Consider the following 52429-nt stretch of genomic DNA (forward strand, 5'->3'; position numbering starts at 1 on the left):
TCAGGCTGGACAGGGGACTTTCACCCCCGAGCTGCTGAGCATGCCCGGCACACATGAAAAAACCCGCACAAAGGCGGGTTTTTAACAGCAAAAGAGCTGATTAGATTGCAGTAACGTTTACTGCAGACGGACCTTTCTGACCGTCTTGGATTTCGAACTCTACGTTCTGGCCTTCAGCCAGGGTTTTGAAGCCATTACCCTGGATTGCAGAGAAGTGTACGAACACATCTTTGCTGCCGTCAGCTGGAGTGATGAAACCGAAACCTTTAGACTCGTTGAACCACTTAACTTGACCTTTGATCTTTGCCATCTTGAGTATTTCCTTTGGATTGTTTAACTCGCCCGTAGGCGTTTACATAGACAAACTAGAGTCGTTACTGCTTGAGGCACTAAGATAAGGATCGGCAGAGAAGCGGTATTCAACGCTAACGTCTTTACTCAGAACTTCTTTACTGAAAATGCCACACATATACAGAACTGTACCTCGTTTTACCCATATGCGTTATCACATACTCTCTATTCGATGGCAAGCCATTTTTAATCAAGGGTGAACCTGTCGCACATATTTGAATCTGTTGTTCAGAAAGAGTGCTTAAATATGCTAAAATTTGTTGAAGGTCATCGTATTTTCTGCTCTATTTTTTATACTGTCTTATCCCGCTCTCTTGCTGGTTTTTAACATTTAAGCTAACAATTTTTATAATATTGCTTACCTAGATACCTCATGATTTCCATGTTATGCAAATGACAAAAAAGTGTGTTGGTATAAAATTTATTAGCATTAAATATATAATAATTGAATATATGAACTCTTTGCTCTAGGCACTGGTTCCTCCCTGCTCACTACCCTTCCCGCCTCATACAGCATGACTAACCCATTACTTAACCTCAGGTTATATCATCGACCCTGGCTCCCACGAGAAAAGATCAATATCTTATTTCTCGATATGACATAAAGGGCAATGCGGCAGCTATAGCAAACTGTAAAAATAGATTCTGCCATAGACAAATGGAAGTAAAAATATAACCAACAATCAGATTAAATTAATGAGTAAAAGTTTTTCTCATTCAACCATCAGAGTGCAGTTATTCATTAATGATTAACCAGAATGCACCAGAAAGGTGCGAAATCTCTTTATATTAACTGTATAAATATATAAAAAAATGCACTGTTTTAGTCAAATTAACCTGATGACTTTTGGTGGATTCTGCTGGCAATTCGTGCTGTAAATAATAAATTAAGATATTTCTCGATGTCTCTAAATTAAAACTTAACTACTCTAGCGCACAAGCTAAGATTGTATTTCATCTTCTCGTTATAGAACCGTTTAAGTTTGGGGTTATAACCTCTGCTTAATTATATCCAACTTATAAATAATCATTATTTTTGATAGGCATATAGATTATCTGATGCATCGATATCTTATTTCGCCTTATCAGCATCAGAGATCTAAATTATGAATTACACGTATATTATCAGCAGCTGCTTTCTGAGTAGTTTGTGGTGGGGCCAAGTTTCAATTGCTCTGGCGGGGGATATCAATCCTCCGGCTCAGACACCTATAGATCAGCAACTTAAGCCACAGGCGGATAACAACAACCTGTGGCAACGCCTGATAAACAACATCACACTCGCCTGGGACTCTCCTGAGCAAGAGCTCTATATCCCACTCAACACGTGGCATAACCGCAGGACTTACGATGCTGACAAGATAGCGTCATACAATGAACGTCCGTGGGGTATAGGCTATGGCAAGTATCGCTATGATGAGAAGAACAACTGGCACTCGGTGTATGCAATGGTGTTTATGGATTCACATAATGAAGTTGAACCGATTATAGGTTATGGCTATCAAAAAATGTGGATCCCTGGGGAAATGAGTGGCTGGCGTTTCGGGGCGGGTTTTACTGCCAGTATTACCGCACGTCATGAATATCTTTACATTCCTATACCATTACCCTTGCCACTTCTTTCTATTGAATATAATAAGTTTTCGCTACAAACCACCTATATTCCCGGCACTTATAATAATGGAAATGTGTTGTTTACCTGGATGCGTTGGCAATTCTAATTAGATACATTATTTAATCAATTAAGCCATATATTAACCGTGATTATATGCTGCAATTAAGAATTGGTCTCAATTAACCTTGAGCGCACCAGAAAGAGGCAACCACAGGCGGATTAAACTCCTGCACATAACAGATAATTGGCTTAATTGAGTGCTGATAATCTAAACACTGCGAGTCAGTTCGTGGAACGAAATAGCCGGGCTTTCATTACTCACTTATTGCCCGGCTATTTTAACTATGCCGTAATCCAATCAGGCGATGTTTGAATCATCGGTTTTTATCTGACAGCGCTTATGTTTACGCCGTGTCAGCATGAAACCACACCACAATAGCGCGATCCACACCGGCATCATCAAGACTGAAATCTGAATGCCATCAGTGAGGTACATGATGACCAGAATCAACGACAAGAACAGCAGACACAGGTAATTACCGTAAGGATACCATAGCGCCTTAAAGCGTGGTTCCGTGCCCTCCTGCACTTTAGCGGCACGGAACTTTAAGTGAGCCAGGCAAATCATGACCCAGTTAATGACCAGTGTTGAGACCACCAGCGCCATAAGCAGTTCAAAGGCTTTGCCAGGCATAACATAGTTGATAACGACCCCCGCAGAGGTCGCCAGCGCCGAAAGTGCGATAGACAAAATAGGCACCCCACGCTGATTAACTTTGGTCAACAACTTAGGTGCATTTCCCTGTGAGGCCAGACCAAATAGCATTCGGCTATTGCAATACACACCACTGTTGTAGACCGATAATGCCGCAGTCAAGACCACCACATTCAGGATAGTCGCCACCAGATGGCTGTCCAGCGCATGGAAAATCATCACAAAGGGACTCCCCCCCTCAACAACCTTACCCCAAGGATAAAGAGAGAGCAGAACCGCTAATGAGCCGATATAAAAAATAAGGATGCGATAGACCACTTGATTGGTCGCTTTAGGAATGCTGTGTTGTGGATCTTCCGCTTCTGCGGCAGTGATGCCCACCATCTCCAAGCCACCGAAAGAGAACATAATCACCGCCATCGCCATCACCAAGCCGCTGATACCGTGAGGCATAAAACCGCCCTGCGCCCAGAGGTTAGTGACTGATGCATCCGGGCCACCGGTTCCAGAGGCCAGAAGATAGGCGCCGAACACAATCATACCGATAATGGCGACAACTTTGATGATAGCGAACCAGAATTCCGTTTCACCATACAGACGAACGTTGACTAAATTTATGGCATTAATCAGGACAAAGAATATTGCAGCTGACACCCATGTCGGAATTTCCGGCCACCAATATTGAATATAGATGCCAACCGCGGTCAATTCCGCCATACCGACGAGAATAAACATCGCCCAGTAGTTCCAGCCAGATAAGAACCCAGCGAAATCGCCCCAATACTTGTAGGCAAAGTGGCTAAATGAACCCGCAACCGGCTCCTCAACCACCATCTCACCCAATTGACGCATAATAAGAAATGCAATGAAACCGCCGATGGCATAGCCCAATATCACCGAAGGGCCAGCCATTTTAATAGTCTGAGCGATCCCCAGAAACAGCCCCGTGCCAATTGCGCCACCCAGCGCAATCAGTTGAATATGGCGATTTTTTAAACCGCGTTTTAGTGTTGAATCCTGCAACTGCTGTTCCATCCTGTCCTCTGCCGCACCTATCCCCCACTGACGTGGTCAACAGTGCCTGATAAATGAATCTGCGGCGGTTTTTTAACACTTAAAACCGATTGCATCAAGGATAAAGGTGGTTAGTGAACGATAGGAGAGGCACCAATCAGTTTACGTTATATAAACCCCCTGTCGGTGCTGTCAGTCCGAGAGTTTGACTCGCATTCAGGGCTGTACTGCGGACATACCACACAACTTACTCAAATTACGGGCACCAATCATCAAAGTGGCCACATATGACTGACGTCGGGTAACCACTTCAACCGCAACGCGGTTATTCTTATAACGGATAAGATAAGTTGAAGGCCAGCCCTGACGCCGCTCGCCGTAAGATTTTTGATGGTGGTCAATTGCAGCATGAGCAATAACCAGATGTGATAAATTTGAATCCCCTTTAATAATACGTTTCATCATCAGCTCCACGAAAGTCGTTAAAGAACTTCTTACCGTTTGTTATTCCCGCCACTTAATGCGCGAGGAATATTCACTCTTGCTGAAAATTATCGATATTGGTACGAAGTGGCATCGTTAATTAAGCTTCCTGACTCAGCAAATAGCAGATCATTGCCGCACGCAATGGGCTTTGGCTATAAGCTTGCCACTCTCCCTGTGGGTTAGTCATTCGGGCATTCCACTGATTATTATCATTAATTTCTGGCGAGTAGATACCAATTTTATTGGCATAGATGATAGGCCATGCATCAGAAGGGTTTTTGCAGTAATCCTTACCTTTAATACCTCCGTAGGGATACCACTTATCTGGATCTTCACCGGTAAGCAACGCAATGCTTCTGTTTACTTCACTGTCACTCTCTTCATACCATTTAATCATCCGAATCACCGTTATCTTAAAAAGTTCTGGCTACATTACGGCGAAAATAAGACAAATTTATGACAGCCAACGCGGTTTATTTCGGCTTGATTAAAGAGGACGTTAAAACCTGCAGGAGGAAAAAAGTGGGAAGCTCTCAGCTCAGTATAGGCAAGTTGCCTACTGGATTGAATATCACTCTGACACTTCCTTACGGCAGCGCCAGAGTTAAAATGAGTTTAGCGCTCAGGGATAAAACCTTTAAAATCGAGCGGAGAAACTATATCACTGTCATTTTGCTCATCACTGCTGCCAGTGGCGTTGGCTAATAATGCTTTAAGCAACTCTGTTTGCTGTTTTTGCTGTTCGACAATCTCTTGTAGCAAATGAATTTGTTCATTGGCTCGTACACTGGCACGGCTCAAAAAGAACCAAACTATCAAGGAAAAAATGACAGTAAACAGTGACAGTGCGATTGGGACGACACCCAGTCCGCCCATATTGGTCTCTAACATTGACTACCCTATTACATACGTGATGAAGAGATTATCTTACCACTCTGCCCACAACAAAGGTGAATCTAGCGGGCGATTAACTGTTAATTGTGGTAACACTTGAAAATAGCTGCAATTTGCAATTATAAACAAGAGTAACGAGTAACACTTACCATGGAATAATCGAAGTAATAGTACAAATACCTGTAGAGAAAGTTCCTCCTTGATCGCAATAACTATCAAGGGCTAATAGATAAAACAAGCAACAAACGGCAATGATCCCTACCGTTGCGACAAGTTTCTTTATGTTCAAATCGGGCACCTTCTTCACCGTTTTTTTAAATTATACTGGATCAAACATCAACCATTTATAGCCAATATGTAATTACTCATGTCGCTATCGCCCTATGACACTACTTTAACCAGAGTTTTTACTGTTTCGTCTTATAAATCAATATAATTTAGGATTTTTACTATTAATTAACACATAATTATAAGCTAAACTATTAAACACATCCGCAACATAATAAGTAAAACTAATTACATGGAGTGACTACATGAGCTTATTCAGACTGTTTTTGGTGGCAGCAATCATATATCTTGGCCTACTCTTTTCAGGTTATGGTGTCCTTATTGGCAGTGAGAAGAACGCGGCAGGCCTGGGTTTACAGTGTAAGTATCTCACAGCCAGAAATATCGCCACCGCTCAATTTATAAGCGGCGAAAATGGCATCATTGGTGTCAGTAACTGCCCATTAGTGAAAAAAATAGGTAACAACGTATTTGAATAATCAACCTGCGGGTTTGCTATTAACCCGCAGACTATTTTGCTCATTTCTGGTGGAAACACCCGCCACAGCGTTGATGTGTATGTTATATGCGGGTAAATCACTCAGCATAAATAACTAATCTACTATTTTTGTGTAAATTTCATATCAATCAATGCAATCGCTTTCTCAATTGCCCGTTTAGTCACCGGATCAGCACCTGCCGGATGGGTCGAAAAATCAATAGATTTCAACTGCTGCGACATTTTACCCCGCACCTCAGTTGGCGCGATAATATCAATCACGTCAAGAAGTTGCTTAATCACCAGTTGACAAGCAACCAAATCAGAAACCAACTCTTGGTCATTAGTGAACATGTCAGACATCAATAATTCCTTCACAGTAATATTGTGTAAGAATATCATGCTCACGAGAATATTTCTTTATCCTCCCGTGTCATATCACCCCGTGACGATCAACTGATTAAAATTATCGTTGACTCATTAATCAGCTGAGATTAGTGACATTACGCGCTAAATAAGTTGGCGGAGTGGTTATATTATGTACAAAAATAGATTGCCGGGATACCATTTACTATTCTGGCACAAAGAGTTGGATATAAAAAAACCAGGTACGATTATCATCAATTACCTGGTTCTAGGGATAAATCATTGCAGCTATGCCGTTCACAATATTCCTAATCTCACAGTTCATCACCTCCTGCGCCTTTACCTTTATGCAGGACCATCACTGGCATCTTTAGAAAAACGGTTACACCAACAACCGCTATCAGAGTCATAATCACTGTTATCAACATGCGATCACCTCATCATTTTTAATTTCTATTTTTCCAAACTCAACCTTCTACCCTCGGGAGAGATCCCTTCCAGATGACACTACCCTTTTACTATGGCACCAGAAAACTCTTTTGCAAATACTCCCTGAAAACTCTTTATCTCCCATCTCGTGTTGTAGCGGCCAATTTGGTGTTTTGTGTTGTTCGATTCAACTTGTGTATACTGCACTACTCCTAACCTGAAAAAACAGACTAAATAATGTCACAAGAAAATCATCTCGCGTTAGTCTGCGCCCTCAGTAAATGGGTCGAAACCCATCTAGGGCGAGTCATCTACCTCGAAGAGTTAGCCGTATACTCAGGCTACTCACTTTGGCATATGCAGAAAATATTTAAAGAAGTAACGGGAATATCATTAGGTAAGTACATTAGGGAGAGGCGCTTAGCGGGTGCTGTTTATCAACTAAGAAGTAGTGATAGCACGATTTTTGACATTGCTTTGGACTTTGGCTTTGGCTCTCAGTCACACTTTACTTATATGTTCAGAAAACGTTACGGCATAACGCCCTATGATTTTAGGCAAAATACGGATATTGATCTTAATATCGCACTGCCTTTGCATGCCATTCACCAGAAACTGGCATAGTCAGCCAAATATCCCGCTATTCGCCTGAAGTTACCCCATCGTTATTCGGCGAATATCAATTCTTTTTGTAGCAATTCTGCACATCAATGGGTTGTGCTTCGTTACGCTGGCGGTCAGCCATATAGGTCATCACAAACATGGTGCTAACCACAATCAATGCAGCCAGCAGCAAACCAATCAGTGCAATGACTTTATTGTCATCAAACAGGCCCTTATCCATACATTCTCCCTAATTTCTATGGCAAGTCAGATTAACCATAGGATCGCAATCAACGTTATTGCAATCAGCAAACATGATGTTGTTAGTAAAACCACGAGCGCAAATTGCACATCGCCAATCCCTGCCAGATAATCGCCATTTTTGGTGACATTTTGTTGTTTTTTCAAATTGATGCCTGCTGGTGAATACACACCTGTCATGACCGTGCATTGAAAACTTGCACTTTTTATTGGCTGCATTTTATTAAATATCACGCCAACGCCAACTTAATAGCAGGCCACTCCAACGCGATCCTGTCGTAGTCTGGGTTATAGATCAAGCCCATCCATTGTAAAATTAGGGGCATTCTTTTAACACATTAAAATTCATTATGTATTACCCCCTTTTTTAGATCGACATTGCCCATCCTATCACACCGAGATTATTCCAGTTGCCAGGCTATATAGCGCCACAGCGGCAGCGAAAATGGCTACGGCAAAAAGGCATTTCTCGATAGGGGTAAATATTGACTTATTCTGCTCATGTTTAGCGATAATAAACAGCACTGTACCGGGACCGTATATCACTGCTGACAATAAGATATATTTCAAGCCCCCAGCATAGACCATCAATATGGCATACAGTGTGGCAATCAATGCAAAAATAAAATCTTTCCGCTGATCAACTGAACCTGGCGGGTAGGTTTCTCGCGTCCAGGCTAATTTCAATCCATAGGCTGCAACCAGCAGATAAGGGATCAAAACTAACGAACTGGTTAACTCCAGTGCGAGCTGGAAAGCATACTCAGTAAAAAGCGTAACAATTAAGAATAATTGGATAAAAATATTCGACATCCAAACCGCAGCAGAGGGTACACCTCGCTTGTTTTCAGTCGTAAATACCCGAGGCATGATATTGCTTTTAGCAGCCGAATAGAGCGCTTCCGCCGCCAAAAGAGTCCAGGAAAGATAGGCACCCATCACCGAAATAATAAGTCCGATGCTGATAAATATGGCTCCCCAGCGACCGACAATATGCTCTAACACGCCAGCCATTGAAGGTTGACGTAAAGCTGCGAGGTCTGGGCGAAGCATCACACCATAAGAGAGCATGGTGACTAAAACCAACAGGCATAGCACGCCAATAAACCCTAACACTGTCGCAATACCAACATGTTTTCTCTCTTTGGCATAGCGGGAATAGACACTCGCCCCTTCGATGCCAACAAAAACAAATACCGTGACTAGCATGGTGCTACGAACTTGCGAAAAAAGAGACTCAGAACCAGCACCTATTTCTAATGCGGCATGTCCCGTATAACCATAATCATCAAGATGGGTGAGATCACCAATGGCTCCCAGAGGCTGAGTTCCCCAGAAGTTTAATGCGAAGGTGTCAGTATGAAATGCAAATGCCAGTACGATGACAAAAATAAATATCGGAATAACCTTGGCGAAAGTGGCAATGGTATTAATCGCGGCAGCTTCTTTGATACCACGCAACACCATAAAATGAAAACTCCATAAAATTAATGAGGCAATTAACACGGCGGACAGGGTATTGCCATCGCCAAATAGCGGGAAAAAGGCACCCAATGTCGATTTGATCAAAACAAAATAGGAGACGCTGCCAATACACGCCCCAGACCAGAAACCGATAGCTGAAGCAAAACCAGCATAATCACCGAATCCCGTCTTGGCATAAATATAAACGCCGGAATCTAAATCCGGTTTTCGCTGTGCTAATGTTTGAAAAACAAAAGCCAGTGTCAACATACCACCACCTGCAATTATCCAGGCGATGATAGCGCCGAAGCCCCCCGTGGCGCGGCCAAATGTGGCAGGTAAAGAGAAAATGCCGGCACCAATCATTGAACCTACAACAAGTGATGTTAATGACCATAGTGACAATTTTTTATTTGATGAGGCCGCCATATTCATTCCCATTAACAATAGATAATTTAATATAAAACAGGTTAACCTAATAAGAGATTAAGTCCTATAGATGCTCTTCAGTAAAAATGTGAACTTCCGTTAAAAGTTGAATATTGATAGTTTGAGTATAGCAAGAGAAAATAATGCACGTAGCCGTCACCCTGAGGATATCGTGCATTGATTGGGGATTGAATTCAGTTGAACGGTGATCTATTAGATAGACATTTTGGCATCATAATACTTTATCTATTTAACCCTATTTGCAGAGCAATCTAGCCAATCAGATTTTTAGTCAAATAATAGCGATGATACTCATCTACGACATTTTCTAGTGCCATTTTCAATTGATAGCCATGCTTTTCATAAAAAGGCCGTGCTTGAAAACTGAATGTATCGACTTGGGCGAATTTACATCCTCGCTGTAACGCCTCCTGCTCTACACTCCGCATTAATTTACTACCAGCACCTGTATGGCGTAATGTCTCTGATACCCACAATAATTCAATACTCAGGTAATTACCTAAGGTATAGCCAGTAATCCCACCTAACTTTTCCCCCTGCTCACCGGTGATAAAAACAGCTAATGGTTTGCGGCTTTTGTCGCCAACAAAATCACGGTTAAAAGCCCTCAGTCCCGCCATAATTTCTGCAACATCTTCAGTCGTTGGGGTATCCGTCATCGTCAACTTCATTGTCACTACTCCTCGCTATGATCACACTAACATGGTTCAATTTTATCTTTTTTCTAGCCTATTTTCGCAGATAAGAGTTTTATTATTGGCGAATAATTGACAAAAATAAATGCTATTAATAACCATTTGCATTTATAATGCAGGCACTGTTTTTTATATTTGTACCAATACCTCTCTGTAATTGTAAGGATGTCGCAATGCTCCGCCGTTTCTTCTCTTATTACACCCCATATAAAGGGCTTTTCTATCTGGATTTCGGCTGTGCCATTCTTGCCGGGCTGCTGGAGTTGAGCTTCCCGATGGCGGTAAAATTGTTTATCGATAAATTGCTGCCAAATCAGGATTGGGTGTTAATTGTCTGGGCGGCAGCGGGCCTGTTACTGATTTATCTGCTGAATACCGCGCTAATGGCGATCGTTAACTACTGGGGCCATGCACTCGGTGTCGGCATCGAAACAGATATGCGCCGTCAGGCATTCAGTCATCTGCAAAAGCTCTCTTTTAGCTATTACGACAATGTGAAGACTGGGCATATCATTACCCATGTCACAAAAGACCTTGAAGAGGTTGGGGAGATTGCCCATCACGGCCCAGAGGATCTTTTTATTGCCGTCATGACCTTTATTGGTGCATTTATCCTGATGGCATCCGTTCATCTACCACTCGCCATGCTCACTATCATTATCGTGCCGTTTATGACCTATCTGGTCAGCCGCTACGGTTCACAAATGACGGAGACCTGGCGCAAGCTATTTGGCCAGGTGGGCAATTTTAATGCCCGAATTGAAGAGAGCATCGGTGGTATTCGCGTGGTGAAAGCCTTTGCGAACGAATCCCACGAAAAGAAATTGTTCGCCAAAGATAACGAAAACTACCGCATCACTAAGTTGCGGGCTTACCGCATTATGACCACCAGCATGACCATGAGCTATCTAAGTACCCGTTTGGTGCAGTTGATTGTGATGGTAGCGGGCACTTGGTACGTGGTTCATGACCAGCTAAGTTACGGCGGATTTGTCGGTTTTCTGTTGTTAGTTGAAGTCTTTTTCCGCCCGGTGGCGAAAATAACCTCAGTGCTGGAGAGCTATCCTAAGGGGATCGCTGGATTCAAACGATTCACTCAGCTAATTGATACACTGCCCGATATTGTCGATCAACCCAATGCGCGCCTGGTAGGCCACCTGCGTGGCGATATTTGTTACCAGAATGTCAGTTTTGGTTACTCACCGCAGAGTAAAATTTTCACCCATTTGAATCTGCAAATCCGTGCGGGGGAAACCGTGGCATTCGTCGGGCCATCTGGGGCCGGTAAGACTACATTATGCTCCTTGCTGCCCCGCTTCTACGAACTCGATGGTGGTACAATCACTATCGACGGTATCAATATTCGTGATATGACCCAGCAGTCACTGCGTAATAATATTGGTATTGTGCAGCAGGATGTTTTCTTATTCGGCGGCTCTATTCGTGAGAATATTGCCTATGGCAAGCTGGATGCCAGTGACGACGAAATCATGGCTGCCGCACAGCAAGCTCGACTCGATGAGTTGATTGAAAGCCTGCCTGATGGCCTTGATACCGTTGTTGGTGAGCGTGGTGTGAAATTATCTGGTGGTCAGAAACAGCGCCTATCTATTGCGCGCATCTTCCTGAAAAACCCACCGATTTTGATTTTGGATGAGGCAACATCTGCGCTAGATACCGCCACAGAACAAGCTATCCAGCTCGCGCTCACTGAACTCTCTCAGGGCCGAACCACGCTGGTGATTGCTCACCGCTTAGCCACCATTCAAAATGCCGATCGCATCATTGTGGTCGATAAAGAAGGGATTGTTGAGCAAGGAGGCCATCACGAGCTGCTCGCCCGTCAAGGGGCCTATGCCAAATTGCATAATGCCCAGTTCAGTGCAGCTTGATACAGTGTAAAAACCCACCCGCAGATGGGCGTGAATGGTAAACTGGAGGAAAATTCAGCCAAAGCCATTCCATCGCGGGCTTAAATAGGGTACAAGGACGCCATGAAAATTCCAAAACGAATCCAACCGCTGGTTGATGACGGCTTGGTTGACGAAGTCATCCGTCGTTTGAAAAGTGGCAAAGAAGCTGATGTCTATGTTGTCCGTTGTGGGCAGGATATCCGCTGCGCTAAAGTTTACAAAGAAGCTGAGAATCGTAGTTTCAAACAGGCGGTTCAATATCAGGAGGGGCGCAAGGTTCGCAATAGTCGTGACGCCCGCGCCATGGCCAAGGGATCTAAATTTGGTCGTAAGCAACAGGAAGAGACCTGGCAAACCGCTGAGGTTGATGCTCTGTATCTGCTAGCCAACGCTGGTGTTCGCGTGCCACAACCCTATGCGTGCCTTGATGGTGTTCTGCTGATGGAGTTAGTCACCGATGCAGATGGCCTTGCGGCACCCCGGCTCAGCGACGTCCCCTTTAGCAAAGAACAAGCCCTGATTGACCATGGGGTGATGATCCAATATGTGGTGCGAATGCTTTGCGCCGGTTTGGTCCATGGTGACTTATCAGAGTTTAATGTCTTAATCGACAAAGATGGCCCGGTCATTATCGATTTGCCACAAGCGGTCAATGCCGCAGCTAACAACCACGCTAAAGCCATGCTACAACGTGATGTTGCGAATATGACCCATTATTACGGTCAATACGCGCCTGAGCTACTTGGCCGTAAATATGCCAAAGAGATGTGGGCGCTCTATGAAGATGGCAAGTTGCATCCTGAGACCCAACTGACCGGCGAGTTTGCAGAGAGTACGGAAGCGGCAGATGTTGAGGGGGTACTTGAGGAGATTAACGCGGTTATCGCCGAAGAGCAGGAACGTCTGCGTGAAGCCCAAGATCCATATTAATCCGTCACCCTAGGCTAATCTGTAAAAATAACAATAAAGGGGCAGGTGAAATGCTACACCATGCTATTTCGCCTGCCCTGCTTTCCCCAACCCATCATTGATTTCATTTAACCCACAAACACGTTTAGCGCTTATGCCATTGTGATTTATCTGTGGTGCATATACTGTACTGCCATATGATCAGAGGCGTAGGTCAGTAAAGCGGCAATAAGCGGCACGGTTATCACCCCCCCTCCAGCGCCTCCCTGGTTCAACCTACCCATCACAGCATAATCTATTGTTCTATTTGACTGCTGTGTTACTTGATTGGGGGATGCTATCTGATAGGGATGCGTTAATCGGGGGTTTAGCAGCGCAAAAGAAGCGACCAACTGCTCAGAAGTACGATTATAATCCCCCATCACAATCCATGTGGCTGCCGATCTATTCGATTGCACCGTGCTCGTCATATAATTATCTATAAATTGAATGATTTGTGGTGCTTCATTATTCTCTGCAGCCCTGGCATGCAAACTGAAGAAATAGTCATCGCCAATACGAATACCCAATGTTGGCCGGGTATTCGCACCTATCGCCATCGGCGGTATAATTATCACTTCATCTGCCCGAACTCGGGAAACAAGGGCTAGATTGATGCGCGATGCAGCATCAGTTCGCCCATTATCGAACTGATAAATATAAAAATCCTTTGGCCGAGTACTTGAACCTAAATTAAGAATAAACTCCCGCACCTTATTAGGGTCCACCCCTTGGCCACGGGGATTTATAATAGTTACACTACCACCAGCAAGCGAAGTCATCGGTAATTTCTTCTTTGCTTGAGGAATTCTTCTCTCTATTTCTGGGTGTTGATCCCGCAATATGGGTAAAGCGATAGCACTTGGCGGTGCTGCTCCGGTTTCTTGCAAAGCAACAATATCTATTCCATCAATGTTCAACATCCCGGCAACCCCAGTCACCCACTTAGAATTACTACCATGACCACTTTGCGCGCCCTGCATATTCCATGAAGCCAATTTATAATCAGTAACATCCGCATGGGCTGCCAAAAATAGGAGTGAAAGGCTATAAGCGCACACCTTAAATAATCGTCTCATTCTTTCTCCATCCTATGATAAAATTAAGGTTTTAAGGGTGGGATAATAGCCCAATAATATTTCTTGTTCGTCTTATCACAAACATCACTGTATATCGAATAATAGCGGATACCAGAGTCCATATAAAGGCATTCGTCATTATGAGCAAACTTGATTAATATGGCACCAGTAGATGTTAATTCAAAGTTAAACTTTTGTTTTTTATGTCTGCTAACACATGTATCCTCGACAATTTGGTAGCCTGTACCATAGTGCTGTAGACATAACTCCGAATTTTGATTGGAGAAAGAAACTGTTCCATCAGCGTTATATAACACTCCCCAGTTGGCATTAGCCTTCCAGGTTCCTGATAAGTTATGAGCGTAATCCGCCCATAGATATTGATTCCCTCCATTATTATGACTATATATCAAGGCACCATGATTAACATTATAAATAGATTTATATATTGTATCGTCAGATGCTTTCGCATGATTCATCAAAAATAAAGTTGATATAAAAACTATATTTTTGGTCAATATGAATCTATTTAGCTCCTTACTCATATCACTACTCCCTTTTAAAAAATCTCACCTTGCAAGATAGATTAAATATAGAAATAGTTAAATTTTAATTTTTGTTATACCCTCAATCCTTCTTGAGGTAGCAACATCCCTTTTATCTGCCCCACATACGTCTCCCGTATCAGTTCAGTATTACCGTCTCAACACGGTTTTTCCCCGAGGTTTTCGCGCGATACAGTGCTTTATCCGCCGCGTCTGATAAGTCCATTGCCGCAATGTGCTCATCTAGTTGAAGATTAGATAATTCACCACCTCCATTCTCTCTCTTCACTGGCTAGCCTTTATGGTGCCGACCAAAGACTTTTTTGGCAAAGGCACTCAGGTGGTTATGATAAAAAGAAAATAAAGACATAAATATAAATCACCTATTATTCAAAAAAAAATAAAACAAAAAAAGTTAAAACATAGTTAATCCAATGAATACTACCAATAACGACAATACAAATTATAACATATGCCATTGAGCCGGTGTAGGTTTGGCGTGATGCAACCTGAGGTTCGATAAGTACTGACATTCAACTTGATAAAATCATTACAAATCCTGCCAAGAAAACTGAAGTCACAATCCGCTATGCTGGAGGTCAGCCATCTCATGATGGCAAACACGACTGCCCGCCACCTCCATCAGATAAAAACCACGAGGTTAGGACAATATAATTATTAGCCTAGTTAATCGGTGATAAAAGCAGATAAATTGAAATCTCTCTTCCTTTATCTGCTTTCTATTATATGGTTAATTACCAATCAACATATTATAAATCAATAAATCATAATAGTCGTTTAGCTTTTCCATCAGACTTATTAATATCCTTCAAAGAGTTAATAATAGACTTCGCGACTCAGGCATAAAAATCAAAAAGATAGACCATCACACTTAAGTTTCATAATAAATTTAATTATTAATCGCCCTATAAATTATCTATTACGCTGGAAAAATATAGTTTTGTATTCCATGCTAAATCATGAGAAGAAAACCTCTCACTCGCGCATTAATAATACCAGCTGAAATATAATGGATAGATAAGGAAGTAATCATGGTTTATAAATCCCTGCTTAATATTATCATTGCAATACTCTCATTCGCAGCAATTAATACCGTATTTGCTGCATCATCTCCTACTACACCTAGCGATATGACATGTAAGGAGTTCCTTGATCTTAATCCGAAAAGTATGACACCCGTGGCTTTCTGGATCATTAATCAGGATACCCATTATAAGAAAGGAGATACCCTCGATTTTCAGGAAGTTGATACGATTTACACACCCAAGGTGATTGATGTGTGTAAAAAAACACCCGATAAAAAAGTGGCTGAGATGAAGAAAGAAATTGAGGAGGCGACCAACAAGAAGTCAATGTAATATAATCCCTAGCCCCACACTGGGTAAGTGGGGCTATCATTATTCTTGGTGACGATGACTTTAGGGAATAACCATGCTTAAAAAATTGATGCTGACAACTTTGCTGCTATTACCCACCAGCCAGGTGTTGGCCCTTGATTGTAATAATGCCATGACACAGCTAGATATGAACCAGTGCGCAAATTCAGAGTATAAGAAAGCCGATACCGAACTCAATCGCACCTATAAGCAAGTGCTCGCCAAAACGTCCGTGGCCCAAAGGGCATTATTGAAAAGTGCGCAACTGACCTGGATAAAATACCGCGACGCAGATTGCACCTTTCAGTCTTCCGCCACTGAAGGCGGTTCGGTACACCCCATGATTATCTCTGCTTGTCTGACCCATAAAACCGAAGAGCGCACCGCACAATTAAAATCGTTTCTTAATTGCCCTGAAGGGGACTTAAGTTGCCCGCTATGATAATTAGCGCTGGCGCATTGACGATGGCGTTAAGCCGTAAGCTGTTTTAAAACAGTGACTAAAATGGCTCGCTGAGCTGAAACCGCAGGCCAAAGCAATATCAATAAGTGGCATCATGCCATGCTTTAGTAATTGCTCGGCATGATTGGTATTGTCGCCCTATTCTGGCAAGATTTAACGGCTACCCAAATCGCACCGGAATTACTGAAAGGCATTGGTCTGAGCTTATTGGGCACTTACGGTTTCTCGCTGGGTAATATGATTAGCAGCCGCCACCAGCGCCAGGGGTTGGATATTCTCTCCACTAATGCTTATGCCATGACCTATGGTGCTGTGCTGATGGGGCTTTTCAGTATCATTCAGCACCACTCTTTCACTATCGAATTAACACCGCGTTATTTGGGTTCATTACTTTATTTGGCAATTTTCGGTTCAGTGATTGCTTTCGCCGCCTATTTCAGTCTGATTGGCCGTATCGGCGTCAGTGGCGCAGCCTACAGCACCCTATTATTTCCACTCGTGGCACTGACCATCTCAACTTTCTATGAAAGCTATCACTGGCATCTAAATGCCATTATTGGCTTACTGTTAATCCTACTGGGTAATTTGGTCATGTTCTCTCGTCCGGGCATGGTGCAATCGTGGTTGAAGCTCCGCCACCACTGCCCATAATTTGCGACTTTCACTATCAGCCGCAGCCCATCATTTAACGGCAAAAGCCCTAATGGTGAATAAACTCAATGCCATACAATCCACCAATGGCATTAATCGTCTCAAGTAAATGAGCGCCATCAGCCTGCGCTAACGCGGTTTCACCCTCTTCTTCATGCCCTAATTGCCACTGGGGAAGTGCGGAAAACCATGCAATTATCTTAGCCATTGTCACCTCTGCGTACTCTACAAATGGGCGGAACTGCTTATTTAAGAGTAGACGCTGAATCGGACAATAAATGAACTAATCATTATTGCTTTGAATATGCAGAATTTAGATATTACAAAACCGTTTAGATATTACAAAACCGACTTGGGATAGCGATTCAGAATTTATCATTTTATTGATGCCAGCTAGTGGTCAAGAGGCTATCTTTAGCTGATATTCACCCCAAAGGAGTTTCGCATGTTTGTTGTCAGCCTGACTTACCACCAACCTATCGCGATTGTGATTCTGACCGCTGTTGCCGCTGCTCCATAATGCGATGCAGATTCGCCTCCAGCCAGACTGTCAACCCCTCCACCTGCTCCTGAATCTCTCTTCCCAACGGCGTCAGCTTATATTCCACATGCGGCGGCACGACCGGATATGCGATGCGCTCGACAAAGCCATCTTCTTCGAGGTTTTGCAGGGTTTGCGCCAACATTTTCTCACTGACACCACCAATCTTGCGTCTTAGCGCACTAAAACGCAGGGTTTCGTTGCTTAAAGCAATCAGCACCAAGACTCCCCAGCGGCTGGTGACTCGCTTGAGTATCTCTCTTGAAGGACAATCAGCATTGAGCAATTCACCACGCCGGAGCTGTTCCGGAAATGACATATTGTTGTTCAAATTTTGCGGCTCCACTATTTCTATACTAACCTTTTGGTGCGTACTTACTTAAAGTTAGTATATTGCATATGATGCTGTTAAGGGCGAATTTTTGACGAATATCCCCTTTTATTCCTGATTAAAAGTTCGCCACCCGATCCTACAACATCAATCTGGAGCCATATTATGATCGCAGTAACCGGTGCCACAGGCCAATTAGGCCGCCTTGTTATCAACGCATTACTGAAAAAAGTGCCTGCCAGTGAAATCATTGCCACCGTCCGCAGCCCTGAAAAGGCCAGCGACCTGGCAGCATTAGGGATTGAAATCCGTAAAGCTGACTATAGTCAGCCCGCCACCCTGGATAGCGCGTTTCAGGGGGTCGATAAACTGCTGTTAATCTCATCCAGTGAAGTGGGACAACGTGTTGCCCAACATACTGCGGTGATTGAGGCGGCCAAACGTGCGAGGGTCAAACTCCTGGCCTATACCAGTTTGCTACATGCCGATAAATCCTCTCTGGGATTAGGTGAAGAGCACCGCGCAACAGAAGCACTATTACGTCATTCCGGCTTGCCGGTGGTGTTATTGCGCAACGGCTGGTACACCGAAAACTATGCCGCAAGTATTGCGCCCGCCTTGGCCCACCGTGCATTTATCGGGTCAGTAGGCGATGGTCGTATCGCCTCAGCCACACGCGAAGATTATGCAGAAGCGGCAGCTGTGGTACTAATCCAAGAAAATCAGGCCGGTAAAATTTATGAGTTAGCTGGCGATGAGAGCTATACGCTGGCTGAGTTCTCAGCAGAAATTGCCCGTCAGTCCGGTAAGCCCATGGTGTACCAAAATTTGTCTGAAGCGGATTTCCGCCAGGCACTGATTGGCGCGGGGTTACCAGAGGTTTTCGCCAGTCTGCTGGCAGATTCTGATGCCGGAGCCGCCAAAGGTGGGTTATTTGATGACAGCCATACATTGAGCAAACTTATTGGTCGCCCGACAACCCCTTACGCGAAAGTGATTGCCGCAACACTGGCAGCACTTTAAGCCGTTTCACGATGTTAATGACCGGTAACCTTCGGGCGACCGGTCTTTTTTATAAGATAAATCATACCGCTTAGATAGCTGAATGTATTCATCCATAACTCTCAATTAATGGCGAAAGCTATAACGCACGCTAATTAAAGTCGCTGTAACAAATAGTTATTGTGAACTTCATACTTGATAAATATTGTAAATAAAAACCATATAAACGTTATGTTTTTTAACTTTTTAGTAAAAAACCCTCCTATTTACCTCATAAAATGAGGCAATAAAATCACATTAGCTAATTCATTCAATAAATTCATCAATCGATGATTGACACCATTAAAAAATATAAATATAACTAACTGATATTTAACATTTTAATAATAAAATCTATTTTACAAAAAACACAATTTAGATTTCAAACAAAAAATAAGCTCATCAAACCATTCGTCAATAGAATATTTAAGCGCTCCAAATAAGTGCAATAGCACTAATAATCAGCACTAACATCGGGCATTAATAATTTAATTAATAAAAGTATAAAGTTTTATCTTATGGGGCCGATTACCCTAAGCAATTGTTGTCTTCATCTGTTATTCGGGAACTCCCCCAATTTACTGAGGTTATTATGAGAGTGAACAAGCCTGTCAGTCGGCAGGAGTATCCCATTGATCGCGATACCACCTTGCAATCGACTACCGATACGCACGGCAATATCGCCTATGCTAACGCCGCATTTGTTCGTGCCAGTGGTTTTGAATATCAGGATTTACTCGGTCAACCGCACAATATTGTGCGACACCCAGATATGCCACCAGCCGCTTTTGCCGATATGTGGCAAACCCTGAATGCCGGGCTTTCCTGGTCATCACTGGTGAAAAACCGCCGTGAAAATGGTGACTACTATTGGGTACGCGCTAATGCCACCCCGTTACGCCATAATGGCCGCTTAACCGGCTATATCTCTGTGCGCATCGCGCCGACCCGTGCAGAGATTAAGCAAGCAGAAGCCCTGTATGCTGATTTTAACTCCGGCAAGGCCAGGCAGCGCCGCATCAAGCTGTATCGTGGATTAATTGTGCGTTCTGGTTGGCTCTCATGGATGTCACTGTTCCAAACGCTATCATTACGATGGCGTTTACGCGGTGCATTACTGGGTGCGGCGCTGCTACCTACTGTCGCTGCGGGCGTAATGGGGATAACAGGTTTGCCTCTATTGACGCTGGGTGCTGTTACCCTTGCCAGCAGCATCATCACTTCATTGTGGCTGGAGCGTCAGGTCGCCCGCCCGATCGCCGCGATTTTGCAGCAAGCGCAAGATGTCTCTTCCGGGCAAGCCGGTGACTATGTGCAGCTAAACCGCGTCGATGAGATAGGCTATCTGATGCGTAGCGTGAATCAATTGGGCCTAAATCTCCGCTCATTAACCGATGATGTTAGTGGCCAGGTTGATGGCATTAATACCGCCAGCAGTGAAATAGCCGCAGGAAATCGGGAGTTAAAAGTCCGCACTGAACAAGCGACGGCTAACTTGCAACACATCGTCAGCGCGACTGAACAATTAGTGGCAACCGTGCAAAACAGTGCCAATAGCGCCAATGAGACCACCTCGCTGGCAGCGATGAGCAGTCATGCTGCGGAACAAGGCAGTGAGTTAATGCACCAGGTGATTGAAACCATGGGGACGATTAATGACTCCAGCCATCGTATTGTCGATATCATTAGTGTGATTGAAGGCATCGCCTTCCAGACCAATATTCTGGCACTCAATGCCGCGGTTGAAGCCGCTCGCGCCGGAGAGCAGGGCCGAGGATTTGCGGTGGTCGCCAGTGAGGTTCGTCACCTGGCACAGCGCTCATCAACAGCAGCCAAAGAGATTAAGCACTTAATTGAAACCAGTGTAGAGCGGGTTCGCGATGGCAGCGCACTGGTACAAAATGCCGGTGCCACCATGGACAATATCGTCAAGCAGGCGGGTCAGGTCTCAACCTTAATCAGTGAGATCAGCACCTCGACCCATGAGCAGACACAAGCACTTGGCCAAATTAGCCAATCGATTGGCCAGTTGGACCAAATGACGCATCAGAATGCCGCCATGGTTGAACAGTATGCGGGCGCAGCGGAAGAGCTGGCCCATCGCACCCTGCGCCTGACAGCGGCGGTACGAATCTATCGGCCAGTAAAGTGAGATAACTATTTGATGGCACAGTGCTGAAATAACGCCGACAAATTAAGGGATTAAGACTAACCGCCACATTAATTGTTATGGCTGCCATAACAGTTAATTCATCTGTCATAGCAATAAACAGAAACCCCGTTATAGTGGATAGGTGGTTATTCAATTATTAAATAAGGAGTTTTATGTCATCACTTAATCAAACATCTGTTCGCGCTAAGCAAGGTGGACCCGATGCAAACTTACCTGGTGAAGATCATTTGATCGCCCATGAAGCTTTGCTTATCGCATTAATGGTTGAATGCGCTAATGAGTCCGATAACGATCAATTTCTGTCTAGTGTCCGGGGGACACTTAACGAAATCTTAGGCACCGCACGCTATCTTGATGCCAGCAAGATAGCTAATGGCTTGATCGATGAGGCTGATGATAAAGCCAACCGCTAATAGTTAGCCCTCATTATGAACTGCACCCCATTAAGTTGGACAGTTTGCATCAGGTGGCTAATAAGGCCTGGGTTCGGTATTCCACCGGACTTAGGCCGTTCAGTCTCAGGCTGATACGTTCATGGTTGTAATAATGGATATATTCGTCTCAGCCCAATATTCGCTTCTCTTTATTGACGAAGCATCTGGCTTATAAAAAGGTTTAGCGTGGTTTAAATGTAGTCTCTTCCACGCAATATCCTTTTTGATTACTTTTGCAGCAGACCCTGCCACAATGAAATTATTGGGTGTCAGCCCTTCACAATACTGCCGAATCCAACGACAGAACGATCCGCCAAGAACTGTGGCCTTGGCTGCTATCCACACATGGTCGCCAATATCTACCCATAAAAAATGGAATATGCCACCCCATAACGGGTGGCTGGCAATGAGTTATTTTATTATCGAGCTAGGTGGACAATAACTCAGAATTATCTCCAGGCAGGTCGGGCTCCCAGTGTCGTTGCCCTAGGCCTGTGAGGGTTTACATTTTGTGGTATGACTACTGGTCTGGGGATCTGCGATTTTGTTTGGTTCCGGGCTGCGGGGACTATATGAGTCGCAGCCCTTATCAATAGAGCTTCCCATTTATTGGCTTGCTCATCAGAATATTCAGTACCACCAAAATAAAAAGCGTTATCCATATCTAACTGATAAGTACCTGCATTGTCGGGGACATATAATGTTGAATTAAGTATGCGACTTAAATATTCCTTATGACCTTTATAATCTTCATGATGATTTATTAAGTCCAATAGAACATCATCTTTTGATGTATATTTTTCATTTACATCATTAAAGAATTTTATACCACCCTGCCTTAATGAGGCTATATCACCAAGCATCTTTAGGCGACTTTCGTTATAAGTATAATGAGATTTTGCAGTATTACTCAATGCTGACATGATGAACCAAACGGCTGCGCTTGCTTTAAAAGAACTATCAATTATGAAGGTGGTGTTACTAGTAGTGATAGTGGTTACGGGCGCGGAATAATCTCTATTATAATTATATACTATAGTTGAAAGGAAACTAGATGCCAAACCCGAACCAATAGATACCGCTTGTGGGAAAGTATTTAAAAGCGTATTTTCATTAATTCTAGTGTATGTTTGATAGATATCACCGCAAAAATAGAACAATACATTTGACATCTGACTTGGCAAACATTTCCGAAGATTATGCGAAAGGAAAGAAATAACACATGTCATTGGATCGTAAATATAATATTTATATCTAGCACTTCCTCTTGGTTCAAATAAGTGAGAGATAATCCCGCTATACATATTATCCAAAATTTTCTGTGCGTCAGCATTTCCCCCAGCATATTCCTGTAATACTCTGAATGTCCGAACTGAAGAGTTTAAAGTACCTACAAAAACGTCCAAATGTCTTATATCTAATCCATTTATAAAATTAACCACATTGTTAAAAAAAGTAATATCTGTATCTCGGGATATAAGCTTAAGTAAACTGTGGTTCGTAGTGAGTGTTAGGTTGCTATCCGCCATAATGTTGTCCTTTCATTATTCAGTATGGATAAAAACAAGAGTAATCTGCTACGCCACGAGTTCCGTGGTTCCCAACTAGCGCAGATTACCGTACTATTCTTACGAACGAGAGCCTTCAAAATGCAAGTCATATTTCACGTAACTCAATACACGTGCAGCGACTGCTGTCATTTTCAGCACGGGCAGAGTCCCTGCCCTTACAACCAGATATAAGCAGTGTATATATCGTCCGCTAACGAACAGGACTGCGAACACTCGCCAATCATTAATTTCCATCAGCCGCTCCTGCAAGGGTGCCAGTTCGTTAATGGCGAATACCCTTGCGGCTTTCTCCACATCACCGAAACCACCGGTGTTATTCGGTAAAATACCCATCAGTTGCGGTGGTATCCGTTGCATCGCGAGCTGGTCGTCGTGGGTGACATACTTAATGCTGGTGAACTCATCTTTCGCCGCCACTTCTGCCAGTGGGATCACTTGTATCCCGTCTTTTTTACCGGCTGGAGCATACATAAACAGATTGCGGAAATTACCCGGCCCTTTGGATTCTTTCAGCGCCTTGCGTAAACCGTGGCTGGTTGCAAGGTATCCGCGATGATGCGCCGAGTCAGGTGATGAATAAAGTGGTTGATGAGAAAGGTGCCGTCATTTCAGCAAAAATTCGGGTAGGCAAAGGCGGTGATTTCCATAATCTGGATGCTTTGGTAATGGCAGCTACTGATGAATTGATTGAGCCATGGTTCCAGGAGGATACCGAACTGGTGGCGATTGTTGGCCGCCAGCTGTTAGCGGATAAATATTTTCCCATTGTCAATCAAGAACAACCCAACAGCGAGCACTGGCCGCTGATTTAATTATCAGTCAAAAAAGGGTTGGTGGCTTGCCAGCAGTACGTGCGCCCTCTTTCCCGCCGAATGCCGTCTTTATCACTCGTCTGGATAACTTGTCCATTTACTGGCAGGACGGTACCCGCACAGCAACCACTGGATACCGCCCAACTGCTACGCGCCCAACAGATTTTAGCGGGTCAGGACATGCCGGATATGGTTTGCGCCCGCCTGCTTAAGTTTGTCGGCTATGCCCTACGTCAGGACGGCGACAACGTTCTCGCGCTGGCACTGACCGCCAATGCCAATAATCAGGCACAGGCACAATTGCGCCAACAGGTTGCCAGTACGGATCAGTTGTTGGCGCAGCGCAATAGCCAAATCAAGAGGTTATACCGTGAAAATGAAACCTTACGCCGCTGGGCTGATACTCCCCTGCCTGATGATATTATCCGGCTGCGCTAGCGACCTGCCTTTACCGGGGCCGCAGATTACCGTCAATGGCTGTCCGCGAGTGGCGCCTTGCCCATTTCCGGCAGCGGAACCGCAAACTAACGGTGACCTAAACGACGACATTGACCAGTTGGAAGCAGCGTTACACGCTTGCGCGGCGCAGGTTGATACGGTGTACCTTTGCCAACTAGGAGCCGCCGATGTTAAAGCCTGATTCGCTGCGTAGCGCTATTTTAAAAGCGGTGCCGTACATCAAGCAAAACCCAGACTGCTTGCATGTCTTTATTGATAAAGGGGCGATTATTGCCACGCTGGCCCCATCACTCTCTTTTGAATATCAATACACCTTAAATCTGGTGGTGACCGATTACGCCAGCGATATGGATCTGGTCATTGTCCCAATCTTGCATTGGTTGCGCACTCATCAGCCAGATATTATGGCAAACCCCGACAAACGTCAGGAGGGTTTCACCTTTGAGGCCGACTATCTGGATAATAAGGTTTGCGATATCAGCTTCGACATTAAACTCACCGAGCGAACCATTGTTGAAGAGCAAGACGGAACGTTAACCGTGACTCATATGGCAGAGCCGGCGCCACCGGAGCATTTTATCAAGAGTTATAAAATCGGTATCGACGGTAAAACCGTGACGGAATGGGTCGCATGAATGACCTGCATGAGTTAGACCAAACTTTATCCATCTTACTGGCGCAATTATCCCCACAGGCGCGCGGCGCGTTTATGCGTCAGGTAGCTAAACAGCTACGCCAGCGCCAGCAAAAGCACATTCAGGCACAACAGAACCCGGACGGCTCCCCCTTTGTACCGCGCAAGAAGAAACGCCGTGATAAACAAGGCCGTATCAAGCGCAAGATGTTTACTAAGCTGCGCACCGCCCGTTATATCAAAAACGAATCCAACGCCGATGAGGCCGCCGTCACCTTTAGCGGTAAGGTCAATAATCTGGCGCGAGTGCATCACTACGGCTTGCGGGATAAAGTTAGCCGCAACGGGCCAACTGTAAAATACGAACGCCGCCAGTTATTGGGCTTTACTGACGGCGACAGTGAATGGATTGGGGATCTAGCATTGGAGTGGCTAGCTAAATAATACTACATCACAGCATTCCATGTGTTTTAGCATAATCGCGTAACGCTTCATTCATCTTAGTTTGCCACCCGTCACCCTGCGCCCGATAGGCGTCCACCACATCGTGATCAATCCGTAACTTAACTGGCTCTTTCGGATTTGCCAGTTTTGGACGTCCACGGGTTTTTATCACCTTTTCCGCGCCCTCTTTCCCAAACAACTCAGTAAATACCTCGGCGGCTGGACGTGCGCGGGCAAACTCTGCCTCGCCCCACTCAGGGTTATCGGTTATGGTGACTTTATTGATTTTTTTGTTCATATCGCTTTACCTCACGGGAATTGGCCTTACGCAAGCTGATAACATGCACCTTGCCGTTACGTGGTGTGAATACCAACATATGTAACCGCTCTTCAATGTAGCCCAGTGCCTGAAAGCGCCGCTCTGGATATTCCTTACGTAGATCCTCAACAATTAGCGCGGTAGCAACTTCAAAATCACGCGCCATCTCAAAGGACAGTTTACGTTCAGCAATATTTTTTTCGTTTTTGGTTGGGTCGTAACATATGTCCATATAATTAATGTACCCCCAATAAATGAATCAATGCAAGCGATATTAGCATTTATGTTTTAGTCTGATTTTCCTTGTGCCATCACTCATACAAAACCCATCACATACCCCACGCGCCTGTAGGCGGCACACTGACCGCATGAATATCCTTATCGCTGGCCTTAAACGTCTGCTGGCTAACATTATCCGTATTGGCATCATCTCAGACGTCAATGTGATATCTGCTACGGCTTGCGCGATAAAGTCAGCTGCAACGAGCCAACTATTAAGTACCTGCGCCGCCAGTGGTTAGGCTTTACGGATGGCGATAATGAATGCATAGGGAATTGGAGTTGAAAAACATCGCTAACTAATTACTTCATATAAATAATTTATTTTTTTCTTATTAAATGAAAAATCACTTTTGTCATTAGATATGAAAGAAAAAGAGCAAGAATAGCCATTTCATAATAGAGCGCTATCAGGATATTCGTATTAAGAAAGTTAAAATAACTTATCGCATTGCCAAACTGATCGCTTGACAATACCAACACCAGAACCTCTGGAATAAGAAAGGTCAAGATAACAAATAAAGTAAGAAAAGTCCCAAATTTAGCCAGTCGCATCATACAACTCCATTGTAGTATTTAAAATCCATAATTATAACGTATAGTACACGATTATTGACAATCAATGGAGTGCTAGTTAATGAATGCTTCTCTTTATTTAAAAGAACAATTAAATGCGGACAGGATGTTATCACTCTCACTAGATCGTGGGATAAAAGAAACGATGAGTTCTGCCAAAGAAACAATCGAGAGTGTATACAGTGGAGCAGAAAAAACCAGTTGGTATACATCTTGTTTCTTTGAAAAATATGCGAGTGAATGTCAGGAAATAAAAACTGAGGATGCAAGAATAATAAAAGAAATATCAGAGATATACAGAAGATCTGATGTTATCTTTGACATGATAAAGCTTTATGTCGAATATGTTCTTGATAGGTACACACTGCGTGAAAATATGTGGAGCTCCGCTTATCAGTCAACCCATTTAGCTGCTAATCTCTCAGTTTCAATAACCACTAAAAAAGCCATGGCTTACTCTATAGCTAAAACAGTTGCGGAGTCATTCTCTGTATCCAATATTGTACGGGCAGAAATAAACAAAAAAGGTTTGTTTTTAATTAATGCCGCTGATTTATATGGAAAAGTTCAAAAGTCCGCCATCGCGGCCAGGAAGCTACAAGTCATTGAGCCCGGATACTATAATTTGCTACGAATCAATAATATAGAAATGCTTTACGTATATATAGATCCGGTTATTTCTAAAGCGATGGACAAAATACACTCGAACTCTAATTTAAGCTTTAACGAACTTGTGGATATACTTAACGGCATGGGAAAGTAATGAAAACAGTATTATATAACATATTGTTTTTGACGCTCCCATTTATTGTTATCGTTTTACTCGCAGCTTTCTATTTAGAATTCTTTCCTAATCACTTTGATAAACTGACATTAGTAACAATTGTGATTGTGTTTTTTGTATCATGCAAAATAATGCCTAATAAATATATCTAAAATATAATCAATACGGTGACTGTTTTACAGTTATCCTTTGAAAAATTCATGCAATAAACAGTCATTCCATTCTTATCCCCTACACCTCCTGTTTTCTCTTTTGTACCATCCCTCACACAAAACCCATCAGATGCCACACGCGCCCGTAAGCTGCAGACTGACTGCATGAATATCCTTATTGCTGGTCTTAAACGCCTGTTGGCTAACATTATCCGCATTGGCATCGTCTCCGACGTCGATCTTGCTAACGGATTGTGCCAGGTCAAGATAGGCAATCTTGAAACCGATTGGCTCAATTGGTTAACGCTACGCGCCGGTCGGGTGCGTTTTTGGTCTGCGCCGTCCAAGGGTGAACAAGTGATGGTACTGAGTATCGGCGGTGAACTCACCACAGGTTTTGTGCTGCCCGCCATCTTTTCGGATGCCAATCCTGCGCCGTCACAATCGGCGGATGGCATGGTGATCACCTTTCCCGATGGTGCGCGTTTTGAGTATGAGCCTGAAAGCAGCCATTTAGCTATAACCGGAATAGCCACCGCAGTGATTGAGGCCAGTGAGTCAGTCACTGTCACCGCCCCCAATATCACCTGTACCGCATCAGTCAAAATCACACTGTATAGCGGTATGAACCGCAACACCGGTTTGCAGATCGACGATATTGACCATATTCGCCAATCAATCAGTGACATTCTGACCACACCGCAAGGTACGCGAGTAATGCGCCGTGATTATGGCTCGTTGTTATCCGCCCTGATCGACCAGCCGCAAAATCCCGCTCTGCGTCTCAGAATGATGGCTGCGGTGTATGGCGCGGTGATGCGCTGGGAACGGTACATCACCGATGCTGAATATAACGCGCTCTACAATGTTTCACCGCCCATTGTTAAAGCTGCAATGGAACTTGCCTATCTTTGTTGCGCTCGGCAAGCGGACATACTCGCTTTGAAAAAGTCACAGCTAATGGATAGTGGCGTATTTATACAGCAAGGGAAAACCCGCAAGAAACAGATCAAGGCATGGACGGAAAGATTACAGCAAGCCATCAAGATTGCCAATGAAATAAAAATCGCCCCGGGTGTGAGCAGTATTTATGTACTACATCAAAAGTCAGGGCATGGTTACACAAGAGATGGTTTCAATAGTCGATGGCGCAATGCAAAATTATTGGCCGCAAAAAAATTTCCCGAATTGGATTTTGATTTCACATTTCATGATTTAAAGGCAAAGGGAATATCGGACTTAGAGGGAACGCTCGAAGAGAAGCAAGCTATTTCAGGGCATAAGAATACGGCTCAAACAGCAAGATATGACAGGAAAACAGAAATTGTGCCGGTGGTAGGTGGTCAAAAAAAGTGAGTTTTTATTCAGACTACCAAAATCATGTTAGGAAATGATGTTAGGAACATCTTAGGAATGTGATTTCGGGCACAAAAAAACCGCCTCACGGCGGTTAACGACATACTCATACTACTTTGTTTTACTTAGAAAATTTTCCATGGTGCCCGGGGCGGGACTTGAACCCGCACAGCCATAAGCCGAGGGATTTTAAAAACTCTTAGGACAATCTGCAAATCAATCACTTACGTAAAATCAGTAAGTTACCAAACACGATGGCGGGTTAGTTTGGGTTGTTGTGGGGATGGTAGTCACTCAATAAACGCTAGTCTTTACTTTTCAATGCTTTCATTTTTTCCACATATGCCAAGAAAGATAACCCTTTGGGTGTTGTTGCATATCTTCTGTATCTAACAGAAGGAACCTTTTCATTCAAAACTAAGCCATGAATTTGTAGTGCTGGGCATATAGAATAAAAAACAAACCCATCCTCTTTAGTAATACCCGCTTGATTAGTGACTCCATTGATCAACTCATCTTTAAGGGTTACAAATAAACTCAATAAATTTATTTCCTTATCTTCTGTTAAGCTCCATAATCCAGATGGGATTTTTAACTCTATATTAGACAGTATTTTGTGTAATTCCTTATTATCTATATCCTTGTCGTTTTTATCATTTCTAAACTTATCTATCTGTAGTTTAAGTTTATCGCAATCAGCTTTAAGACCAAAATTCTCCTGTGAAAGTCGGCTTATCTCATCAACAAGGACTTTTGTATCAGGAACCTCACTTCCCGAAATCCATCCAGATAAGTCACGAGATCTAGCTATTTCTGGCAAACTTTCTAAAACACACAATTTTATATCTTTAGTGTCATCATAAAATGATGACATATTAGACAGCACTTTTTCTCTGAATGATTTCCATTCTTTAGGGTTATTCATCTCTAAAACTTCACTACCAAAATCTTTGACATTGCTTTCTAAAGCATGATCATTGATGACAACGGAAAATAACGGTTTATTAGTTTCTAACGCATAATTATATTCTAACTCTGTATAACTGAGCCCTGACTCTGATTCTATTGACCCATATCGTCCACCTAATATAAGCATGTATACATCAGACTCATCTATCCAATTCTTTATTGTTTCCCATTGACTACGGTCACCAGCAGTGAATAACTCCATACCTGCCGGTATATGACCTATTTTCAAAATTGCAGAAACTGCTGCTTGCCGTTCATTCTTTAAGTCATTGAAAGTAGAGGATACAAATACTTGTAATCTTTTTCTCATTACTAAACCTTTTCGAATGTATTTAATCGATCATATGGATTCAAACTCACTGCCGCTTCTAAATGATCCGGTGCAAAGTGGCTGTAGCGCATGGTCATTTGGATAGTGGAGTGCCCGAGGATTTGTTGCAGTACTAATATGTTGCCACCGTTCATCATAAAATGACTGGCGAAAGTATGGCGTAGAACGTGGGTTAACTGGCCGGTAGGTAGTACCAGTTTAGCCCGGTCAATGGCTTGGCCGAATGCGTCATAGGCATTGGCGAATAAGCGCCCTTTCATCTTTGGAATTAGTTTATGCAGTTCCGCAGAAATAGGGACTGTACGGTTCTTTTTACTCTTGGTGTTGATATAGGTAATTTTATTTGGCATCACCTGAGCTTGTCTTAGTTGCTCCGCTTCACTCCAGCGCGCACCGGTAGCCAGACAGATACGAACGATGATACCGAGATCTTTATTGCTGGAATTGTCACACTCATACAGCAGACGTTTAATATCGTCCTCATAAAGGAAAGTTAACTCGTTTTCACTTTCACGAAATAACCTGACACCATCCAGCGGATTAGCGTGATTCCAATGCCCTAGCCTTTTCAACTCATTAAAGACAGCTCGCAGATAAGCATGTTCGCGGTTGACCGTTGCCTCTTTTGGTGGTTTAACGATTCCGTGTTTTGACTTACGGCTAAACTCACCGGCTAAACGCTGCTTGCGGTACTTGGCGAACACTTCCCGGTCAAAATCGGCAACAGCAGGATCGCCCAAGTTATCACACAGGATATTGAGTTTATCTAATCTAGCTTTGCCGTCACTCAAAGAGCGCCCGTGGAGTTCATACCACTGACCGACCAATGTTTTTAACCTCTGCGCGGCAGTCTCTGCCGGTGTGTAGTCAATATCCAGATCACCACGTTGCGCTAATTGCTCACGTTCAAAGCGCAATGCCTCGCCGCGAGTAACAAAGGTTTTCCTAACCCGCTTACTGTCACGGCCATCTGAGTAAAAATCACAAACCCACTTCCCGTTGGGTAACTTCCGTACTGCCATAAATAAGTCCTCAAGTATAATCCCTTGGGCTTATTTACTGTATATAAAAACAGTAGTCAATGTTTGATATGCAACACGACAAACATCTGATTAAAAACTAACGTGTACAGGTTTTCTTTGATTTACTGATAGAGCCATCATTGCAAACAAATTTCTCATTTTCACAATGGGATACCCCGCCCTTTTTGCCAGAACAGGGGTAATTTCTAGCCATAGTGATCGTTGGTAAAGATAAAAGAAAAATACCGATTACAACACTAGCTAATAATTTCATTAGATTATTATTCCATTAGTGCGCCGATGTCTCTTTAGTACCGACTATTAATAGCCAGTAATTTCACCGACAACTTTCGCCAGTATATTAACTTCACTAACCGGCCAATTTACATCATTGATTCGCCATACATCACCCGGTAAACGAGCAATATTGCTAATTGAGGTCACACCTGCTTTTTCAATCAGCCAAAGACCGTCAGCAACATTTTTAAATTGGCGTTCGACCAGAAAATAGCGTTTTTCATTGGGGGACGAAATTAATTCAGGCTCAATAATCTGGACAGGCAGTAATTCTGAATCCAGTAATACAGGGGATGCATCTATCAGCAAGCCATCTTCAAGGCTTTTATGAGTAATAGACTTTGCGGTTTCGTGTGCAGCAAATTTAACCGGTTCCCGAGGTTCCCCCTCACCAGTTGCAAGCCAATGCAATGAAACACCCGTTTCTAAAGCACAGAGCACAATCTCTTTACCCGGAAAATAGCCACGCTTGATCCAAGTGCTCACAGTTCCCGTTCCTGTACCAAGATAAATTGCTAATTCTCTTTGTACTTTAAAACCATAGGCTTGCATCATTCTTTCTACTGCTGCAATACCACCGCTTAGTTTTTTATCATCCACGCTCGCAAAAACCTCTTTACATACTCGCATATGCATAGTTTAATTCGTGAATTGATGGCAAATACCCACCAATACCTATATTAACCACCATCAAACAGGATGCCCTATGAATCAGAACCTTGCAATAACAGTTACGTCGCCCTATTTGTCACTTACTGAGTTCTCAAAATTGAGCGGAATCCCTTATGAAACCTGCCGTGGCATGGTGAAAGATGGTCGTCTACCTATCCGCCAGAAAGTTCGCAAAATGGAAAAGGTTCTCGTAAATATGATCGCTCTCACTAAAGAAGCGGCAAACCAGTAATGTTCGATATTCAAATTTGCCAACTAATTGTCGGCATATGTGAGGAAGTAAACCATGTTTGATTTTTCAGTGTCCAAACATCCGCACTTTGATAACGCCTGCCGCCAGTTTGCGTTAAAACACAACTTAGTCGAGCTAGCAGCAAACGCAGGAATAGCGGCGCAAGTTCTGCGTAACAAATTGAATCCTGACCAGCCGCACCGTTTGACCGTAGACGAGCTGTTACGCATCACCGACCTGACCGAAGACCCAACGTTATTAGACGGTCTGCTATCACAAATCAATTGCATGCCATCTGTGCCAGTCAATGAAGCCTGCACCGGGAATATCCCGACGTATGCGTTACATGCTACTGCCGCCGTGGGTTCTATTGCTGCCGCTGCGGTACAAGGCAACCATAAAACAGCATTCAGCAAATCTGCTCTGCTGGATAGCGTTAATACTGCGATTCGCCACCTGTCACTAATTGGCCTGACAGTGCAGGCGCGCATTCAGTCAACCCCCGCGTTAGCTTCAACCGTTGATGTTATTAGCGGCTTGAGTGCTGTCGCTGGTTTGAGTTGAGGTGTCTTTATGATTATTTCTATTGCCCCATTGTTGAAACAGCAAAGCCCGGTAAACCTGCGCCATTTCGGTAACGGTGTGCTGGAGTTGAAGAACGGCCAGCGCTGGAAGCCGGGAAGTAATCAAAAGGCGCTTTTACAAGAATTGTCCTCTGCAAAGAAGACGCCAATATTACGCCGTCTGCTTGGGTGTTGATTGGGGGATATATGCTGCAATTAGCGGAATCTGAAAAATTAAGAATGACGGGCATCGCCGCAATTACTGAATTTAAAGAAAAATATTTACGCCATAGAAAAAATGTTGCTCAAGAGGCTTTTGATAAATCGCCTGCACATTTGCGTAAAACAATTTGTTTTCATGCTGGTTTAAAAAATCGTCATGTGAATATGCAGTTTTCAGAGTTAACACCGGCAGAAAGAGAGTCTGTTATTAAAGCGTTAAATTACTTGATTGAGTTCACTCGTTCGTTACCACCATTTATCAGTAATGATGATTGCACTCTGAATATTATTAATTAACCACCAACCGCAATATATGGCGTTTTACTCGCCGGGTTTTCTATTGTCTATAATAAGGATTAGTGAAATGACCAATAAAGATAAACCAAAGTCGTGTGACATTATTAGAGATATTGGCCGTGCCATTGATATCATAACTTCATTGTTCGAAAAAAATGTCATGTTTGAAGAAGTAGCAAGTGAAATATTTGATAGCTTGGATAAGGCTGTTGCAGGGGTTTTCTTCTTACCAACGATTTCACAATATGAGCGTCTTTGTGCCAGTGAATCCAAATTGAAAGAGAAAGTGGCGGAGTTGAATGGTCGCATTAAAGAACTAATTATTCGCGATTCTTCATTCGAAGCGCAATGGAAAGAATTGATTTCTACAGTTATGAATACTGAGGTTGCGCTGCGTATCTGTGTAGATGACCCAACTGGGGATACAACAGAAAAAGCAATCAAAGCTATAAATAAGATTAATTCTTTATGTATGCAAGAAGTGCGTACAGATAAAACATATCGAAGTGCGACACAAGAATCTCTGTCGTCACCTGTAATTCATCAATTAGAAATTCTACCTGAGTATTATCAAGCTGTAATTGAGGGGAGAAAAAAAGCTGAGTTACGGAAAAATGACCGATATTACTCTATTGGTGATTATTTACTTTTGGCTGAGTGGGATTTTAAACACGATGTATATACCGGGCGTAAAGTTATAGTAGAAGTTACAGATATTACTCTATGTGATTTTGCTGCGCCTAATTTTGTCATGCTTTCATTTGGTGGTATCGACTCTATCAATATTTATTCTTTTGATGGAGATGTCCCATTTTGAATAACACTCATCCAGCACAAAATATATGGGTTTTCGTAGACCCCGCAAAGCCGGGCAGTGAGAGCACAATCACAATGACGTCAGTTGAATCAATGGAGCTAATGCTCAATGAAGCGCGCATGGATGAAAGAAAGAATCAGGCCGCGCTGGTTTCATTTCGTTTGGATGAGATTGCTAATCAAATCCTAAACCGAGAATTGAACGGCGTAGGGGCGGCGGAGCTGCTTAATCAAATAGCCGAGGGAATTCTTAACCAAGCGCAGGCGCAACATTGATGATTGATGAAATCATTATTGATGCTCGTTACGCAATTACGTTGCTTGAGCCAACCCGAACTCTAAATCGCATTCCAAACCTCGTGCTTAACGAGATTAAATTCACCAAAGAAAATGAAAGGGTGTTAGCCGTAATTGCTCATTATCCGACAAGAGTTAGTTTGGTAAGTGATTTAATTCATCATCGTATTTATCGTTCAGGCATTAATTCTATTCCGGCACTGGTCGAGGAAACCAAGCGCCTTGCTGAATTATGTGAGAAAGGATTTAAAGATTTTCACTCTCCTAACTTATTACCTAAATAAAGAGTTTATTATGAATATTAAAATCGGTGAAAAACACGTTGTTACTTCTGACAGTCTGCAATTTATTCTTAATGAAGTAAAAGTAAGCCAAAAAGGTAAAAGTGAGGGGCAGGTACGTTTAGAGCCAATTGCTTATTATCCAACTATTGCCCAACTAGTTGAGGGATTAATAAAGCGCAATATAGGTGAAGCGCAGATTAATAGTTTTGCATCACTTGGGAATGAAATTGGTCGCATCGGTAAACTGTGCCAAGAAGCCTTTTCAGCCAAATGACAGATTCAATCCGTGGCCGCATTACCCCAACTCCGCCGTTGCCTTATCCGGGCAGCGGCGCTGCTGTTCCTACTTATGCCTATCCCGGCAGCAAACCGCGCCAAACCTTGCCCGGCATTCAAAGACCGCTTACCCGTGAACAACTGATTCAGGGGCAAGCCGTTTTAGCCAATATCCATAACCTGCCGCATTTCCTGCGTAGCCAGTTCATTTCTCGCTATCAATACCTGTTAGCCAATAAAGGGCTAAACGATGCTAATAAATGGCTGGTGTTTGTCTTTGACCAGCGTATCTGGCCGCGTATTCAGGTGGTCAATAGCAAAAATGTTATGCGCCTCAGTGCATCAATGAGCTTTTCCACTGATGCCCCAACCTATGCCAGCTTAGCGGGTATGCATGATAAAGAGCTGCGCCGCTTTGCCCGCAAAATCGGTGATGAGCTAATGGTGGCGTACAACCATCATTGTGATGAATGCATTAAGGCTAATCAGGGTGACAGGGCCGTTTTATTGCAGGCCGATACACAGGTACGGATATTCGGCGATCTTGCCAGAATGGCGCGCGCTTTTAATATCATCCCGATGCACTGGCGCAAATACCTGAAAGACCGGTTAGATATCACCTCGGCTATCGCCAGCCTGTCACGGCTAGTTGATCCTGAATGGTGGGAGCGCAAACTCAAAGCACAGCGTACCCGCTGGCGGGAAGCGTTATTGATTGCTGTCGGTAATGTCAGCCGGGATATGTCGGCCTCTTCTTATGCCAGTAAGCAGGCAATCCGTGAAGTGTTCGCGCGTCGTCAGTCTAATTTGGAATACCTCAAAAGCTGCCAGTTAGAAAACATTGAAACCGGTGAGCGCATCGACCTGATTGATAAGGTGATGGCGAGTATTTCTAATCCAGAAATTCGCCGTATGGAGTTAATGAGCACCATAGCCGGTATCGAAAAATATGCAGCTTCACAGAAGCACGTCGGTATGTTCCTGACCGTCACCACCCCGTCAAAATATCACCCGACCCGCGTTATCGGTAAAGGGGATAACGAGAAAGTCCAGCTTAACCATAAGTGGGACGATGAAGCCTATTCCCCCAAAGACGGTCAGCGCTACCTCTGCAATATTTGGAGCAAAATGCGCACCGCCTTTAAAGACAATAAGTTGAGCGTCTACGGGATGCGGGTGGTTGAGCCGCACCACGACGGCACGCCGCACTGGCACATGATGCTGTTTTGTGAACGTCGCCAGCGCCAACAGATTATCGACATCATGCGCCGTTATGCACTGAAAGAAGACAGTGACGAGCGCGGGGCTGCTAAATACCGTTTTGAGTGCAAGCACCTGAACAAAGGCGGGGCCGCTGGTTACATCGCTAAATACATTGCCAAGAATATCGACGGCTATGCACTTGAGGGTGAACGCGACCATGAAACCGGTGAGCTGCTAACCGATTCCGCTGCGGCGGTTACAGCGTGGGCGGCAACGTGGCGCATCCCTCAGTTTCGCCCAATGGGTATTCCCTCCATGGGAGCCTATCGCGAGTGTCGCCGTATCCGTTTTATCAGTCTGGCCGAGTCGTTTGACGAAACGGTGGAAGCTGTGCGCCATGCTGCTGATGAGGGTGATTTTGCTGCCTACATCGCTGCGCAGGGGGGCACCAATTGCGGCAATCAGACTGTGCGTGTAGCCAAGCGTATCGCCGATGAACTCAACGCCTACGATGAGGAAGTGCAGAAAGTCGTCGGTATCTACGCGCCTCATTTGGGCGCTGACCATATTCATGAAACCCGCACAACCCAATGGCGCATCGTTTCGGGTGCCGTTGACCTTGAGCTTTTGACGTTGAAAAGCGCCTCTGGCGCGCCTCGGAGTCCTGTCAATAACTGTGGGTTAGGTGGAAACACCCAAGCGCCAAATGACCCCAACGGGCAGGCTAAAACGCCTGTGATAGCGATGGAATACCCACCGGACGCCGTTATTGACTGGTCGGACACTGCCGCCGTGAGGGCGATTGTGGCCCGCGTTAAAGAGAAACAGCCAACGATTAGCAAGGTACAACGTAGTTTTAACCCCACCAAAGGCCGGCTTATTGCCCCGTCAGCACGTTTGACCCGCGAAGAACGCCAGCGCATCCCCCAAATCCGCAATGATTTACTGCTGAAAGATATCAGCGCCCAACGTTGGGAGCTGGAATCGTTAGCCCGTGGGGCAAAAATGGCTGTTGGTGATGCGGTGATCCATTACCCGGCACTGTCCGACTGGCCGGAATTCGATGATTAATTTACCTGTGAGGAAGACCATGACTAAAACCGCCGCCACTACCCGCAAACAGGCACAGCGCCAGCGTGATAAATCTGCCGGTATCAATGAAATTCGCGCTAGACTGGAGCCAGAAGAATACGCCATGCTGACCGAGGGCATGGCCGCCCGGCGTCTGTTCCGGCCAGCTTACGATTTACCGGAATATATCGCGCTGCTGATTCGGCAAGATAACCAGCGGCTAAGAGAGCAGTTGGCCGAACTGGGTATCTTCAAATTCATCAATATCTACGGAATACACTGATAATTCTTCGACTTAACTACATTTATGTTCCCATTGATTAATAAGACTAAACAGACGGTGTATATGGCGGAAACCCTACACACGGACGGGCTTCTGCGATTGACTGTCGGGGGAACTATGCAGTTTTTTGTGCTGGGGTTGAGTTGGAGTATGTGTGTGACTTTGGCCTCATACTATGGGGGGGTATTTCTGTTCAGAGCTAAGGCCGATATCACTTGTAGTTCTGCAGGTTTCCGATCTGAGGGTGATATATATCTATCGTCCTCTATCAATAACTCCTCCCATGCCTCGGCTATTTCATAAGTATAATCAATACCACCGAAAGTAAAAGCACACTTCCTATTTAATTTATAAGTAACAGCATTTTTATAACTGGCAGACTCGCCTCCTACCATTAATGCTGATTGAAATATACTCAATAATAGTTTGATTTTTTCTTGACGTTTATAATTGTGTAATCGATTTAATAGTCCATCATTGTTTGATACATGTTTTTTATTTATATCATCAAAGTATTTTATGCCATTTTTTCTTAGTTTAACTATCTCGACAAGAAATTTTAAATGTTTTTCATTATGATTATACAAAGGTGTTAAACTGTAGTAGCCAGTAAGCATCCATATCAACACGAGAATAGCAATAGCTGCTTTCCAGCCAAAATCAAGTGCGTTATAATCAAAAGTTGAAGTTGAAGTTGAAGTTGAAGTTGAAGTTGCATTTAAATGTTTTAAAAACAAAATTAAGCTAGTTACCAGCACCGTGAAAATGGGAACGGCTGTTGTGGCAGTATTGGTATATGTATTTTCTTGAGTGATGTTGTATCCTTTATAAAAATCTAAGACAGGAAAAGATAATATTGTTATCTTGGCATGAAGTTTTTCTACCAATTTTTTTGCGTCCTCATTTGCTGATGCACAGCTATTTAATTTAATGAATGCCATCTCTGAGTAACTTAGATACGTTGAGAATTCTTCTAAATCCCTTTCAGATAATGAATTTACAAAATTAACTGCATTGTCAAAAAAAACAGAGTCCATGCTTCGGGACATCGTTTTAAGTGTGTTGTGGTTCACAGTTAGTGTATATCGGTTATCTGTCATAGTATTGTCCTTTCATTATGGATGAAAATAGTAATAATCTGCTACGCCATGGGCTCTCTGTTCCCCGATAACGCAGACTACCTCTCTATGTATACAAATGAGAGTATTCAAAATACAACCCATATTTTACGTAATTCAAAACAGTTACAGTAACCAATTTGGGGTTGTAAGCCGGAACCCGCCAAAATTTTGTGAGGCCGTTTACAGAGAACAGATGAATAGTTGGTGATACCACTGCTGGCAAGGCTTTCCACTCTGTGATTGTTATGAGTCACCAAGAATGAGAAACCAAGATAGATAGGGGAGCATTATTGAGAATTAAACCGGAACCACTCAAATGATACGGTGAATGTAGGCTCTCAGCCTATTTTTATATGGTATCGGCCTGTCCGATAAGCCACCCTTTTACGGACAGATAAAATCTCGGCGGCAACTCTTCGAACGGTTCCAGCTTACAACCCCAAAATAGTTTTAACGTGGGTTCCGACGGATGGCCAAATTTGGCCGGAACAAATCGGAATTAGCGGTCGAATTAAATCGGAAAATGCGATCGGATTACATCGGAATCAATGGCCGGTTTGGGCCGGAATGCGCATTACTCAAGTAAAACCATATATTTATATAGAAGTTTTCTTAAAAAGTGCATAGTATGCTGTATATAAACACAGTATGCGTAAGTGCTGGGAGATTGTTAGGTGATGGATTTAGATGGGCTAGTTTTGCTTGAACGGATAGACCTCATAGCTAGAATGTCAGCCGGTGACGAGATGAAAAATAGAGATCGTGAAGTGGCGTTGGCGTGGATTGCTGAATTAGCAATGGCAGCTAAAAATATCTATTTAGACGGGGCAGGGGAGTCTGGTTTACATTCTTTACGCTGACTTTTAGCACTGCATGCATATAGTGCATGATTTTGCATGATGAACCTGAGCCAGAAATTCCCAGCTAGCCCCAGTCCCGGCGCGGTTCTCGATACCTCATGCAAGTGCATGAAAAGCGACCTGCAAAGCGCGCAGGCGTGGCGGGGATAGCATTGCGCGCAAAGGGTTTTGATACCCTTATTTATCGATCTTGGGCAGGCCGTGGTGCTGCGTTCGGTTACGTTGGGAGTCAATGCGTGTGTGGGGTACGAGGGCGTGACGGGCGTCTGGTGGCGTATGGCGTGAGGTGTCGGAATTGCTACTTTTCAGGCGTGAAAAAGCCGCCCGGTTCGGCGGCTATGATATTCAAAACTATCAGTTAACTATTTGAAACCGCAATATCCACACCACAGCTATGTGGCTGATATCCACCTAATCCCATTCGCCGACGATAGCAGCCTGAACACTCGCATTTCTTTGGCGGCTGCGGCGGTGGCGCAGGCCTTTTCACTGTGTCGCCGGGTTGGTATGGCGGTGGTGTTGGCGCTTTGCATCCCATATTAATCCTCGCTTATCAGTTCATATGGCTTGAACCGGATCACCTCTTCCCCTATCCAGTCATTCACCTCTTTCAATCGTTCTTGCAACGGCGTTAACTCGTTACGGACAAACACTTGTGAGGCTTTCGCCACGTCACCGAATCCGCCGGTATTGTTGGGAATAATCCCCATCATCTGCGGTGGCACCCGGTGCACACTGAGCAGGTCGTCACGGGTAGCATTCTTGATATTAAAAAAGTCATCTTTGGTGGCGACTTCGCTCAACGGTAAAATCTGGATACCGTCTTTTTTACCGTTGGGCGCGTACATAAACAGATTGCGGAAATTGCCTAACCCTTTGGTGTCGCGCATCGCTTTTCGCATCGCCTCAATATCGCTGCTGCTTTGGGCCGCATCAGTCATATACAGGATGTATCCCGCGTGTGCGCCGTTCTGGTAATACTTGCGGCGGAACAGTGTGGCCGCTTCATTGAGCCAGGCAGAATTTAAGCCACTGAGATATTCCGGCAGCCCGTAAAGTTCCTGATTGATATCCGGTTCTATCAGGTGGAAAACGCTACCGGCGGCAAACTGGTGTTCATCTTTCCAGTTCTGCACAAACCAATAGCAATCTTTGTCCAGTCCCCGGCGTGTGTACTTGGCCGGGCTGGGGTCAAGGCGCAGTGGTGCGCCCAGTTGGTTACGGCGAACCTCTAAAAACGCATTGCCAAACACCAGATAATCCAGTGCATAGCGGCTAAATGATTGCTGACTGAGCATCGAATGTGGAATAAAGGTACTCGCCAGAATATTGCGCTTCACATACAGCGGTGAGCTGTGATGCACCGCCGCCCGAAAGCTGCGCGCCAGCCCGTCAAAGCTGATAGGCGGGTCATACCATTTTCCGTTTCCGGTGCATTCGATGTAATCCAGTATTTCCCGCTTATCGAGCACGGCGGAGGGTTCGCCAAAGGTGAACGCCTCCACCGGCTGCTGTTGGCTGGCGGTGTGATTGGTTACCGGGCGGCTTAATGCCTTGCGGCTTTTGCGCTTACTCATTTCACTACCTCTACATTGTTTGCCGCTTGTGACCAGTCGCACAAATATAAGAGCTTGAAATCATTCGCCGTCATGTGTTTTTTCAGCCAATCTTTATCCCAATCCTTTTCCCATAATGTGCCGCCTTGCTGAATGGCATCATCAGCCGTAACCGATTGACGAAATACGCCATCAGCACAAAAAACGCCGTTATCGGTGTGTATCACTGGTACGAATTTTTGTGGACGGCGCAGTGAGCCGTTCCAAATCTTGAACGCGGTATGTGAGCGGGAGGGCGTGGTATAGAGTGTTAAACGATGATTTTTGTGCATTGCCATCCCCTTAGCCATGAGCAGTATTGAACGTGGGTTTTTAGCCCATGCATATTCACCCAGGTACACATTCCCGGCATGAGCAGCGGCGTGACTGTTTTCACCGTGAAAGGCGATAAGTGCGCCATTATCTAGCAGCATGTTACTCGGCGAGGATGGGTTCACGTTCACCCCAACGACCCGGCAAAACTCGGCAATATAGGCGCGAGTATTCAGGGCGCTTGGTCTGGTGCAGGTTACAAAATGCTGATTGCGGCCAGTGGTGATGGCATCCAGCAACGCTTCAAAAGCGAACAGCCAGTCGGCCCCAATCTGGCGCGATTTGGTGAGGCTGCGGTCTGTGCCGGTCAGCCCAACGCGATACCATGTTTTCTGATAATCAAAGGCCGCGTTTTCGAAATGTTCGCGCAGGCCGTCAACTTGACCCGCAGTAAAAGTCATTGATTTCATCCGTAAAACTCCAAGAAATTAGGGCTGTGACCGCCATATGTCGCGGTAAGGGGTTCATTTAACAGGGCGTGCATAATCGCCCACGCCACATCGGCGTGGCTGGCTTCTTCGCTGCGGCTGGCAACATAAGTCGAACTCTTGCCGCTGGCGGTCATGGTTTTGCGAATGGCCATAAATGACTGGGTGATATCGGTGTGGCCGGTGTCATACTCCAGACGGCCGTTATTGATGGTGTGTTTGGCTTTCAGCACCATGGCGGTTTTGATTTCAGGGGTGTATTTGATTTCCCTTGCGGCCGGGAAGAACTGGCGCACCAACTGAAAAACACCTTGGCCGACGGTAGTCGCATCAATACCGATGTATTCCACGCAATATTTATGCGTCAGCTCTTCGATATGCTTGGCCTGCGCCTCAAAATCCATCCCTTTCCACTGGTGGCGTTCCAGTACGCGGAACTTGCCGCCCGGCACCATTGGCGGCGCAATTACTGCACACCCGGCACTGTCGCCGCCGTTGGCCTCTGACGGGTCGTAACCAATCCACACCGGGCGATGCCCAAACGGCCGCAACGAATAGGGGTTGTAGTCCTCCCACTCTTCCAGACTGTCAACCATGCAAGCCTGCAACTCGGCAAACGGGAACACCGATGCCTGGTCATCGACAAATTCGCACATCAACAGGTTTTGATATTCTGACGGGCCGTATTCCAGTGAGAGCTGGTTAAGGTCAAACAGGTTACAACCGCCCGCCAGTGCATCTTCAACCGTGACAATCTGCCGCCACTGACCATCATCACACAGCGCACCACGGGCTAAATGGCTATGGCTGAGATCCAGTTGGATATGGTCGGATTTATTGCGGCGGCCCTTATTGAACAGCTCACCAGACCAGAACGGATAGGCGCTGTGCGCCAGACTCGACGGCGTGGAGAAATAGGTGGTACGCCATTTTTTATGTAATGACATGCCGCTGGCGACTTTGCGCAGTTCCTGAAACTTGGGTATCCAGAAATATTCGTCAAGATAGAGATTGCCGGTGTAGCTCTGCGCGGTGCGCACGTTAGTGCCGAGGAAGAACAGGCGCGCCCCATTCGGTAACACCATCGGGTCGCCTTTCAGGTCAACGTCAACCATGCGGGCAAAGTCGATAATGTAGCTTTTGAACACATGCGCCTGTGCCTTACTGGCGGACAGGAATATCTGGTTACGTCCCGTGGTGATGGCATCCAGCAGCGCTTCGCGGGCAAAGAAGAAGGTGGCACCAATCTGGCGCGATTTCAGGATATTACGGATGCGGTGAGTGAGTCCGGCCTCAAACCAGTTGCGCTGATAATCAAAGATATTTTCGTGAAAAATGGACTCCAGTTTTTCTATCGCGGATTCACCGAACAGGTTTTTATCCGGGGTCTTGCGCTCCCCTTTGTTGCGGTTCGCTACGTTCGGATTTAAATCAGCTTCGCTGCCGGTCTGGCTGTAGCGGTTCACCCGCGCCAGCCGTTCAATCTGGCGGCCTAACAGGTCAATCTCTTTAAAGTCCCGCCCCTCTTTGGCGTCTTTCATGATGAGCTGAATCAACCGCGCTTCCATGCTGGTTTCCACGCGGGAAATGGGCGCAATGGCGTCCCACCCGTCGCGCTTCTTCCAGCTCTGCACAGTCGGCGATTTAAGGGCTAGCTGGTCTGCGATTTGGCGCACAGAGAAGCCCTGCCAGTAAAGCAAAGCCGCCTGTCGCCGTGGGTCGCTGATGATGGTGCTCGGTGTCGTATTCATGCCATTAGGCTACGCGACCAGCCCGACCCTCTGCGCGTCCTCGCTGTTGTGCCAGCCCCGTCACAACTGGCTTTCGTTGTTGCAATCGCCATCCATCAGGAAACTAAGCCCCGAACCGAATAACCATAATCACACTGAATGGAGCCGCTTATGGCTAAGAAAGTTTCTAAGTATTTTCGTATCGGCGTTGAGGGTGATACCTGCGACGGGCGAGTGATTGACGCTGACGATATTAACCAGATGGCCGAATCCTTTGACCCGCGCGTCTACGGTTGCCGCATCAATCTGGAGCATTTAAAAAGTTATTTCCCTGACAGCCCTTTCCGCCGCTATGGCGATGTTTCAGCCCTCAAAGCGGAAACCATTGAAGACGATTCCATCCTGAATGGTAAGCGCGCGTTGTTCGCCCAAATCAGCCCAACCGATGATTTGGTACAGATGAACAAAGCCCTACAGAAAATCTATACCTCCATGGAAATTCGCCCGAACTTTGCCAATACCGGTAAAGCCTATCTGGTCGGGCTGGCGGTGACCGATGATCCGGCCAGCCTCGGCACTGAAATGCTGGAATTCAGCGCCAAAGCCAAACACAACCCACTGGCCGCCCGTAAATCTCACCCGGATAACTTTTTCTCTGCGGCAGTTGAAGTGCAACTGGAGTTTGAAGACGTGGCCGAACCGGGCGTCACCTTACTCAACATGGTGAAGTCAGTATTTAGTCGCAAACAGGCCACCGACGACGCCCGTTTTAATGATGTGCATGAGGCGGTGAATGTCGTGGCAGTGCATGTGCAGGAGCAGGGAGAAACCATTGAGGCCCGCTTTACAACCATTGAGAAGCAATTTGCAGACCAAGTGGTGGAGTTGAAACAGAGCATCGAAAAGGGAAAACAAGGGGTTACGTCCCTCGAAACCAAACTTTCTATCACTGAAAACTTTAGTCAGACCAAGCGCCCCGAATCCACCGGCGGCAACAATCAAAACGATGTATTGACCGACTGCTAACTGGGGTCACTGGCCGCCGGCTGTGCGGCCCACTGGTTATTTCATTAACACCTTATTTAACTGAATCAGGATTATTATGCGCCCAGCAACCCGTTTTAAATTTAATGCCTATCTGACCCGTCAAGCCGAGCTGAACGGAGTAGAAACCGGCGACCTGAATAAAAAATTCAGCGTTGAACCCTCCGTTACGCAAACCATCATGACCCGCGTGCAAGAGTCCTCAGAATTTCTGAGCCGCATCAATATTGTACCAGTCGCCGAGCTGACCGCCGAAAAGGTCGGTCTTGGTGTCAATGGTTCGGTTGCCAGCACCACCGATACTGACGGCGGCGATGAGCGCGAAACCGCCGAGTTTGCCTCGCTGGACAGCGAGAAGTATTTCTGTGAACAGGTGAACTACGATTTCCATATTCGCTATAACACCCTTGACCTGTGGGCGCGTTATCAGGATTTCCAGACCCGTTTACGCGACGCCATTATCAAGCGGCAGGCTCTTGACCGCATCATGGCGGGCTTCAATGGCACCCACCGCGCCAAGACATCCAACCGCGCACTAAATCCGCTGTTGCAGGATATCGCGCCGGGCTGGTTGCAAAAATACCGCACCAATGCGCCAATCCGTGTGATGAGTAAAGTCGTTGGCGAAGATGGCACGGTAGTATCGGAAAAAATCCGTGTCGGCCATGGTGGCGATTATGCCAACTTGGATGCGCTGGTGATGGATGCCACCAATACCATGATTGCTGAATGGCATCAGGAAGACCCTGAACTGGTGGTTATCACTGGCCGTCAGTTGATGCAGGATAAATATTTTCCTATCGTCAACAAAGAGCAGGAAAACAGCGAAACCCTCGCCGCTGACCTGATTATCAGCCAGAAGCGTATCGGCAATTTACCGGCTGTCCGTGTGCCGTTCTTCCCGGCTAACGCGTTCTTTATCACCCGCCTCGATAACCTGTCCATTTACTGGCTGGAAGACTCGCACCGCCGTCATATCGATGAGAACGCCAAGCGTGACCGTATCGAAAACTACGAATCCATTAAACAGGATTATGTGGTGGAGGATTACACCTGCGGCTGTCTGGTGGAGAACATCGAGATTTTATCGCCGCCGAAAAAAGAAGACACCGAAGCAGCGGACAAATCCGACTTTGATCGTCTTGCTGATGCACTGGTTGATGCGGTGAAAGCTGTTTCTGCCCCTGCTGTTACTGACGAGGGTAAATAAATTATGTCCAGTCCTGCGCGCCGCCACTTTATCCAACAGTCGGCTATTGCCGCCTCACAGCTACGGGATAACCCGTTACGTCATGCCACCGGCTACGAGCTGATGTTGCTCAAGCTCAATGAAGATAAACGCAAGCTGAAACAGGTGCGTTCACAAGAGCGTAAAGCCGAGCTGAAGCGGCAGTTATTGCCGGACTACCTGCCGTGGGTATCGGGTGTATTGAGTGAGGGGAAAGGCGCGCAGGACGCCATTGTAATGACGGTGATGATTTGGCGGCTGGATGCCGGGGATATTCCCGGCGCACTGGATATCGCCCGTTATGCCCTGCGTTATCAGTTAGTGCCAACTGACCGTTTTACCCGCTCGACCGCTTACCTGATTGCCGAGGAAGTAGCGGACGCTGCGGCGCGCGCCTATGCCACCGGTAAGCCGATTGATATTGAGCCTCTGCTGCAAACCATTGAGCTGATGGAAGAGGAAGACATGCCCGACCAGGTGCGTGCCAAACTGCACAAAATCACCGGTTATGTGCTGCGAGACATGGGCCGAGGCGAGCTAGCGCTTACCCATCTTCACCGTGCACTCCAACTGCATACCGGTTGTGGCGTCAAAAAAGACATTGAGCGACTGGCCGTGAAGTTAAAGAACGCCGCCAGCCGCTAACCCGAACGCTCCCCGAGCCGGGCGGCACGATGGCCGCAACAGGGTTTACCTTGTTAACGCCGTCGTCCACCGCCCACCCATTCTGATATTGAGGTTGCCATGACCACTGTTGTTATCCCCGCGCCACGGCCTGACAAAACGGCCGAACCGGTGATTGAAAATACCTTTTTCTGGCCGGCGGTTGACCCGATAAAACTGCGCGAGCTGTTGCGCCTTGAGGGAACCGTCACCGCCGAGCGCCTGCGTTTTACCATCAAAGGCGCAATCGCCGAGGTTAACGCCGAGCTGTACGAGTACCGCCGTGACCAGATGGCCGCTGGCTTTAAAACACTGGCCGAGGTGCAGGCCGAGCAACTGGACGGCGAGAGCATCCAGTTGGCCGAGTACCAGCGGGCAGTCTGTGCCATTACGGCCGCACTGTTGGCCGAGCGTTATCGCGGCTATGACGCCAGTGCGCGCGGTGATAAACGCGCGGAAGCCATTGAAAGTACGGTAGATGAATTGTGGCGTGATGCGCGGATTAGCATTCGCAACATTGCCGGGAAGTCTCACAGCATTATTGGCCTTATCTGATGCAGGTCAACGCGTTGCAAGGCGACACGCTCGACGCACTGTGCTGGCGGCACTATGGCCGCACACAGGATGTGCTGGAGCAAGTCTATGACGCGAATCCGGGTCTGTCGGAACTGGGGGCCATTCTGCCGCATGGTTATCCGGTGGAGTTGCCCGACATGGCCCCGGCGGCCCAACGTGAAACCGTTCAATTATGGGATTGAAAATGGAGAAATTTAGCTCTGCGGTAGCCTATGTATTGGCGCTGGTACTGGCGTTTATTGGCGCACTGAGTCCGCAAGATATCGCGTTTTATGTGGCGGCGGTGGCCGCTGCGGCGACCTGTTTTATCAACTGGTACTACCGGCGCAAGAGCTATTTCTTGCTGAAAGAGTTGGCTATCAGGCGGGAGGTGTTCGATGAACTCAATCGTTAAGCGCTGTTTGATCGGGGCGATTCTGGCGCTGGCCGCCACCTTGCCAAATTACCAGACGCTCAACACATCGCCCGCCGGGCTAAAACTGATCGCCGATTATGAGGGCTGCCAGCTCAACGCCTACCAGTGTAGCGCCAACGTCTGGACAAATGGCATCGGTCACACGGCTGGCGTTAAGCCGGGCAGTGTTATCAGTGAGCGTCAGGTGGCGGTCAATCTGGTCGCTGACGTGCAGCGGGTCGAACGGGCTATGGCGGTGTGTATGCCGGTTGCCATGCCGCAACCGGTGTATGACGCCGTGGTGTCGTTTGCCTTTAACGTCGGTACGGGGGCGGCCTGTCGCTCGACGCTGGCCTTTTTTGTCAACAAGGGCGACTGGCGCAGCGCCTGCAATCAGTTGCCACGCTGGGTGTACGTCAACGGCGTGAAAACCAAAGGGTTAGAGCGTCGCCGCACCACCGAACAAACACACTGCCTGAGCGGGGTCTGATATGCGCACATTACTTCTGTTATGGGTTTTGATGATGGGGGTGCTGGCGTGGCACGCCCATAACCTTAAAAAAGATTTAGACAGCGCCAAACTGGTGATTGGCACTTTATCCGCCGGAATTGAGAGCCGGGACAACGCGATCACCCGCCTGCAAGATGAGGCCCGGCAACAGGCAGACAATGAGCGGGCATTACGGCAATCACTGAGCCACGCCAGCACCTTGTCATTATCTCGTGAACAGAGAATTCAAAGGTTACTCAATGAAAATAAAGTCTTGCGTGATTGGTTCGCTACTGCTTTGCCTGCTGGCGTTATCCGGCTGCACCAGCGCCCCGCGTTCGCCAACCCCAACGATTATTTACGTTGGCTGTCCGACGGTGAGCAGTTGCCCGCTGCCGGGCAGCACACCGGCGGTTAACGGTGATTTAAGTGCCGATATCCGCCAGTTAGAAGCCGCACTGGTGGCCTGCGGGCTGCAAGTGGAAGCCGTTAAACAGTGTCAGGAACAACACCATGTTAAAACCAAAACTGTTACGCCAAGCCTTAACCGACAGTCTGCAACTGTTCCAGACTAACCCGGAGCGGCTGAAAATGTTTGTTGATGGCGGGCGAATTGTCTCAACACTGGCCCCGTCGCTCTCTTTTGAAAATCAATATACGCTGACGCTGTTTATTGAGGATTTCCCCGATGATGTCGATTATCTCTTTGTGCCAATACTGGCATGGCTGCGGGAACATCAACCGGACATTATGGCGACCGAGGAAAAGCGCCGCACCGGCTTTATTCATAAGGTTGATGTGATGAGCGATGTGCTGAGTGATATCCGTATCGACCTGCAACTGACTGAGCGGGTGATTGTGAAAGAGCTGGACGGTGCACTGCATGTTAACCATGCGCTGGAGCCGACTTGGCCGGGCGCGCCAACACGGCCAACAGCCATCTACTTTAATGGCGAAGTGATCCAATGAATGAGCTGAAACCCTTTGACGATGCATTGGCCGGGCTGATTGCCAACCTGTCACCCAAGGCGCGCAAGGCACTGGCGGTGACGGTTGCCAAACGCCTGCGGGCCAGTCAGCAACAGCGGATTAAACGCCAGCAAGCGCCAGACGGCACCCCGTATGCTGCGCGTAAATCTCAACCATTGCGTAAACCCAAGGGCCGGATTAAGCGTGAAATGTTCGCCAAGTTGCGCACCGCGCGCTATATGAAAGCCAACAGTAGCCCTGATGAGGCGGTGGTCGAGTTCGCCGGGCGCGTGGAACGGATGGCGGCAGTGCACCATTTTGGCCTGCGTGACCGTCCAAACGTATACAGCAAAGATGTGCAGTATGATGAACGGCCGTTGCTGGGGTTTAGTCAAATTGAAATACTAGAGATTGAAAAAATCATTATTCAAAGCATGAGTATTAGCTAGACTGGCTGACTGCTTTACCTTTCTTCATGTACATGACGTTTTATTTAACTAGGTGAGTTTTTGGCTTTCCGAGAGAAAAATCACTGGATTGTCACAAGGTAAGAAAAAACAGCTCGGGGCTACCCGCCGATGGTAGTGCAATATCAGATTTACTAAGAAAGCTCTGAATAAAGTTTATTTGCATAGGGGGTTAATCCTAAAAAATAAAGTTTTATAGGTAAAGATCTCGAACGCTATAGTATATGGATTTACAATATGCTTAAATGATTTAGGCTTGTACAAAAAAGGACTTACACTATGGCTTATAATGAATTCTGCAAAGTTGATGATTTGGGTTTTCCGAAATTCACCGGATTTGATTTTTTTAGATATAAATTATTACCCAAAAACATGGATCTTGTAACGGGTGAGTACTATTTATGGGCCTATAAAGCATCTTATTTAATATATCATAAAAATTTCATAATCAATGTTGCAAGAGAAGAAAGAATTCCTGTTTTACTATTGGCTGGAGTAGCCGTGTCGGAAGTTGGTGGAATGCCAGACAGACTTAAATCTGCCGGAGTTTTGCAATTTCGGCAATTAATAATCGATACGATGAAGGGCGATAATACATCGTCAAATTCCACGTCTGTCGGGTTGATTGCTATGCAAATCAAAGTAGTAGCTGAAACAATTGGATTGGACCCGTCAAAATTAACTATGTTACAACAACACAAGCTAGCCGATTGTCTTCTTTCCGATTCCTTTAATATAAGAGTTGTTGCTAAGCATCTTAACTCACTGATCTTATTTGATAACCCCCAAATTATAGATACAAGCAACTTAACCGATGAGCAAATAATCTTGGCGGGTTCTAGATACAATCGAGGCATAGAAAGGGAAAAAGATGATTTCGTAAATTCCATCTCCTCTCCTGTTGGAAATATTAACCGAGAATACAGTTCATACGGACGGAGAATTATTGAAAAAAAATCATCAATATATGAAATATTAGGTATTAAATAATGAAAAAAACAATCACATATGGATATTTCTTGTTTTGTTCTTTTGCAATATATCTTCTTTCTTCTTTTAAGGAGGAGGCGTTTATTGATGGAGTGGAAATAAAGAACGCATGCATTGCCCATAGAGCACTCGTTGTTGATGATATCAGAGATTTCACCGTCACCTTGGCTGTAATTATTCTTATTCCGTGCTTGATTTATTTGAAGAAATACAAATTTAAAAATAAAATTTTAAATATATCAAGCATATTACTCGTCATGTATTTCCTTTGGCGTTTTTTTATACGGTTAAATATTTGTTAGTGAAGAATCCCCACCGATGGAATTAGGTACTTATCTTTAAATCTACACTTTGTTGTGCCAACGACTAACCAACGCCAATAGATAGAAGCCTGCTTCAAACAGATGCATCCTTTCCCTCATGAACACTCAAACCCAAATTACTGAAATTCTGCGCCTGCTGCGCAACCTGATCCGTATTGGTACGGTGGCCGAGGTCGATCTCGACCAAGCCCTGTGCCGCGTGGCGACGGGAGATAATACCACCGGCTGGTTAAACTGGCTGACGCTGCGCGCCGGTCAGTCGCGATCATGGTGGGCACCGTCTGAGGGGGAGCAAGTATTGATATTGTCCCTCGGCGGCGAACTGGATACCGCCTTTGTGCTGCCGGGCATTTTCTCTGATGACTTCCCGCCGCCGTCGGCCTCGGCGGATGGCCTGTATATCGCCTTTCCTGACGGTGCCACGTTGCACTATGAACCTGATAGCGGCGAGTTGTGGGCTGATGGCATCAAAACGGCGGTTATCAATGCCAGTGAATCGGTGAATGCTACCGCCCCCAATATCACTTGTACCGCCTCGGTGAAAATCCTTTTAGACACGCCCGAAGTGGAATGCACTAACAACCTGACCACCGCCACGCTGAACGTGAAGAAAGGCGGCAAGATGAGCGGAAATATTGACCATTCCGGCGGCAAGTTCTCATCCAATGGTGTGGTGGTTGATGACCATGACCACGGCGGCATCTTGCGCGGCGGGGATTATACGGAGGGGATTAAATGACCACTGCCACCTATCTCGGCATGAGCCGCATCGCCGGGCAAACCATTACCGACGCTGACCATATCAGCCAGTCTATCGCTGACATTCTGATTACGCCGGTGGGTTCGCGGGTGATGCGCCGCGCTTATGGTTCGCTGCTATCGGAGCTGATTGACCAGCCGCAAAATCCGGCTCTCCGCTTGCAAATTATGGCCGCCAGTTACAGCGCCATTTTGCGCTGGGAGCCGAGGGTCAAGCTGACCAGTATCACCTTTGATACCACTTTTGACGGAAGAATGGTGGTTGATATCACCGGCACCCGCACCGACAGCGCGGCCCCCCTCTCTTTAACCATTCCTGTGAGCTGACCCTATGGCAACCATTGACCTGAGCCTGTTACCGCCGCCGTTTGTGGTGGAAGAACTGGACTATGAAACCCTGCTAGCCGAGCGCAAAGCGACGCTAATTTCTCTTTACCCGGAAGAACAGCGCGCCGCAGTGGCCCGCACTTTGTCGTTAGAGTCCGAGCCGCTGGTCAAGCTGTTGCAGGAAAACGCCTACCGCGAGGTGATATTGCGCCAGCGCGTCAATGATGCGGCCCGCGCGGTGATGGTGGCCTATGCCGTCGGCAGCGATTTAGACCAACTCGGCGCA

71 protein-coding genes and 6 pseudogenes (1 of these 77 cut by a window edge) are annotated in these 52429 nt (G+C 45.7%); 46 read left to right on the plus strand and 31 right to left on the minus strand.

What is annotated here, in order from left to right; translation table 11 throughout:
- Nucleotides 1-100: 100 nt before the first annotated feature.
- Together cspE and AACW11_RS08735 are read right to left on the minus strand one after the other, a co-directional pair.
- Nucleotides 101-310, minus strand: coding sequence for a transcription antiterminator/RNA stability regulator CspE (gene cspE / locus AACW11_RS08730; RefSeq protein ID WP_002221949.1), 210 nt, complete (start codon nt 308-310; stop codon nt 101-103).
- Nucleotides 311-352: 42 nt separating this feature from the next.
- Nucleotides 353-469, minus strand: coding sequence for a DUF2627 domain-containing protein (locus AACW11_RS08735; RefSeq protein WP_002211058.1), 117 nt, complete (start codon nt 467-469; stop codon nt 353-355).
- A 988-nt stretch (nt 470-1457) separates the two neighbouring features.
- On the opposite strand from AACW11_RS08735, the gene pagP reads away from it, so the two are divergent.
- On the plus strand, nt 1458-2072 hold the full coding sequence (gene pagP / locus AACW11_RS08740) for a lipid IV(A) palmitoyltransferase PagP (RefSeq protein ID WP_212586497.1): 615 nt from the start codon (nt 1458-1460) through the stop codon (nt 2070-2072).
- Between the two features lie 252 nt (nt 2073-2324).
- Here pagP and AACW11_RS08745 read toward each other — a convergent pair whose 3' ends face one another.
- From AACW11_RS08745 to AACW11_RS08765, 5 genes are all read right to left on the minus strand, one after another.
- Entirely contained in the window at nt 2325-3716 is a 1392-nt protein-coding gene (locus AACW11_RS08745) for an amino acid permease (protein ID WP_212586498.1), read from the minus strand.
- A 195-nt stretch (nt 3717-3911) separates the two neighbouring features.
- Nucleotides 3912-4160 (minus strand): DUF4060 family protein, encoded by a 249-nt coding sequence (locus AACW11_RS08750; RefSeq protein ID WP_249192917.1) that lies wholly within the window; start codon nt 4158-4160, stop codon nt 3912-3914.
- A 118-nt stretch (nt 4161-4278) separates the two neighbouring features.
- On the minus strand, nt 4279-4578 hold the full coding sequence (locus tag AACW11_RS08755) for a phage protein NinX family protein (protein ID WP_212586500.1): 300 nt from the start codon (nt 4576-4578) through the stop codon (nt 4279-4281).
- A 218-nt stretch (nt 4579-4796) separates the two neighbouring features.
- A complete protein-coding gene (locus AACW11_RS08760; protein ID WP_212586501.1) occupies nt 4797-5072 on the minus strand; it encodes a YebO family protein in 276 nt (91 codons plus the stop codon).
- 148 nt (nt 5073-5220) lie between these two features.
- Entirely contained in the window at nt 5221-5364 is a 144-nt protein-coding gene (locus AACW11_RS08765; RefSeq protein ID WP_005170546.1) for a PhoP/PhoQ regulator MgrB, read from the minus strand.
- A gap of 244 nt (nt 5365-5608) precedes the next feature.
- Between AACW11_RS08765 and AACW11_RS08770 the strand changes: the two genes are divergently transcribed.
- Nucleotides 5609-5842: a YobH family protein gene (locus AACW11_RS08770; RefSeq protein WP_212586502.1), complete on the plus strand. Its 234-nt coding sequence runs from the start codon at nt 5609-5611 to the stop codon at nt 5840-5842.
- A 122-nt stretch (nt 5843-5964) separates the two neighbouring features.
- Here the strand turns inward: AACW11_RS08770 and AACW11_RS08775 are convergent, their stop codons facing one another.
- Complete coding sequence (locus tag AACW11_RS08775) at nt 5965-6204, minus strand: DUF2766 family protein (protein ID WP_212586503.1); 240 nt, start codon at nt 6202-6204, stop codon at nt 5965-5967.
- Between the two features lie 669 nt (nt 6205-6873).
- Between AACW11_RS08775 and AACW11_RS08780 the strand changes: the two genes are divergently transcribed.
- Nucleotides 6874-7260, plus strand: a complete 387-nt coding sequence (locus AACW11_RS08780) for a helix-turn-helix domain-containing protein (protein WP_032898754.1) — start codon at nt 6874-6876, stop codon at nt 7258-7260.
- 55 nt (nt 7261-7315) lie between these two features.
- On the opposite strand, the gene AACW11_RS08785 is transcribed toward AACW11_RS08780, so the two are convergent.
- The 4 genes from AACW11_RS08785 to AACW11_RS08800 all read right to left on the minus strand — a co-directional run bounded on the left by AACW11_RS08785 (nt 7316) and on the right by AACW11_RS08800 (nt 10085).
- Nucleotides 7316-7480, minus strand: coding sequence for a hypothetical protein (locus AACW11_RS08785; protein ID WP_212586504.1), 165 nt, complete (start codon nt 7478-7480; stop codon nt 7316-7318).
- Nucleotides 7481-7506: 26 nt separating this feature from the next.
- Nucleotides 7507-7734, minus strand: coding sequence for a hypothetical protein (locus tag AACW11_RS08790; RefSeq protein WP_212586554.1), 228 nt, complete (start codon nt 7732-7734; stop codon nt 7507-7509).
- A gap of 156 nt (nt 7735-7890) precedes the next feature.
- Nucleotides 7891-9393 (minus strand): amino acid permease, encoded by a 1503-nt coding sequence (locus AACW11_RS08795; protein ID WP_212586505.1) that lies wholly within the window; start codon nt 9391-9393, stop codon nt 7891-7893.
- A 272-nt stretch (nt 9394-9665) separates the two neighbouring features.
- Nucleotides 9666-10085, minus strand: a complete 420-nt coding sequence (locus tag AACW11_RS08800) for a GNAT family N-acetyltransferase (protein ID WP_212586506.1) — start codon at nt 10083-10085, stop codon at nt 9666-9668.
- A gap of 197 nt (nt 10086-10282) precedes the next feature.
- On the opposite strand from AACW11_RS08800, the gene AACW11_RS08805 reads away from it, so the two are divergent.
- Nucleotides 10283-12001, plus strand: coding sequence for an ABC transporter ATP-binding protein (locus AACW11_RS08805; protein WP_212586507.1), 1719 nt, complete (start codon nt 10283-10285; stop codon nt 11999-12001).
- Nucleotides 12002-12103: 102 nt separating this feature from the next.
- On the plus strand, nt 12104-12952 hold the full coding sequence (locus AACW11_RS08810) for a PA4780 family RIO1-like protein kinase (protein WP_005278564.1): 849 nt from the start codon (nt 12104-12106) through the stop codon (nt 12950-12952).
- 146 nt (nt 12953-13098) lie between these two features.
- On the opposite strand, the gene AACW11_RS08815 is transcribed toward AACW11_RS08810, so the two are convergent.
- The 3 genes from AACW11_RS08815 to AACW11_RS08825 all read right to left on the minus strand — a co-directional run bounded on the left by AACW11_RS08815 (nt 13099) and on the right by AACW11_RS08825 (nt 14883).
- Nucleotides 13099-14049 (minus strand): cytolethal distending toxin subunit B family protein, encoded by a 951-nt coding sequence (locus AACW11_RS08815; protein ID WP_212586508.1) that lies wholly within the window; start codon nt 14047-14049, stop codon nt 13099-13101.
- A 23-nt stretch (nt 14050-14072) separates the two neighbouring features.
- Nucleotides 14073-14594 (minus strand): hypothetical protein, encoded by a 522-nt coding sequence (locus tag AACW11_RS08820; protein WP_212586509.1) that lies wholly within the window; start codon nt 14592-14594, stop codon nt 14073-14075.
- Between the two features lie 139 nt (nt 14595-14733).
- Nucleotides 14734-14883 (minus strand): hypothetical protein, encoded by a 150-nt coding sequence (locus AACW11_RS08825; protein WP_212586555.1) that lies wholly within the window; start codon nt 14881-14883, stop codon nt 14734-14736.
- 763 nt (nt 14884-15646) lie between these two features.
- Here AACW11_RS08825 and hdeB point away from each other — a divergent pair.
- Nucleotides 15647-15973: an acid-activated periplasmic chaperone HdeB gene (hdeB, locus tag AACW11_RS08830; RefSeq protein ID WP_212586510.1), complete on the plus strand. Its 327-nt coding sequence runs from the start codon at nt 15647-15649 to the stop codon at nt 15971-15973.
- Nucleotides 15974-16046: 73 nt separating this feature from the next.
- The gene (locus tag AACW11_RS08835; protein WP_212586511.1) at nt 16047-16433 is read left to right on the plus strand and encodes a lysozyme inhibitor LprI family protein; all 387 of its coding nucleotides are present in this window, start codon (nt 16047-16049) and stop codon (nt 16431-16433) included.
- A gap of 3 nt (nt 16434-16436) precedes the next feature.
- Here AACW11_RS08835 and AACW11_RS08840 read toward each other — a convergent pair.
- A pseudogene (locus AACW11_RS08840) lies at nt 16437-16574 on the minus strand (helix-turn-helix domain-containing protein); the annotation flags it as partial.
- Here AACW11_RS08840 and AACW11_RS08845 point away from each other — a divergent pair.
- Nucleotides 16566-17105 (plus strand): annotated as a pseudogene (locus AACW11_RS08845) (DMT family transporter); the annotation flags it as partial. The pseudogenes AACW11_RS08840 and AACW11_RS08845 overlap by 9 nt on opposite strands.
- A 49-nt stretch (nt 17106-17154) precedes the next feature.
- On the opposite strand, the gene AACW11_RS08850 reads toward AACW11_RS08845, so the two are convergent.
- Together AACW11_RS08850 and AACW11_RS08855 are read right to left on the minus strand one after the other, a co-directional pair.
- A complete protein-coding gene (locus AACW11_RS08850) occupies nt 17155-17313 on the minus strand; it encodes a hypothetical protein (RefSeq protein WP_212586512.1) in 159 nt (52 codons plus the stop codon).
- Nucleotides 17314-17581: 268 nt separating this feature from the next.
- On the minus strand, nt 17582-17977 hold the full coding sequence (locus AACW11_RS08855; protein WP_212586513.1) for a winged helix-turn-helix transcriptional regulator: 396 nt from the start codon (nt 17975-17977) through the stop codon (nt 17582-17584).
- A 165-nt stretch (nt 17978-18142) separates the two neighbouring features.
- Between AACW11_RS08855 and AACW11_RS08860 the strand changes: the two genes are divergently transcribed.
- The 3 genes from AACW11_RS08860 to AACW11_RS08870 all read left to right on the plus strand — a co-directional run bounded on the left by AACW11_RS08860 (nt 18143) and on the right by AACW11_RS08870 (nt 21604).
- Nucleotides 18143-19000: an SDR family oxidoreductase gene (locus AACW11_RS08860; RefSeq protein WP_212586514.1), complete on the plus strand. Its 858-nt coding sequence runs from the start codon at nt 18143-18145 to the stop codon at nt 18998-19000.
- 610 nt (nt 19001-19610) lie between these two features.
- Nucleotides 19611-21170: a methyl-accepting chemotaxis protein gene (locus AACW11_RS08865; protein WP_212586515.1), complete on the plus strand. Its 1560-nt coding sequence runs from the start codon at nt 19611-19613 to the stop codon at nt 21168-21170.
- A 173-nt stretch (nt 21171-21343) separates the two neighbouring features.
- Complete coding sequence (locus AACW11_RS08870) at nt 21344-21604, plus strand: hypothetical protein (RefSeq protein ID WP_212586516.1); 261 nt, start codon at nt 21344-21346, stop codon at nt 21602-21604.
- A gap of 49 nt (nt 21605-21653) precedes the next feature.
- Here the strand turns inward: AACW11_RS08870 and AACW11_RS08875 are convergent.
- The 3 genes and pseudogenes from AACW11_RS08875 to AACW11_RS08885 form a co-directional block, all read right to left on the minus strand.
- Nucleotides 21654-21752, minus strand: a pseudogene (locus tag AACW11_RS08875) (IS3 family transposase); the annotation flags it as partial.
- A gap of 322 nt (nt 21753-22074) precedes the next feature.
- Nucleotides 22075-23154 carry a hypothetical protein gene (locus tag AACW11_RS08880; RefSeq protein WP_212586517.1) on the minus strand — a complete coding sequence of 360 codons (1080 nt, stop codon included), beginning with the start codon at nt 23152-23154 and terminating at the stop codon, nt 22075-22077.
- A gap of 258 nt (nt 23155-23412) precedes the next feature.
- Nucleotides 23413-23724, minus strand: a pseudogene (locus AACW11_RS08885) (phage portal protein); the annotation flags it as partial.
- A gap of 44 nt (nt 23725-23768) precedes the next feature.
- Here AACW11_RS08885 and AACW11_RS08890 point away from each other — a divergent pair.
- The 5 genes and pseudogenes from AACW11_RS08890 to AACW11_RS08910 all read left to right on the plus strand — a co-directional run bounded on the left by AACW11_RS08890 (nt 23769) and on the right by AACW11_RS08910 (nt 25545).
- A pseudogene (locus AACW11_RS08890) lies at nt 23769-24220 on the plus strand (P2 family phage major capsid protein).
- The gene (locus tag AACW11_RS20825) at nt 24189-24446 is read left to right on the plus strand and encodes a hypothetical protein (protein WP_445285808.1); all 258 of its coding nucleotides are present in this window, start codon (nt 24189-24191) and stop codon (nt 24444-24446) included. The pseudogene AACW11_RS08890 and the gene AACW11_RS20825 overlap by 32 nt, the downstream one beginning before the upstream one ends.
- The gene (lysC, locus tag AACW11_RS08900; protein WP_445285810.1) at nt 24424-24648 is read left to right on the plus strand and encodes an Rz1-like lysis system protein LysC; all 225 of its coding nucleotides are present in this window, start codon (nt 24424-24426) and stop codon (nt 24646-24648) included. The genes AACW11_RS20825 and lysC (AACW11_RS08900) overlap by 23 nt, the downstream gene beginning before the upstream one ends.
- Complete coding sequence (locus tag AACW11_RS08905; protein WP_212586518.1) at nt 24635-25102, plus strand: phage tail protein; 468 nt, start codon at nt 24635-24637, stop codon at nt 25100-25102. The genes lysC (AACW11_RS08900) and AACW11_RS08905 overlap by 14 nt, the downstream gene beginning before the upstream one ends.
- Nucleotides 25099-25545 carry a phage virion morphogenesis protein gene (locus AACW11_RS08910; RefSeq protein ID WP_212586519.1) on the plus strand — a complete coding sequence of 149 codons (447 nt, stop codon included), beginning with the start codon at nt 25099-25101 and terminating at the stop codon, nt 25543-25545. The genes AACW11_RS08905 and AACW11_RS08910 overlap by 4 nt, the downstream gene beginning before the upstream one ends.
- Nucleotides 25546-25552: 7 nt before the next feature.
- Here AACW11_RS08910 and AACW11_RS08915 read toward each other — a convergent pair whose 3' ends face one another.
- Together AACW11_RS08915 and AACW11_RS08920 are read right to left on the minus strand one after the other, a co-directional pair.
- On the minus strand, nt 25553-25843 hold the full coding sequence (locus tag AACW11_RS08915) for a BrnA antitoxin family protein (protein ID WP_212586520.1): 291 nt from the start codon (nt 25841-25843) through the stop codon (nt 25553-25555).
- A complete protein-coding gene (locus AACW11_RS08920) occupies nt 25824-26096 on the minus strand; it encodes a BrnT family toxin (RefSeq protein WP_212586521.1) in 273 nt (90 codons plus the stop codon). The genes AACW11_RS08915 and AACW11_RS08920 overlap by 20 nt, the downstream gene beginning before the upstream one ends.
- A 684-nt stretch (nt 26097-26780) precedes the next feature.
- On the opposite strand from AACW11_RS08920, the gene AACW11_RS08930 reads away from it, so the two are divergent.
- Both AACW11_RS08930 and AACW11_RS08935 read left to right on the plus strand, forming a co-directional pair.
- A complete protein-coding gene (locus AACW11_RS08930) occupies nt 26781-27482 on the plus strand; it encodes a hypothetical protein (protein WP_212586522.1) in 702 nt (233 codons plus the stop codon).
- Nucleotides 27483-27820: 338 nt separating this feature from the next.
- Complete coding sequence (locus AACW11_RS08935) at nt 27821-29011, plus strand: phage baseplate assembly protein V (RefSeq protein WP_249192918.1); 1191 nt, start codon at nt 27821-27823, stop codon at nt 29009-29011.
- Nucleotides 29012-29315: 304 nt separating this feature from the next.
- On the opposite strand, the gene AACW11_RS08940 is transcribed toward AACW11_RS08935, so the two are convergent.
- The 4 genes from AACW11_RS08940 to AACW11_RS08950 form a co-directional block, all read right to left on the minus strand.
- Nucleotides 29316-30290, minus strand: coding sequence for a DUF4062 domain-containing protein (locus tag AACW11_RS08940; protein ID WP_145538518.1), 975 nt, complete (start codon nt 30288-30290; stop codon nt 29316-29318).
- Nucleotides 30291-30292: 2 nt separating this feature from the next.
- Nucleotides 30293-31333 (minus strand): phage integrase, encoded by a 1041-nt coding sequence (locus AACW11_RS08945; protein WP_212586523.1) that lies wholly within the window; start codon nt 31331-31333, stop codon nt 30293-30295.
- A gap of 97 nt (nt 31334-31430) precedes the next feature.
- Nucleotides 31431-31607, minus strand: coding sequence for a YdcA family protein (locus AACW11_RS20830; protein ID WP_445285809.1), 177 nt, complete (start codon nt 31605-31607; stop codon nt 31431-31433).
- Between the two features lie 47 nt (nt 31608-31654).
- A complete protein-coding gene (locus AACW11_RS08950; protein WP_050537570.1) occupies nt 31655-32266 on the minus strand; it encodes a phage repressor protein CI in 612 nt (203 codons plus the stop codon).
- 70 nt (nt 32267-32336) lie between these two features.
- Between AACW11_RS08950 and AACW11_RS08955 the strand changes: the two genes are divergently transcribed.
- From AACW11_RS08955 to AACW11_RS09000, 10 genes and pseudogenes are all read left to right on the plus strand, one after another.
- Entirely contained in the window at nt 32337-32534 is a 198-nt protein-coding gene (locus tag AACW11_RS08955; RefSeq protein ID WP_014609005.1) for a hypothetical protein, read from the plus strand.
- Between the two features lie 54 nt (nt 32535-32588).
- Entirely contained in the window at nt 32589-33098 is a 510-nt protein-coding gene (locus AACW11_RS08960; protein WP_014609006.1) for a phage regulatory CII family protein, read from the plus strand.
- Between the two features lie 9 nt (nt 33099-33107).
- A complete protein-coding gene (locus AACW11_RS08965) occupies nt 33108-33293 on the plus strand; it encodes a phage filamentation protein Fil family protein (RefSeq protein ID WP_212586524.1) in 186 nt (61 codons plus the stop codon).
- Between the two features lie 11 nt (nt 33294-33304).
- Nucleotides 33305-33616, plus strand: a complete 312-nt coding sequence (locus AACW11_RS08970; protein ID WP_061111901.1) for a hypothetical protein — start codon at nt 33305-33307, stop codon at nt 33614-33616.
- 67 nt (nt 33617-33683) lie between these two features.
- Nucleotides 33684-34433 carry a DUF3850 domain-containing protein gene (locus AACW11_RS08975; protein ID WP_249192919.1) on the plus strand — a complete coding sequence of 250 codons (750 nt, stop codon included), beginning with the start codon at nt 33684-33686 and terminating at the stop codon, nt 34431-34433.
- A complete protein-coding gene (locus AACW11_RS08980) occupies nt 34430-34708 on the plus strand; it encodes a DUF2732 family protein (RefSeq protein ID WP_212586525.1) in 279 nt (92 codons plus the stop codon). Before AACW11_RS08975 ends, AACW11_RS08980 begins: the two co-directional genes overlap by 4 nt.
- A complete protein-coding gene (locus AACW11_RS08985) occupies nt 34708-35013 on the plus strand; it encodes a DUF5405 family protein (RefSeq protein WP_050537567.1) in 306 nt (101 codons plus the stop codon). Before AACW11_RS08980 ends, AACW11_RS08985 begins: the two co-directional genes overlap by 1 nt.
- Before the next feature lie 10 nt (nt 35014-35023).
- Nucleotides 35024-35287, plus strand: coding sequence for a DUF5405 family protein (locus AACW11_RS08990; RefSeq protein WP_212586526.1), 264 nt, complete (start codon nt 35024-35026; stop codon nt 35285-35287).
- Nucleotides 35284-37563 (plus strand): replication endonuclease, encoded by a 2280-nt coding sequence (locus AACW11_RS08995; RefSeq protein WP_212586527.1) that lies wholly within the window; start codon nt 35284-35286, stop codon nt 37561-37563. The genes AACW11_RS08990 and AACW11_RS08995 overlap by 4 nt, the downstream gene beginning before the upstream one ends.
- A gap of 19 nt (nt 37564-37582) precedes the next feature.
- Nucleotides 37583-37810: pseudogene (locus AACW11_RS09000) on the plus strand (hypothetical protein); the annotation flags it as partial.
- Between the two features lie 209 nt (nt 37811-38019).
- Here AACW11_RS09000 and AACW11_RS09005 read toward each other — a convergent pair.
- Complete coding sequence (locus AACW11_RS09005; protein WP_212586528.1) at nt 38020-38946, minus strand: hypothetical protein; 927 nt, start codon at nt 38944-38946, stop codon at nt 38020-38022.
- A gap of 698 nt (nt 38947-39644) precedes the next feature.
- Here AACW11_RS09005 and AACW11_RS09010 point away from each other — a divergent pair.
- Both AACW11_RS09010 and AACW11_RS09015 read left to right on the plus strand, forming a co-directional pair.
- Nucleotides 39645-39827 (plus strand): hypothetical protein, encoded by a 183-nt coding sequence (locus AACW11_RS09010; protein WP_138775954.1) that lies wholly within the window; start codon nt 39645-39647, stop codon nt 39825-39827.
- A 366-nt stretch (nt 39828-40193) separates the two neighbouring features.
- Nucleotides 40194-40370 carry a hypothetical protein gene (locus AACW11_RS09015; RefSeq protein WP_186370467.1) on the plus strand — a complete coding sequence of 59 codons (177 nt, stop codon included), beginning with the start codon at nt 40194-40196 and terminating at the stop codon, nt 40368-40370.
- Here the strand turns inward: AACW11_RS09015 and AACW11_RS09020 are convergent.
- Genes AACW11_RS09020 through AACW11_RS09030 form a run of 3 tightly spaced genes read right to left on the minus strand, consistent with a single transcriptional unit; the run spans nt 40367 to nt 43934 of the window.
- Nucleotides 40367-41404, minus strand: coding sequence for a phage portal protein (locus tag AACW11_RS09020; RefSeq protein ID WP_212586529.1), 1038 nt, complete (start codon nt 41402-41404; stop codon nt 40367-40369). The genes AACW11_RS09015 and AACW11_RS09020 overlap by 4 nt on opposite strands.
- Nucleotides 41401-42165 carry a terminase large subunit domain-containing protein gene (locus AACW11_RS09025; protein ID WP_212586530.1) on the minus strand — a complete coding sequence of 255 codons (765 nt, stop codon included), beginning with the start codon at nt 42163-42165 and terminating at the stop codon, nt 41401-41403. The genes AACW11_RS09020 and AACW11_RS09025 overlap by 4 nt, the downstream gene beginning before the upstream one ends.
- The gene (locus tag AACW11_RS09030) at nt 42162-43934 is read right to left on the minus strand and encodes a terminase ATPase subunit family protein (protein WP_212586531.1); all 1773 of its coding nucleotides are present in this window, start codon (nt 43932-43934) and stop codon (nt 42162-42164) included. Before AACW11_RS09030 ends, AACW11_RS09025 begins: the two co-directional genes overlap by 4 nt.
- 150 nt (nt 43935-44084) lie before the next feature.
- On the opposite strand from AACW11_RS09030, the gene AACW11_RS09035 reads away from it, so the two are divergent.
- The 16 genes from AACW11_RS09035 to AACW11_RS09110 all read left to right on the plus strand — a co-directional run.
- A complete protein-coding gene (locus AACW11_RS09035) occupies nt 44085-44939 on the plus strand; it encodes a GPO family capsid scaffolding protein (RefSeq protein WP_212586532.1) in 855 nt (284 codons plus the stop codon).
- A gap of 76 nt (nt 44940-45015) precedes the next feature.
- The gene (locus AACW11_RS09040; protein ID WP_050143011.1) at nt 45016-46167 is read left to right on the plus strand and encodes a phage major capsid protein, P2 family; all 1152 of its coding nucleotides are present in this window, start codon (nt 45016-45018) and stop codon (nt 46165-46167) included.
- 3 nt (nt 46168-46170) lie between these two features.
- Nucleotides 46171-46830: a phage terminase small subunit gene (locus AACW11_RS09045; protein WP_145519406.1), complete on the plus strand. Its 660-nt coding sequence runs from the start codon at nt 46171-46173 to the stop codon at nt 46828-46830.
- A gap of 99 nt (nt 46831-46929) precedes the next feature.
- Nucleotides 46930-47403, plus strand: a complete 474-nt coding sequence (locus AACW11_RS09050) for a head completion/stabilization protein (RefSeq protein ID WP_212586533.1) — start codon at nt 46930-46932, stop codon at nt 47401-47403.
- Nucleotides 47403-47606 carry a tail protein X gene (locus AACW11_RS09055; protein WP_049634775.1) on the plus strand — a complete coding sequence of 68 codons (204 nt, stop codon included), beginning with the start codon at nt 47403-47405 and terminating at the stop codon, nt 47604-47606. The genes AACW11_RS09050 and AACW11_RS09055 overlap by 1 nt, the downstream gene beginning before the upstream one ends.
- Nucleotides 47607-47608: 2 nt before the next feature.
- A complete protein-coding gene (locus AACW11_RS09060) occupies nt 47609-47818 on the plus strand; it encodes an HP1 family phage holin (RefSeq protein ID WP_004875931.1) in 210 nt (69 codons plus the stop codon).
- Nucleotides 47802-48308, plus strand: a complete 507-nt coding sequence (locus AACW11_RS09065; RefSeq protein WP_050297544.1) for a lysozyme — start codon at nt 47802-47804, stop codon at nt 48306-48308. Before AACW11_RS09060 ends, AACW11_RS09065 begins: the two co-directional genes overlap by 17 nt.
- A gap of 1 nt (nt 48309) precedes the next feature.
- Entirely contained in the window at nt 48310-48726 is a 417-nt protein-coding gene (lysB, locus tag AACW11_RS09070) for an Rz-like lysis system protein LysB (RefSeq protein WP_212586534.1), read from the plus strand.
- Nucleotides 48614-48883, plus strand: coding sequence for an Rz1-like lysis system protein LysC (gene lysC / locus AACW11_RS09075; RefSeq protein ID WP_249192924.1), 270 nt, complete (start codon nt 48614-48616; stop codon nt 48881-48883). The genes lysB and lysC (AACW11_RS09075) overlap by 113 nt, the downstream gene beginning before the upstream one ends.
- Nucleotides 48822-49277: a phage tail protein gene (locus AACW11_RS09080; RefSeq protein WP_212586535.1), complete on the plus strand. Its 456-nt coding sequence runs from the start codon at nt 48822-48824 to the stop codon at nt 49275-49277. Before lysC (AACW11_RS09075) ends, AACW11_RS09080 begins: the two co-directional genes overlap by 62 nt.
- A complete protein-coding gene (locus tag AACW11_RS09085) occupies nt 49274-49726 on the plus strand; it encodes a phage virion morphogenesis protein (protein WP_212586536.1) in 453 nt (150 codons plus the stop codon). The genes AACW11_RS09080 and AACW11_RS09085 overlap by 4 nt, the downstream gene beginning before the upstream one ends.
- A 297-nt stretch (nt 49727-50023) precedes the next feature.
- A complete protein-coding gene (locus AACW11_RS09090; protein ID WP_212586537.1) occupies nt 50024-50734 on the plus strand; it encodes a hypothetical protein in 711 nt (236 codons plus the stop codon).
- Nucleotides 50734-51036 carry a YjeO family protein gene (locus AACW11_RS09095; protein WP_145518685.1) on the plus strand — a complete coding sequence of 101 codons (303 nt, stop codon included), beginning with the start codon at nt 50734-50736 and terminating at the stop codon, nt 51034-51036. The genes AACW11_RS09090 and AACW11_RS09095 overlap by 1 nt, the downstream gene beginning before the upstream one ends.
- Before the next feature lie 118 nt (nt 51037-51154).
- A complete protein-coding gene (locus AACW11_RS09100; RefSeq protein ID WP_212586538.1) occupies nt 51155-51796 on the plus strand; it encodes a phage baseplate assembly protein V in 642 nt (213 codons plus the stop codon).
- Nucleotides 51793-52143 (plus strand): GPW/gp25 family protein, encoded by a 351-nt coding sequence (locus tag AACW11_RS09105; protein ID WP_212586539.1) that lies wholly within the window; start codon nt 51793-51795, stop codon nt 52141-52143. Before AACW11_RS09100 ends, AACW11_RS09105 begins: the two co-directional genes overlap by 4 nt.
- Before the next feature lie 4 nt (nt 52144-52147).
- A protein-coding gene (locus tag AACW11_RS09110; RefSeq protein WP_145518689.1) for a baseplate assembly protein crosses the window boundary here: on the plus strand, nt 52148-52429 show its beginning. 627 nt of this gene lie beyond the right edge of the window; only the first 282 of its 909 coding nucleotides appear in the window; the start codon lies at nt 52148-52150; its stop codon lies beyond the right edge, outside the window.

This window comes from Yersinia sp. Marseille-Q3913 (assembly GCF_963892745.1).
Classification (GTDB): domain Bacteria; phylum Pseudomonadota; class Gammaproteobacteria; order Enterobacterales; family Enterobacteriaceae; genus Yersinia; species Yersinia bercovieri.

What these genes read in the sequence shown, in the direction of transcription:
- AACW11_RS08750 (WP_249192917.1), bottom strand. Translation starts at nt 4,160, where the DNA reads ATGATGAAACGTATTATTAAAGGGGATTCAAATTTATCACATCTGGTT.
- AACW11_RS08870 (WP_212586516.1), top strand. Translation starts at nt 21,344, where the DNA reads ATGTCATCACTTAATCAAACATCTGTTCGCGCTAAGCAAGGTGGACCC.
- AACW11_RS09080 (WP_212586535.1), top strand. Translation starts at nt 48,822, where the DNA reads ATGTTAAAACCAAAACTGTTACGCCAAGCCTTAACCGACAGTCTGCAA.
- AACW11_RS08780 (WP_032898754.1), top strand. Translation starts at nt 6,874, where the DNA reads ATGTCACAAGAAAATCATCTCGCGTTAGTCTGCGCCCTCAGTAAATGG.
- AACW11_RS08955 (WP_014609005.1), top strand. Translation starts at nt 32,337, where the DNA reads ATGAATCAGAACCTTGCAATAACAGTTACGTCGCCCTATTTGTCACTT.
- AACW11_RS08975 (WP_249192919.1), top strand. Translation starts at nt 33,684, where the DNA reads ATGACCAATAAAGATAAACCAAAGTCGTGTGACATTATTAGAGATATT.
- AACW11_RS08800 (WP_212586506.1), bottom strand. Translation starts at nt 10,085, where the DNA reads ATGAAGTTGACGATGACGGATACCCCAACGACTGAAGATGTTGCAGAA.
- AACW11_RS08990 (WP_212586526.1), top strand. Translation starts at nt 35,024, where the DNA reads ATGAATATTAAAATCGGTGAAAAACACGTTGTTACTTCTGACAGTCTG.
- AACW11_RS09105 (WP_212586539.1), top strand. Translation starts at nt 51,793, where the DNA reads ATGACCACTGCCACCTATCTCGGCATGAGCCGCATCGCCGGGCAAACC.
- AACW11_RS08880 (WP_212586517.1), bottom strand. Translation starts at nt 23,154, where the DNA reads ATGGCGGATAGCAACCTAACACTCACTACGAACCACAGTTTACTTAAG.
- AACW11_RS08965 (WP_212586524.1), top strand. Translation starts at nt 33,108, where the DNA reads ATGATTATTTCTATTGCCCCATTGTTGAAACAGCAAAGCCCGGTAAAC.
- AACW11_RS08770 (WP_212586502.1), top strand. Translation starts at nt 5,609, where the DNA reads ATGAGCTTATTCAGACTGTTTTTGGTGGCAGCAATCATATATCTTGGC.
- lysC (WP_445285810.1), top strand. Translation starts at nt 24,424, where the DNA reads ATGATATTATCCGGCTGCGCTAGCGACCTGCCTTTACCGGGGCCGCAG.
- AACW11_RS08915 (WP_212586520.1), bottom strand. Translation starts at nt 25,843, where the DNA reads ATGAACAAAAAAATCAATAAAGTCACCATAACCGATAACCCTGAGTGG.
- AACW11_RS08760 (WP_212586501.1), bottom strand. Translation starts at nt 5,072, where the DNA reads ATGTTAGAGACCAATATGGGCGGACTGGGTGTCGTCCCAATCGCACTG.
- AACW11_RS08970 (WP_061111901.1), top strand. Translation starts at nt 33,305, where the DNA reads ATGCTGCAATTAGCGGAATCTGAAAAATTAAGAATGACGGGCATCGCC.
- AACW11_RS09030 (WP_212586531.1), bottom strand. Translation starts at nt 43,934, where the DNA reads ATGAATACGACACCGAGCACCATCATCAGCGACCCACGGCGACAGGCG.
- AACW11_RS09060 (WP_004875931.1), top strand. Translation starts at nt 47,609, where the DNA reads ATGGAGAAATTTAGCTCTGCGGTAGCCTATGTATTGGCGCTGGTACTG.
- AACW11_RS09085 (WP_212586536.1), top strand. Translation starts at nt 49,274, where the DNA reads ATGAATGAGCTGAAACCCTTTGACGATGCATTGGCCGGGCTGATTGCC.
- AACW11_RS08910 (WP_212586519.1), top strand. Translation starts at nt 25,099, where the DNA reads ATGAATGACCTGCATGAGTTAGACCAAACTTTATCCATCTTACTGGCG.
- AACW11_RS09095 (WP_145518685.1), top strand. Translation starts at nt 50,734, where the DNA reads ATGAAAAAAACAATCACATATGGATATTTCTTGTTTTGTTCTTTTGCA.
- AACW11_RS08755 (WP_212586500.1), bottom strand. Translation starts at nt 4,578, where the DNA reads ATGATTAAATGGTATGAAGAGAGTGACAGTGAAGTAAACAGAAGCATT.
- AACW11_RS08815 (WP_212586508.1), bottom strand. Translation starts at nt 14,049, where the DNA reads ATGAGACGATTATTTAAGGTGTGCGCTTATAGCCTTTCACTCCTATTT.
- AACW11_RS08805 (WP_212586507.1), top strand. Translation starts at nt 10,283, where the DNA reads ATGCTCCGCCGTTTCTTCTCTTATTACACCCCATATAAAGGGCTTTTC.
- AACW11_RS08785 (WP_212586504.1), bottom strand. Translation starts at nt 7,480, where the DNA reads ATGGATAAGGGCCTGTTTGATGACAATAAAGTCATTGCACTGATTGGT.
- AACW11_RS08810 (WP_005278564.1), top strand. Translation starts at nt 12,104, where the DNA reads ATGAAAATTCCAAAACGAATCCAACCGCTGGTTGATGACGGCTTGGTT.
- AACW11_RS08945 (WP_212586523.1), bottom strand. Translation starts at nt 31,333, where the DNA reads ATGGCAGTACGGAAGTTACCCAACGGGAAGTGGGTTTGTGATTTTTAC.
- AACW11_RS08745 (WP_212586498.1), bottom strand. Translation starts at nt 3,716, where the DNA reads ATGGAACAGCAGTTGCAGGATTCAACACTAAAACGCGGTTTAAAAAAT.
- AACW11_RS08950 (WP_050537570.1), bottom strand. Translation starts at nt 32,266, where the DNA reads ATGCATATGCGAGTATGTAAAGAGGTTTTTGCGAGCGTGGATGATAAA.
- AACW11_RS08850 (WP_212586512.1), bottom strand. Translation starts at nt 17,313, where the DNA reads ATGGCTAAGATAATTGCATGGTTTTCCGCACTTCCCCAGTGGCAATTA.
- AACW11_RS08865 (WP_212586515.1), top strand. Translation starts at nt 19,611, where the DNA reads ATGAGAGTGAACAAGCCTGTCAGTCGGCAGGAGTATCCCATTGATCGC.
- AACW11_RS09040 (WP_050143011.1), top strand. Translation starts at nt 45,016, where the DNA reads ATGCGCCCAGCAACCCGTTTTAAATTTAATGCCTATCTGACCCGTCAA.
- hdeB (WP_212586510.1), top strand. Translation starts at nt 15,647, where the DNA reads ATGGTTTATAAATCCCTGCTTAATATTATCATTGCAATACTCTCATTC.
- cspE (WP_002221949.1), bottom strand. Translation starts at nt 310, where the DNA reads ATGGCAAAGATCAAAGGTCAAGTTAAGTGGTTCAACGAGTCTAAAGGT.
- AACW11_RS09010 (WP_138775954.1), top strand. Translation starts at nt 39,645, where the DNA reads ATGGATTTAGATGGGCTAGTTTTGCTTGAACGGATAGACCTCATAGCT.
- lysB (WP_212586534.1), top strand. Translation starts at nt 48,310, where the DNA reads ATGCGCACATTACTTCTGTTATGGGTTTTGATGATGGGGGTGCTGGCG.
- AACW11_RS08930 (WP_212586522.1), top strand. Translation starts at nt 26,781, where the DNA reads ATGAATGCTTCTCTTTATTTAAAAGAACAATTAAATGCGGACAGGATG.
- AACW11_RS08940 (WP_145538518.1), bottom strand. Translation starts at nt 30,290, where the DNA reads ATGAGAAAAAGATTACAAGTATTTGTATCCTCTACTTTCAATGACTTA.
- AACW11_RS09100 (WP_212586538.1), top strand. Translation starts at nt 51,155, where the DNA reads ATGAACACTCAAACCCAAATTACTGAAATTCTGCGCCTGCTGCGCAAC.
- AACW11_RS09020 (WP_212586529.1), bottom strand. Translation starts at nt 41,404, where the DNA reads ATGAGTAAGCGCAAAAGCCGCAAGGCATTAAGCCGCCCGGTAACCAAT.
- AACW11_RS08835 (WP_212586511.1), top strand. Translation starts at nt 16,047, where the DNA reads ATGCTTAAAAAATTGATGCTGACAACTTTGCTGCTATTACCCACCAGC.
- pagP (WP_212586497.1), top strand. Translation starts at nt 1,458, where the DNA reads ATGAATTACACGTATATTATCAGCAGCTGCTTTCTGAGTAGTTTGTGG.
- AACW11_RS09035 (WP_212586532.1), top strand. Translation starts at nt 44,085, where the DNA reads ATGGCTAAGAAAGTTTCTAAGTATTTTCGTATCGGCGTTGAGGGTGAT.
- AACW11_RS08905 (WP_212586518.1), top strand. Translation starts at nt 24,635, where the DNA reads ATGTTAAAGCCTGATTCGCTGCGTAGCGCTATTTTAAAAGCGGTGCCG.
- AACW11_RS20830 (WP_445285809.1), bottom strand. Translation starts at nt 31,607, where the DNA reads ATGAAATTATTAGCTAGTGTTGTAATCGGTATTTTTCTTTTATCTTTA.
- AACW11_RS08985 (WP_050537567.1), top strand. Translation starts at nt 34,708, where the DNA reads ATGATTGATGAAATCATTATTGATGCTCGTTACGCAATTACGTTGCTT.
- AACW11_RS09045 (WP_145519406.1), top strand. Translation starts at nt 46,171, where the DNA reads ATGTCCAGTCCTGCGCGCCGCCACTTTATCCAACAGTCGGCTATTGCC.
- AACW11_RS09090 (WP_212586537.1), top strand. Translation starts at nt 50,024, where the DNA reads ATGGCTTATAATGAATTCTGCAAAGTTGATGATTTGGGTTTTCCGAAA.
- AACW11_RS08920 (WP_212586521.1), bottom strand. Translation starts at nt 26,096, where the DNA reads ATGGACATATGTTACGACCCAACCAAAAACGAAAAAAATATTGCTGAA.
- AACW11_RS08960 (WP_014609006.1), top strand. Translation starts at nt 32,589, where the DNA reads ATGTTTGATTTTTCAGTGTCCAAACATCCGCACTTTGATAACGCCTGC.
- AACW11_RS09005 (WP_212586528.1), bottom strand. Translation starts at nt 38,946, where the DNA reads ATGACAGATAACCGATATACACTAACTGTGAACCACAACACACTTAAA.
- AACW11_RS09065 (WP_050297544.1), top strand. Translation starts at nt 47,802, where the DNA reads ATGAACTCAATCGTTAAGCGCTGTTTGATCGGGGCGATTCTGGCGCTG.
- AACW11_RS08735 (WP_002211058.1), bottom strand. Translation starts at nt 469, where the DNA reads ATGTGTGGCATTTTCAGTAAAGAAGTTCTGAGTAAAGACGTTAGCGTT.
- AACW11_RS08795 (WP_212586505.1), bottom strand. Translation starts at nt 9,393, where the DNA reads ATGGCGGCCTCATCAAATAAAAAATTGTCACTATGGTCATTAACATCA.
- AACW11_RS08860 (WP_212586514.1), top strand. Translation starts at nt 18,143, where the DNA reads ATGATCGCAGTAACCGGTGCCACAGGCCAATTAGGCCGCCTTGTTATC.
- AACW11_RS09025 (WP_212586530.1), bottom strand. Translation starts at nt 42,165, where the DNA reads ATGAAATCAATGACTTTTACTGCGGGTCAAGTTGACGGCCTGCGCGAA.
- AACW11_RS09055 (WP_049634775.1), top strand. Translation starts at nt 47,403, where the DNA reads ATGCAGGTCAACGCGTTGCAAGGCGACACGCTCGACGCACTGTGCTGG.
- AACW11_RS08820 (WP_212586509.1), bottom strand. Translation starts at nt 14,594, where the DNA reads ATGAGTAAGGAGCTAAATAGATTCATATTGACCAAAAATATAGTTTTT.
- AACW11_RS08935 (WP_249192918.1), top strand. Translation starts at nt 27,821, where the DNA reads ATGAATATCCTTATTGCTGGTCTTAAACGCCTGTTGGCTAACATTATC.
- AACW11_RS09050 (WP_212586533.1), top strand. Translation starts at nt 46,930, where the DNA reads ATGACCACTGTTGTTATCCCCGCGCCACGGCCTGACAAAACGGCCGAA.
- AACW11_RS20825 (WP_445285808.1), top strand. Translation starts at nt 24,189, where the DNA reads ATGCCGGATATGGTTTGCGCCCGCCTGCTTAAGTTTGTCGGCTATGCC.
- AACW11_RS08995 (WP_212586527.1), top strand. Translation starts at nt 35,284, where the DNA reads ATGACAGATTCAATCCGTGGCCGCATTACCCCAACTCCGCCGTTGCCT.
- AACW11_RS08775 (WP_212586503.1), bottom strand. Translation starts at nt 6,204, where the DNA reads ATGTCTGACATGTTCACTAATGACCAAGAGTTGGTTTCTGATTTGGTT.